The organism is Erythrobacter sp. F6033, assembly GCF_023016005.1.
Lineage (GTDB): Bacteria > Pseudomonadota > Alphaproteobacteria > Sphingomonadales > Sphingomonadaceae > Erythrobacter.
On the sequence record NZ_JALKAZ010000002.1, the window covers coordinates 110,772 to 168,442 of the forward strand.

Annotated in this window: 54 protein-coding genes (2 of these 54 cut by a window edge); 21 read left to right on the plus strand and 33 right to left on the minus strand. The window is 57.3% G+C overall.

The features are described from left to right. The 3 genes in view from MWU39_RS12600 to nadB are tightly spaced (each overlapping or abutting the next) and all read right to left on the minus strand, a layout consistent with a single transcriptional unit that may run on beyond the window. A protein-coding gene (locus MWU39_RS12600; RefSeq protein WP_247160489.1) for a hypothetical protein crosses the window boundary here: on the minus strand, positions 1–203 show its beginning. The gene continues 484 nt to the left of window position 1, outside the view; the window shows 203 of its 687 coding nt (coding positions 1–203); it begins with the start codon at positions 201–203; the stop codon falls past the left edge of the window. Continuing rightward, positions 200–985 (minus strand): hypothetical protein, encoded by a 786-nt coding sequence (locus tag MWU39_RS12605; protein ID WP_247160490.1) that lies wholly within the window; start codon positions 983–985, stop codon positions 200–202. The genes MWU39_RS12600 and MWU39_RS12605 overlap by 4 nt, the downstream gene beginning before the upstream one ends. Further along, positions 982–2,574, minus strand: coding sequence for an L-aspartate oxidase (gene nadB, locus MWU39_RS12610; protein ID WP_247160491.1), 1,593 nt, complete (start codon positions 2,572–2,574; stop codon positions 982–984). The genes MWU39_RS12605 and nadB overlap by 4 nt, the downstream gene beginning before the upstream one ends. Before the next feature lie 411 nt (positions 2,575–2,985). Here nadB and MWU39_RS12615 point away from each other — a divergent pair, with 411 nt between their 5' ends. After that, the gene (locus MWU39_RS12615) at positions 2,986–3,516 is read left to right on the plus strand and encodes a hypothetical protein (protein ID WP_247160492.1); all 531 of its coding nucleotides are present in this window, start codon (positions 2,986–2,988) and stop codon (positions 3,514–3,516) included. Here the strand turns inward: MWU39_RS12615 and MWU39_RS12620 are convergent. Continuing rightward, the gene (locus tag MWU39_RS12620) at positions 3,504–4,517 is read right to left on the minus strand and encodes an MBL fold metallo-hydrolase (protein WP_247160493.1); all 1,014 of its coding nucleotides are present in this window, start codon (positions 4,515–4,517) and stop codon (positions 3,504–3,506) included. The genes MWU39_RS12615 and MWU39_RS12620 overlap by 13 nt on opposite strands. 104 nt (positions 4,518–4,621) lie before the next feature. Between MWU39_RS12620 and MWU39_RS12625 the strand changes: the two genes are divergently transcribed. Next, positions 4,622–5,200, plus strand: a complete 579-nt coding sequence (locus tag MWU39_RS12625; protein ID WP_247160494.1) for a hypothetical protein — start codon at positions 4,622–4,624, stop codon at positions 5,198–5,200. A gap of 43 nt (positions 5,201–5,243) precedes the next feature. Here MWU39_RS12625 and MWU39_RS12630 read toward each other — a convergent pair whose 3' ends face one another. Beyond that, positions 5,244–6,197, minus strand: coding sequence for an ABC transporter ATP-binding protein (locus MWU39_RS12630; RefSeq protein WP_247160495.1), 954 nt, complete (start codon positions 6,195–6,197; stop codon positions 5,244–5,246). 121 nt (positions 6,198–6,318) lie between these two features. Between MWU39_RS12630 and MWU39_RS12635 the strand changes: the two genes are divergently transcribed. From MWU39_RS12635 to MWU39_RS12645, 3 genes are all read left to right on the plus strand, one after another. Continuing rightward, entirely contained in the window at positions 6,319–6,579 is a 261-nt protein-coding gene (locus MWU39_RS12635; RefSeq protein ID WP_247160496.1) for a zinc-finger domain-containing protein, read from the plus strand. Positions 6,580–6,670: 91 nt separating this feature from the next. Then, positions 6,671–7,081, plus strand: coding sequence for a hypothetical protein (locus tag MWU39_RS12640; protein WP_247160497.1), 411 nt, complete (start codon positions 6,671–6,673; stop codon positions 7,079–7,081). Positions 7,082–7,156: 75 nt separating this feature from the next. After that, a complete protein-coding gene (locus MWU39_RS12645) occupies positions 7,157–7,612 on the plus strand; it encodes a hypothetical protein (protein WP_247160498.1) in 456 nt (151 codons plus the stop codon). Positions 7,613–8,107: 495 nt separating this feature from the next. On the opposite strand, the gene MWU39_RS12650 is transcribed toward MWU39_RS12645, so the two are convergent. From MWU39_RS12650 to MWU39_RS12665, 4 genes are all read right to left on the minus strand, one after another. Beyond that, complete coding sequence (locus MWU39_RS12650) at positions 8,108–9,082, minus strand: nitronate monooxygenase family protein (protein WP_247160499.1); 975 nt, start codon at positions 9,080–9,082, stop codon at positions 8,108–8,110. A gap of 96 nt (positions 9,083–9,178) precedes the next feature. Then, positions 9,179–10,012, minus strand: coding sequence for a DMT family transporter (locus MWU39_RS14610; protein WP_247160500.1), 834 nt, complete (start codon positions 10,010–10,012; stop codon positions 9,179–9,181). A 58-nt stretch (positions 10,013–10,070) separates the two neighbouring features. Next, positions 10,071–10,733 (minus strand): endonuclease III, encoded by a 663-nt coding sequence (gene nth, locus MWU39_RS12660; protein WP_247160501.1) that lies wholly within the window; start codon positions 10,731–10,733, stop codon positions 10,071–10,073. Between the two features lie 42 nt (positions 10,734–10,775). Continuing rightward, positions 10,776–11,564, minus strand: coding sequence for a hypothetical protein (locus MWU39_RS12665; RefSeq protein WP_247160502.1), 789 nt, complete (start codon positions 11,562–11,564; stop codon positions 10,776–10,778). 198 nt (positions 11,565–11,762) lie between these two features. Between MWU39_RS12665 and MWU39_RS12670 the strand changes: the two genes are divergently transcribed. Next, positions 11,763–13,151 carry a serine hydrolase gene (locus tag MWU39_RS12670; RefSeq protein WP_247160503.1) on the plus strand — a complete coding sequence of 463 codons (1,389 nt, stop codon included), beginning with the start codon at positions 11,763–11,765 and terminating at the stop codon, positions 13,149–13,151. Between the two features lie 3 nt (positions 13,152–13,154). Here the strand turns inward: MWU39_RS12670 and MWU39_RS12675 are convergent, their stop codons facing one another. The 6 genes from MWU39_RS12675 to MWU39_RS12700 form a co-directional block, all read right to left on the minus strand. After that, positions 13,155–13,859 carry an endonuclease III gene (locus tag MWU39_RS12675; protein WP_247160504.1) on the minus strand — a complete coding sequence of 235 codons (705 nt, stop codon included), beginning with the start codon at positions 13,857–13,859 and terminating at the stop codon, positions 13,155–13,157. An 18-nt stretch (positions 13,860–13,877) separates the two neighbouring features. After that, complete coding sequence (locus MWU39_RS12680) at positions 13,878–14,747, minus strand: hypothetical protein (protein ID WP_247160505.1); 870 nt, start codon at positions 14,745–14,747, stop codon at positions 13,878–13,880. 33 nt (positions 14,748–14,780) lie between these two features. Beyond that, positions 14,781–15,299, minus strand: coding sequence for a metal-dependent hydrolase (locus MWU39_RS12685; RefSeq protein ID WP_247160506.1), 519 nt, complete (start codon positions 15,297–15,299; stop codon positions 14,781–14,783). Positions 15,300–15,308: 9 nt separating this feature from the next. Continuing rightward, entirely contained in the window at positions 15,309–15,914 is a 606-nt protein-coding gene (locus MWU39_RS12690; RefSeq protein ID WP_247161085.1) for a YceI family protein, read from the minus strand. A gap of 78 nt (positions 15,915–15,992) precedes the next feature. After that, a complete protein-coding gene (gene guaA, locus MWU39_RS12695) occupies positions 15,993–17,567 on the minus strand; it encodes a glutamine-hydrolyzing GMP synthase (protein ID WP_247160507.1) in 1,575 nt (524 codons plus the stop codon). Between the two features lie 817 nt (positions 17,568–18,384). Next, positions 18,385–19,932, minus strand: a complete 1,548-nt coding sequence (locus MWU39_RS12700) for a class I adenylate-forming enzyme family protein (RefSeq protein ID WP_247160508.1) — start codon at positions 19,930–19,932, stop codon at positions 18,385–18,387. Between the two features lie 151 nt (positions 19,933–20,083). Here MWU39_RS12700 and MWU39_RS12705 point away from each other — a divergent pair, with 151 nt between their 5' ends. From MWU39_RS12705 to MWU39_RS12720, 4 genes are all read left to right on the plus strand, one after another. Further along, complete coding sequence (locus tag MWU39_RS12705) at positions 20,084–20,986, plus strand: PIG-L family deacetylase (RefSeq protein WP_247160509.1); 903 nt, start codon at positions 20,084–20,086, stop codon at positions 20,984–20,986. 95 nt (positions 20,987–21,081) lie between these two features. Next, the gene (gene gyrB, locus MWU39_RS12710) at positions 21,082–23,625 is read left to right on the plus strand and encodes a DNA topoisomerase (ATP-hydrolyzing) subunit B (protein WP_247160510.1); all 2,544 of its coding nucleotides are present in this window, start codon (positions 21,082–21,084) and stop codon (positions 23,623–23,625) included. A gap of 53 nt (positions 23,626–23,678) precedes the next feature. Continuing rightward, positions 23,679–24,878: an AI-2E family transporter gene (locus MWU39_RS12715; protein WP_247160511.1), complete on the plus strand. Its 1,200-nt coding sequence runs from the start codon at positions 23,679–23,681 to the stop codon at positions 24,876–24,878. A 5-nt stretch (positions 24,879–24,883) separates the two neighbouring features. Further along, complete coding sequence (locus tag MWU39_RS12720) at positions 24,884–25,657, plus strand: M50 family metallopeptidase (protein WP_247160512.1); 774 nt, start codon at positions 24,884–24,886, stop codon at positions 25,655–25,657. Here the strand turns inward: MWU39_RS12720 and MWU39_RS12725 are convergent, their stop codons facing one another. The 9 genes from MWU39_RS12725 to MWU39_RS14575 all read right to left on the minus strand — a co-directional run bounded on the left by MWU39_RS12725 (position 25,658) and on the right by MWU39_RS14575 (position 31,450). Beyond that, positions 25,658–26,296 (minus strand): hypothetical protein, encoded by a 639-nt coding sequence (locus MWU39_RS12725; RefSeq protein ID WP_247160513.1) that lies wholly within the window; start codon positions 26,294–26,296, stop codon positions 25,658–25,660. Between the two features lie 99 nt (positions 26,297–26,395). After that, the gene (locus tag MWU39_RS12730) at positions 26,396–27,025 is read right to left on the minus strand and encodes a lysophospholipid acyltransferase family protein (protein ID WP_247160514.1); all 630 of its coding nucleotides are present in this window, start codon (positions 27,023–27,025) and stop codon (positions 26,396–26,398) included. A 71-nt stretch (positions 27,026–27,096) separates the two neighbouring features. Next, the gene (locus MWU39_RS12735; protein ID WP_247160515.1) at positions 27,097–27,387 is read right to left on the minus strand and encodes a hypothetical protein; all 291 of its coding nucleotides are present in this window, start codon (positions 27,385–27,387) and stop codon (positions 27,097–27,099) included. Between the two features lie 15 nt (positions 27,388–27,402). Then, a complete protein-coding gene (locus tag MWU39_RS12740; RefSeq protein WP_247160516.1) occupies positions 27,403–29,010 on the minus strand; it encodes a carboxyl transferase domain-containing protein in 1,608 nt (535 codons plus the stop codon). Next, a complete protein-coding gene (locus MWU39_RS12745; protein ID WP_247160517.1) occupies positions 29,007–29,327 on the minus strand; it encodes a hypothetical protein in 321 nt (106 codons plus the stop codon). The genes MWU39_RS12740 and MWU39_RS12745 overlap by 4 nt, the downstream gene beginning before the upstream one ends. A gap of 38 nt (positions 29,328–29,365) precedes the next feature. After that, entirely contained in the window at positions 29,366–29,665 is a 300-nt protein-coding gene (locus tag MWU39_RS12750; RefSeq protein ID WP_281501231.1) for a DUF1330 domain-containing protein, read from the minus strand. A 13-nt stretch (positions 29,666–29,678) separates the two neighbouring features. Next, on the minus strand, positions 29,679–29,864 hold the full coding sequence (locus MWU39_RS12755) for a hypothetical protein (protein ID WP_247160519.1): 186 nt from the start codon (positions 29,862–29,864) through the stop codon (positions 29,679–29,681). A 62-nt stretch (positions 29,865–29,926) separates the two neighbouring features. Continuing rightward, positions 29,927–31,096: an acyl-CoA dehydrogenase family protein gene (locus MWU39_RS12760; RefSeq protein WP_247160520.1), complete on the minus strand. Its 1,170-nt coding sequence runs from the start codon at positions 31,094–31,096 to the stop codon at positions 29,927–29,929. A gap of 207 nt (positions 31,097–31,303) precedes the next feature. Next, complete coding sequence (locus MWU39_RS14575) at positions 31,304–31,450, minus strand: hypothetical protein (protein ID WP_281501232.1); 147 nt, start codon at positions 31,448–31,450, stop codon at positions 31,304–31,306. Here MWU39_RS14575 and MWU39_RS12765 point away from each other — a divergent pair, their 5' ends adjacent. The 3 genes from MWU39_RS12765 to MWU39_RS12775 are packed head-to-tail and all read left to right on the plus strand — an operon-like array spanning position 31,451 to position 35,205. After that, positions 31,451–32,806 carry a PAS domain-containing protein gene (locus tag MWU39_RS12765; protein ID WP_281501233.1) on the plus strand — a complete coding sequence of 452 codons (1,356 nt, stop codon included), beginning with the start codon at positions 31,451–31,453 and terminating at the stop codon, positions 32,804–32,806. A gap of 28 nt (positions 32,807–32,834) precedes the next feature. Then, on the plus strand, positions 32,835–33,626 hold the full coding sequence (locus tag MWU39_RS12770; RefSeq protein WP_247160521.1) for an ATP-binding cassette domain-containing protein: 792 nt from the start codon (positions 32,835–32,837) through the stop codon (positions 33,624–33,626). Positions 33,627–33,639: 13 nt separating this feature from the next. Then, positions 33,640–35,205, plus strand: a complete 1,566-nt coding sequence (locus tag MWU39_RS12775) for an ABC transporter permease/substrate-binding protein (protein ID WP_247160522.1) — start codon at positions 33,640–33,642, stop codon at positions 35,203–35,205. 1 nt (position 35,206) lies between these two features. On the opposite strand, the gene MWU39_RS12780 is transcribed toward MWU39_RS12775, so the two are convergent. The 3 genes from MWU39_RS12780 to lgt form a co-directional block, all read right to left on the minus strand. Continuing rightward, on the minus strand, positions 35,207–35,638 hold the full coding sequence (locus MWU39_RS12780; protein ID WP_247160523.1) for a DUF2147 domain-containing protein: 432 nt from the start codon (positions 35,636–35,638) through the stop codon (positions 35,207–35,209). Positions 35,639–35,699: 61 nt separating this feature from the next. Beyond that, positions 35,700–37,409: an SAM-dependent methyltransferase gene (locus MWU39_RS14615; RefSeq protein ID WP_348646397.1), complete on the minus strand. Its 1,710-nt coding sequence runs from the start codon at positions 37,407–37,409 to the stop codon at positions 35,700–35,702. Next, complete coding sequence (gene lgt / locus MWU39_RS12790) at positions 37,310–38,203, minus strand: prolipoprotein diacylglyceryl transferase (RefSeq protein WP_247160524.1); 894 nt, start codon at positions 38,201–38,203, stop codon at positions 37,310–37,312. Before lgt ends, MWU39_RS14615 begins: the two co-directional genes overlap by 100 nt. Before the next feature lie 200 nt (positions 38,204–38,403). Between lgt and MWU39_RS12795 the strand changes: the two genes are divergently transcribed. From MWU39_RS12795 to MWU39_RS12805, 3 genes are all read left to right on the plus strand, one after another. Continuing rightward, the gene (locus MWU39_RS12795; protein ID WP_247160525.1) at positions 38,404–40,122 is read left to right on the plus strand and encodes a class I adenylate-forming enzyme family protein; all 1,719 of its coding nucleotides are present in this window, start codon (positions 38,404–38,406) and stop codon (positions 40,120–40,122) included. Between the two features lie 16 nt (positions 40,123–40,138). After that, positions 40,139–42,913 (plus strand): [protein-PII] uridylyltransferase, encoded by a 2,775-nt coding sequence (locus MWU39_RS12800; RefSeq protein WP_247160526.1) that lies wholly within the window; start codon positions 40,139–40,141, stop codon positions 42,911–42,913. 105 nt (positions 42,914–43,018) lie between these two features. Beyond that, complete coding sequence (locus MWU39_RS12805; RefSeq protein ID WP_247160527.1) at positions 43,019–45,343, plus strand: TonB-dependent receptor; 2,325 nt, start codon at positions 43,019–43,021, stop codon at positions 45,341–45,343. Between the two features lie 57 nt (positions 45,344–45,400). On the opposite strand, the gene MWU39_RS12810 is transcribed toward MWU39_RS12805, so the two are convergent. After that, positions 45,401–45,853 carry a hypothetical protein gene (locus tag MWU39_RS12810; protein ID WP_247160528.1) on the minus strand — a complete coding sequence of 151 codons (453 nt, stop codon included), beginning with the start codon at positions 45,851–45,853 and terminating at the stop codon, positions 45,401–45,403. Further along, positions 45,846–46,511 carry a YggS family pyridoxal phosphate-dependent enzyme gene (locus MWU39_RS12815; protein ID WP_247160529.1) on the minus strand — a complete coding sequence of 222 codons (666 nt, stop codon included), beginning with the start codon at positions 46,509–46,511 and terminating at the stop codon, positions 45,846–45,848. Before MWU39_RS12815 ends, MWU39_RS12810 begins: the two co-directional genes overlap by 8 nt. Here MWU39_RS12815 and MWU39_RS12820 point away from each other — a divergent pair. The 5 genes from MWU39_RS12820 to MWU39_RS12840 all read left to right on the plus strand — a co-directional run bounded on the left by MWU39_RS12820 (position 46,495) and on the right by MWU39_RS12840 (position 52,660). Further along, on the plus strand, positions 46,495–47,070 hold the full coding sequence (locus MWU39_RS12820; protein ID WP_348646398.1) for a thiamine phosphate synthase: 576 nt from the start codon (positions 46,495–46,497) through the stop codon (positions 47,068–47,070). The genes MWU39_RS12815 and MWU39_RS12820 overlap by 17 nt on opposite strands. 61 nt (positions 47,071–47,131) lie before the next feature. Beyond that, positions 47,132–49,528, plus strand: a complete 2,397-nt coding sequence (locus MWU39_RS12825; RefSeq protein WP_247160530.1) for a DNA translocase FtsK 4TM domain-containing protein — start codon at positions 47,132–47,134, stop codon at positions 49,526–49,528. A 256-nt stretch (positions 49,529–49,784) separates the two neighbouring features. Beyond that, positions 49,785–50,645: a hypothetical protein gene (locus MWU39_RS12830; protein ID WP_247160531.1), complete on the plus strand. Its 861-nt coding sequence runs from the start codon at positions 49,785–49,787 to the stop codon at positions 50,643–50,645. Positions 50,646–50,784: 139 nt separating this feature from the next. After that, complete coding sequence (locus MWU39_RS12835) at positions 50,785–51,723, plus strand: 7TM domain-containing protein (RefSeq protein WP_247160532.1); 939 nt, start codon at positions 50,785–50,787, stop codon at positions 51,721–51,723. Positions 51,724–51,775: 52 nt separating this feature from the next. Beyond that, positions 51,776–52,660, plus strand: coding sequence for a sugar-transfer associated ATP-grasp domain-containing protein (locus MWU39_RS12840; protein WP_247160533.1), 885 nt, complete (start codon positions 51,776–51,778; stop codon positions 52,658–52,660). On the opposite strand, the gene MWU39_RS12845 is transcribed toward MWU39_RS12840, so the two are convergent. The 4 genes from MWU39_RS12845 to MWU39_RS12860 form a co-directional block, all read right to left on the minus strand. Beyond that, entirely contained in the window at positions 52,653–53,741 is a 1,089-nt protein-coding gene (locus MWU39_RS12845; protein ID WP_247160534.1) for a substrate-binding domain-containing protein, read from the minus strand. The two genes, MWU39_RS12840 and MWU39_RS12845, sit on opposite strands and share 8 nt — an antisense overlap. 84 nt (positions 53,742–53,825) lie before the next feature. Continuing rightward, positions 53,826–55,178 carry a porin gene (locus MWU39_RS12850; RefSeq protein ID WP_247160535.1) on the minus strand — a complete coding sequence of 451 codons (1,353 nt, stop codon included), beginning with the start codon at positions 55,176–55,178 and terminating at the stop codon, positions 53,826–53,828. Positions 55,179–55,301: 123 nt separating this feature from the next. Then, positions 55,302–55,697 carry an acyl-CoA thioesterase gene (locus tag MWU39_RS12855; RefSeq protein ID WP_247160536.1) on the minus strand — a complete coding sequence of 132 codons (396 nt, stop codon included), beginning with the start codon at positions 55,695–55,697 and terminating at the stop codon, positions 55,302–55,304. After that, positions 55,694–57,671 carry the 3' portion of a S9 family peptidase gene (locus tag MWU39_RS12860; protein WP_247160537.1) on the minus strand. The gene runs 212 nt beyond the window's last position, so only the last 1,978 of its 2,190 coding nucleotides appear in the window; its start codon lies off the right edge, out of view — the gene reads right to left on this strand; it ends in the stop codon at positions 55,694–55,696. Before MWU39_RS12860 ends, MWU39_RS12855 begins: the two co-directional genes overlap by 4 nt.

Sequence of the window (57,671 nt, forward strand, 5' to 3'; positions counted from 1 at the left end):
CTATCGAGCCTGTAAATACGCTCGCAAAGTTCATTGACTTTGAAAACGAGGCTATATGCAACGGCTAAGTCATTCTCATTTCGCGCTTTTTGCGCAAAAAAGTACGTCGTTCCCCAAGCTAAACTTGCGCCCAGCAGGACAGCTAAGAAATTAACAAGTGGATCAATCCACTCCAATTCTTGAGGTGCAAGGGTGATAATCAACGCACCAGTTCCGCATCGCGTGTTACAGCTTCTTTTTCTGGCTGATCAACATCCTCCAACGGCACAACCATCACCGTCACCCCATCATCCTCGCCCAAGGTGCAAACCACCCGCAACAGCTTGCCGGGGCCTTCTCCCATAGACCAGTAATCGAGCACCTCTTGCGGCTTGCATGCCGTAACGGGGATGCCCCGGTCGGCGAACATTTCGCGTGTGGAGATGGTTGACAGGCGTTGGTGATCGGCGACGTTTTTCGTCATAAATGTATGCAGGCCATCCAGCTTGCTTGCCAGCGCCTCCGCAGTGACATGGAATGTCGTATCTTCGCCGTACGTGACAGTGATTGCGGCCTCGCTCTGAACGATCTGCGGCTCAATCCAGCCGCTGCCGATACGCGTGACGCCATCCCACGGTACTGCGCCATACTCAATCAAAACCGCATAGGGATTGACCAGCTTCAGCCCATCATCCCGCTTCGTCACATAGTCCAGTTGATCGCCGTTCTCGGCATAGTCGCGGTACTGCGTGAGCCGGTCGATCACCCACATTTTCTCAGCGCCGCTCTTCAGGTCGATCGCGACCAGAAACGTCTCAACTCTCAGACTTTCATGCAGGCCCAGATTGTCGCTTGATGATCGGAGGACAAACAAATGCGTATCGCTGACGCCGAATGGCCGTTCGTGAATGTCGATGACGTCAGGCGGGGTGGCGGATGCGGGCGCGCTGATAATCGCTGCACAGGCCAAACAAATGCCGGCAAGCAAGGCGCGCGCGATGATCAAGGCACCAGCACCGTATCGCGTGCTTCATCATCCATTTCCGGATAATCGAGCGTGTAATGCAGCCCGCGGCTTTCGTGCCGTTCGAGCGCGCTCTTCACGATCAGTTCGGCTGATTGCAGCAGATTGCGCAGCTCGATCAGGTCGGTCGTGACAACGAAACTGCCGTAATAATCCTCGACCTCGCGGGTGAGCAATTCGATCCTGTGCTTGGCCCGCTCCAGCCGTTTGGTGGTGCGGACAATACCGACATAGTTCCACATAAAGCGGCGGATTTCGGTCCAGTTCTGTTTGATGACAACCTGCTCGTCGGAGTCCGAAACGCGGCTTTCATCCCACGGCTTAATGGCGGGCGGCTCGGTCAATTCATCCCATCGCGCCAGAATGTCATCCGCTGCCGCTTCGCCGAATACGAAACATTCCAGCAGGCTGTTTGAGGCGAGCCGGTTCGCGCCGTGCAATCCGCTTTCGGTGACTTCGCCAGCCGCCCACAGACCGGGCAAATCGGTGCGGGCTTTGAGGTCCACAACCACGCCGCCGCAGGTATAGTGCTGCGCCGGCACGACCGGGATCGGGCCGGTTGTCATATCGATGCCCAGGCCGCTCAATTTCTCATGAATGGTCGGGAAATGCTCTTTCACGAAGTCGGCGGGCTTGTGGCTGATATCGAGATGGACGTAGTCCAAGCCAAAGCGTTTGATCTGGTCATCAATGGCGCGCGCCACGACATCGCGCGGGGCCAGTTCCATCCGCTCCGGATCATAATCCGCCATAAAACGATGGCCGGTTTCGGGGTGGAGCAAGTGCCCGCCCTCGCCGCGCACGGCCTCCGTTATGAGGAAGTTTTTGACTTCGAGATTGTACAGGCAGGTCGGGTGGAACTGCATCATTTCCATATTGGAAACACGCGCGCCCGCACGCCATGCCATCGCAATTCCGTCGCCGGTCGCGCCGCGTGGTGCGGTGCTGAACTGGTACACGCGCCCCGCTCCGCCAGCGGCCAGGATTGTGGCGCGGGCGATATAGCGTTCGACCCGCCCGTTTTCGGTGTTGAGCGCGTACACGCCCCATACGCGCCCGGCCGCAGAGAATTTCTCGCGGTGACGGTCTGTGATGAAATCGATGCAAGTGCGCCCCGGCGCCAGCGTGATGTTGGATGAGGCTTCGGCAGCTTTCAGCAGCGCCTCCTGAACGGCCCATCCAGTTGCATCGTTCACATGGACGATGCGGCGGTGCGAATGCCCCCCTTCGCGGGTGAGGTGCAGCGCATCTTCATCGCGGTTGAACGGCACGCCCAGCTCGCACAATCGATCAATCGCTTTGGGCGCGCCCTCGATCACAAATTCGACCGTTTCAATGTCGTTGAGACCCGCGCCCGCGACCATCGTATCACGCACGTGATTGTCAAATGTATCACCGGCATCAAGCACAGCAGCGATGCCGCCCTGCGCCCAAGCGGTCGATCCGCCGGTTAGCGAACCTTTGGCGAGCACCAGCACCCGCTTGGTCTCAGCCAATTCCAGCGCAGCGGTCAGTCCCGCTGCGCCCGATCCAATCACGATGACATCATAGTCTTTAGTCGCTGTGCTCATGCGGCAAAGCCATGGCCCGCAAAGGCGATCAGGGCAAGAGTTCGTGCTCTTCAGGTGCAGTGAATTGAAGGAAACCAATCACTTGTAAAATCTCTCTTGCTGCAGCGCACAATTACGGTATTTTACGTATCAGGTCGCACTATCCATTCGGTTCATTTGCCGACTGTCCAAGCTTGAGGAAAAAGGTGACCTCTCCCATGTCTGTTATTTCATTTGCTAGATGCCTCACAGGTCAGCATAAACCACGTCGCCGTGGTGTTGTCTGGAACGGTGAGAGCTATGTTGGTGAATGCCGCAATTGCAGGAAATCGATCAAACGCGTGACCAGCGGCAAGTGGCGACGACCAGCAAAGTCAAAGCGGGACACGGCTACCGCTTGAACCCCCGGCATATTGCCGCCAAGCTGCCTTGATGGGAAAACCCGCGCAGACAGCAGCTAGGCAAAGCCTGATTGCCCGCCTCACCATGTATTGGAAGATGGAAGGCGCAAACATTGCGATCGTCCCGATTGCGATGGTTCTGTTCGCAGGCGGACAGGTTGGGCCAACTTCTTTAATCGCACTGGTTCCGATGATGGCCTTGCTCGCCATCGGAACACTCTATTGGCGGGCAAAGTTGCACCAGATCGAGCGCGGCATCTCACCCGATGATATGGTCAGCAAATTGGCGCAGTTGGATATGCCCATGGCCGCAGGCAGCATTATCGCTGTGCTCGCAGCGGCAGGCGCATGGACTGTTCCCGGATGGGCGGTCGGTACGGCAGACAAATGGGTCGCGACCTCCGCTGCAATCCTGACGGTGCTGGAATACATCAATTATTACCACCGGCAGTTGCAGCATTTTGACCACTTGCCGGATTGGAAACGTTTGCTGTCCGGTCGCGGCTTTCGCAAGAGCCAGTTGCGCCGGGATATTGAGCGCGTGAGGAATTACAGCGCGTAACAATCCAGATCAGCAGCCACGCTGACATCGCCCGAATAGCTTTGGCCGATTGCCTCCAAACCCTCGTCAATCCGGCTGAGTGATCGCTCCATATTGTGGGTCAACACCAGCCGTTCCGGCTTTATCGCGCCTGCAAGCTGACCGATTTCAGCAGGCGTCCGGTGGAGCCCGCGCGGCTGGCCATCCTCGCCATTGATCACATGATGCGCGAACAGGATCGCCGGACGAATATCCTCCATCATGGTTTGAAACACGACTGAACGCCCGCTTTGGTCGCCCGCGATAACAATCGATTTATCGCCAACCTCTATCTCGTAAGCCAATGCGGGCACAGGGCCGTGATCGACGGGATAGGCGATTGCGGAAAAGGCATTCGACACATCAAGAGGCGTCACTTCACCGTTCCCGCCAAAAGAAGGAACATCGCGCACTTCCAATTGCGCCTTACCCTCGGTGCCGTCGCCATAGCCGCCATTATAGGCAAAGGCGCCGCTGTCTTTGGAAAGCAACCGCTCGATAAATTCACTGGTTGCGGGGAAGCGCGGAGCTTCGGCAGGACCCACAATCGCAAGAGGCTCTGTCCGGCCTTCAAATCCGCCAGTGTTGAGAATGTCGATAATATCGCCTGTATGATCCGCGTGGAGGTGAGTCAGCAAGATCGCATCCAACGTCGCAACCTTTCCGCCCGCTTCGGCAAAACGCAAAAAGCTGCCGGAGCCTGCATCAATCAGAAGCTTGGGCTCTCCATCGATCCAGAGCAGATAGGATGTGCCCGCACGGCTAGCCTCGGCAATCGGACCACCGCTGCCCAAGACTTGCAAAGCCGCACCTTCGCTTGGGCAATCGGCAGGTTGTTCGGCCCGAGGTATTCCCGCCATCGGATCAGCGGGTGAGGATTGAGGACTGGTGGACTTGTCTGACATGCCGATGCCGCACCCGGCCAGAGCCGAGCAACCCAGCATCACAAGACTAGCGCTTACTTTCCCGCGATGCAGCTTCATTTCCGCTCCCTTGTCCATGTTGCAGGCACGATGCGCGCGGTGTCGCGAACTTACAAGGTTTGCAGGCGCAATCCGGTATCAAGGCCGCAATTCAGGAGCGCTCCATGTCATTCAATCATCTCGTATTTTCTGCAAAAATGCTCGCTTTGTGCGCGTTTACTAGCCTTGCCAGCTCAGCGCCATCACTGGCGCAGGAGAGTTCCAATAAAGTCACTTTGTTCCAAAAGGAGGATGGCGGCGAACTTGCAATCGTCTCGCGCTTTGAGACAACCTGCACTCTGCGTTGGTTTAGCGAGACTGACCTCAACGGCTTCGCCATCATTATCGGCAAAACTACGATCACGAGTGACCTGCTGATCTTCACAGATCGTGACATGGGTTCCCACGGCGGCGATATGACGCTCCGGAGATTCACGAAGGATGGCATCGCCGCCTCGACCGTTCCTTTCGGGAAGAAAAGCCTACCCGAAGGGTTCTTCCAATATGTCGCCAAACTCAACAATCTGAAGATTGACTTCGACGTGTTCAAAGTCAGCGGCGATCTACTCCTTCAAACAGAGACAGAAGGCCCGGTCGTGATCGAGTTTCGCAGCGTATTGCGCGATGAGGCCGTCGCGGAGTTAGGCAAATGCCTCGAAACCCAGCCCGAACATTGGACGTTGGAAAAAGGCCTCGGCGATTGAGCCGAAGCGAGCAAGACGATGCTCAAACAATTTCCGGAGCTGATTACGCGCCCGAGCCGGTCAGCTGGACGAACACATCCTCCAGATCGGCTTCGCGGGTGGTCACGTCTTCGACGGTTAGCCCCTGCTCCTGAAGGATCGCGAGCACCTGTCCAGCGTTGAGTTGATCCTTGTTATACGTCACTTCGACGCCGCGCTCGCCCGACAATGCCACCTTGCTGAATGCCTCATGCGAAGGGGCCTGCGCCAAATCATCGGCCAGCGTGACTGCCACGATCTTTTCGCGCGCCATATCCACCAGTTCGCGGGTCGGCTTATGCGCGATCAACTCACCGTGATTGATGATGGCAATCTCGTCGCACAGCTCCTCGGCCTCTTCGAGATAATGCGTAGTAAGAACCACCGTAACGCCTTCGCGGTTCATCTCCGTAACGAGCTCCCACAGCTGACGGCGCAATTCGACATCAACGCCGGCGGTTGGCTCGTCCAACACAAGGATCGGCGGCGAATGGACCATCGCCTTTGCCACGAGCAAGCGGCGTTTCATCCCGCCTGACAATGTGCGGGCATAGGCGTTGCGTTTATCCGCAAGGCGCACTGCCGCCAGCAATTCTTCGCTGCGCCTGTCTTTACCGGCAATGCCATAAAACCCGCCTTGATTTTCCAGCACTTCATATGGCGTGAAGAAGGGATCAAAGACGATTTCCTGCGGGACGATGCCGATGGCGCGGCTGGCATTGCGGCGCTGTTCATCAATATCAAAGCCCCAGATATTCGCCGATCCGCTGGTCTTGTTTACCAGCCCGGCAAGGATATTGATCAGCGTCGATTTGCCCGCGCCATTGGGGCCAAGCAGGCCGAAGATAGATCCTTCGGTTACGTCAAAACTGACCCCGTTCAGAGCCAGTTTGCCTTCCGCGTCGGCGCCTTTCGCACCTTTCGGCGCGGCATAGCGTTTGACGAGATTATCGATGCTGATGGCTGGGGGCGTAGACATGCGGCCCGCCCTAGTTGAGCTGCCCGCGCTCGGCAAGCATCTGAGTCTGCGCCGCTCGCGTGGATGCAGGGCGCAATAGCGATTGAATTAAACGGCGGGCGGGATTATTCGCTAAAGCGCTATGAACATGCCTCCACCAGAAACCCTGCTTGTCGAAACCAAACGCGTTAGCTGTGATGGCTCCAGCGGCATCCGCGCAGGCGAGAATTATCGCCCCGCCGCCCTCGGCCACCCGCGCATCTATCTGGAGATTGACGAGCACGGCTATGTCGATTGCGGATATTGCGACCGGCGATTTGTGCTGAAAGGCGGCCCCGCTGATGGCGTGGATCAGGCGAGCCTGCCGGACATTTCCGAAGGCGCGGATCCCGGCCATCGGTAAACCAGCGGTCGTTCTTGCTTCTTTACTGGCGCTCACACTGCCCGCGCAGTCTGTTGCTGCAGATCGCGATTGCGACGTCATTTCCGCCCTGATGTCGGGCGCAAAATCCAAGGTTCGCGGGCTTGCTATCGAGATCAACCGCGAAGACACGCTCGATTTGACCTACCGCGGCAAGCAAACCTTTTTCCGCAACGCGACATATTGCGAGATAGTCCCTGGCAAGGAAGACCTCGAGCTTAACTGCGAATGGTCTTTTGAAGGTGATGAACGAGGCGCAAGAGCGCTCTTTTCTGCCTATCGCATCCGGATCAAAGAGTGTCTTGCGACGCCCTTCGAAACAAAAGACTCCAATGATTATGGCAAGGTCAAAATCTTGAGCAGCTACGAAGCGGAAATCGAGCATTCGGACGGTACAGAAACGTCGATCGAGTTGGAACTGCATGAAAAGAACTACAGCAGCACTCCGAAATTCTCGGTAGACTTGCAGATAGAGCGTATTTGATCGGGCACATCGCCGCTCATCGCGCGTTCATTGTATGATACATACTCTTACAAAGTTCAGGCCAAAGGAGAATGCATGATGTCGACCCCACGCAAGGCTTTCGCCCTCACTGGCGCTGCTGCGCTTGCCCTTTTGGTTGGTCAGCCGGCGGTTGCCGATGATCAAAGCGGCGAAGATGCCGCTACAGAAATGACCAAAGGCGAAAAGAAGCTCGCCGATATTCTTGAAGGGCGCGTAGCCGGAGAGCCAACCCGCTGTATCCGCACCCGCCCGAATGAGCGCCTTCGCGTTATTGATGATACCGCCTATGTTTATGGCAGCGGCCGCACGATTTATGTTCAACGGACCCGCCACCCTGACAAGATCGACCGTGATGATATTCTCGTCTCGCGCCGGTTCAACGCCAGCCAGATTTGTAAACTGGACATAGTGCACACCGTTGATCGTAGCTTTGGCATGTTCAATGGGGCCGTCTTCTTTGATGACTTCGTGCCGTATACCAAGGCAGATCAAGCCAAATCATCGAGCTAACTCGCTACCGATTCACCCTTGCCGCGCCGTAAGTTCGCTTGCGCGCATCCGGGGTGAATTGGGCGTCTCACCCGAAATCCCCGGCTCAGCACCTCCTATGCCGGAAGGCTTGGGTAGATCAGGTTGAGAGCTCGATAATTTGGACCGAAATCCCACCACCCCCGGCAATGCAAAATCAGCTTGCAGATCAAAGCCCTCTGTATGCCGGCTTCGCGGCGGTGGAACCGTGAACATAAGAGGTTGAACATCCGGGACCACCCGTTCGCGTCCGACACTATTCCCACGGGTCCGCAACAATCTGCGAAGCGGTCCCAAGACCCATGTGATGACACATGGCGCGATGCATAGCATCAGCCACGCATCGAGCCCGATCTGCTGTTCCATTTCCACTCCCTTTGCCTGCATGCGCATCAAATGCGCCAGTCCGCATGTCCAAGCGCAGAAAATAAAGGCTGGTCATCATGCCTTTATGGCGAAGGGACTAGGGAATAATGCCTAGGCAGCCGACATGGCATTCATCCGGCCAAGAATCGCTTCGGCTTCGGTCATGATACCGTCGATCAATTCCTGACAGGTCGGCACATCATTGATGAGACCAGCGACCATGCCGCAGCTCCATGCGCCTTCGTCCATCGCGCCTTCCATCATGATCTTGGGGTAAACGCCCGCGACCTCTGGCAAGATGTCCTGAATGGTGATCGCATCGCCCAGCTCTTTTTCTTTCTGGATCAGGCGTTCGACCGCTTCGTTTTTCATGACGCGCTCTGTGTTGCGCAGCGGACGCATAACGAGGCGGGTGTCGAGCTCGGATGCCTCGACAATCGCTTTCTTCACATTTTCGTGAACTGGCGCCTCTTTCGTGGCGATAAAGCGGGTCCCCATATTCATGCCCTGCGCGCCCATGGCGAGCGATGCGACGAGGCTACGTCCGTCGGCCATACCGCCGCTGGAAACGAATGGAATGTCGAGCTCATCTGCCGCGCGCGGCAACAGAATAAAGTTCGGGATATCGTCTTCGCCCGGATGACCGCCGCACTCAAACCCATCGACCGAAACCGCATCGCAGCCGATGTCCTGTGCCTTCAAGGAGTGACGCACGCTGGTGCATTTGTGGATCACCTTGATCCCCGCATCTTTCAGCGGCGGCAGCAGCTCGACCGGATTGCGGCCAGCCGTCTCGACGACTTTCACGCCGCCTTCGATCACGGCTTTCACAAGGCCTGGATAATCAGGCGGGGTGAGGGTCGGCAGGATAGTGAGGTTCACGCCAAAGGGCTTGTCCGTCATATCGTGACAACGCGCGATTTCATTCGCGAGCTTTTCAGGAGTGCCCTGCGTCAGGCCGGTAATGATGCCGAGCCCTCCCGCATTGGAAACCGCTGCCGCCATTTCGGCAAAGCCGACATAGTGCATGCCGCCCTGTATAATCGGATGCTGGATGCCGAACATTTCGGTGATGGCGGTTTTCATGGGAACGCTCTCCTGAAGGTTTCTGTTTGAGCGTGAAACAAGCGGAACTTTGCCGTGCTTGCAAGCGCGGTTTTCACAAGCACCAAGGCCGTAGCGTCAGGAGAGCTGCTTTGCGGGCTTAAGTATCGTCAGCACGATGCCGCCCAAGATCAAACCGCCTCCCGCGACCAACCGCCAGTCGAGCGGTTCGGACAAGAGCAGCACGCCGCCTGCAGCCGCCACTACGGGGGTGGCCAGTTGGACGCTGGCCACCGTGCCCAAGCCAAACCTCGGCGTTACCTTGTACCAGATGACATAGCCCATACCGGACGTAGCCGCGCCCGCGATCACCGCCAGCATCACACCATGCCAGCTCGGCATCCCGCTATCGAACCACAGCATCGGCAAAACGAGCGGCGCAGCGAGCAGGAAGTTGCGGGCCGTACTGCCCGCCGGATCGCCGCCATTGCGGCCGATAATGGTGTAGACACCCCACGCGACACCGGCGACTGCCATAAGCAGCGCGGCTCCAATTCCCACCGCCTCGCCGCCCGGCGCGAGCAGTATGAACAGTCCGCTAAAAGCCAGGACGAGACCGAGCCAACCGAGAATACCAAGACCTTCACCGCGCCAATAGCCAATCGCGAGGATGGTCGCCTGAACACATGCAAACAGGATCAGCGCGCCGATTCCCGCGCCCAGACTAAGGTAAGCAAGCGAGAAGCCAGCGACATAAATTGCCAGCGAAATGGCACCGGGCGCGTCGCTCAGAGATGGCTTCCTGCCGAGAAAAGGAAGCAGAACGAACGCGCCTGCCGTCAAACGGATAGCCGAAAACGCCCCCGCCTCTATCGCGCCATCGGCCAGAGCTGCGCGGGCAAGCAGCGAGTTGCCCGCAAAAGCGAGGATCGCAAAGCTTGCAAGAATGAATGTGAGCGCGGCTGATCGCACGAAGCCTCCTGTATCCCGCACGGTGTTCGCGGGATTACGCGAAGCGGTTACGAACGGGCTATGCCTGATCCCCTGCGCGCTCGATAGGCCCGGTCTCACACAGATCGCTCACCACGCAAATCTCGCATTTCGGCACGCGCGCGCGGCAGACCTTTTTGCCAAACTGGATCAGCCAGAAATGCCCGTCAGCCATGGCCCAGTCAGGGCTGCGCTCTTCAAGCTGCTGCGCGGTCTTTTCGGCGGTCTTGGCATCAGTGAGGCCGATCCGGTTGCAGACCCTATGCACATGTGTGTCGACCGCGATCACATCTTTACCAAAGGTGAAACTCATCACGATATCCGCGCATTTGCGACCAATGCCGGGCAGGCTCATCAACCCTTCGCGAGTATCGGGCACAACGCCGCCATACTCTTCGAGCAGAGATGTGCAGAATTTGCGGATGTTTTTCGTTTTGTTGTTGTAAAGCCCGCACGGCTTGATCGCAGCGGCAATTGCTTCGTCTTCCAGCGCGAGCATATCTTCGGGCGTTTTGGCCAGTTTGAACAAGGCGCGGGTCGCCGCCGCAGTGTTCCGATCCAGCGATTGCGCGGAGAGCATGCAGGAAATGCAGGACCGGAAGGCGTCAGGCTGACCTTTCGGTCCTTTCGCATTTTTCGTGCGCCCCGGCATTGCCTTGGCGAGTTTCCGGTAAACCGTTTCGACGTGTTTTTCGCTCAGCATACAGCAAGAGCGAACATCCCACCTGTCCGGTTCCCGCGCAGGTCAGCTCTTTGGCTTAAGCAGCTTATCCGGCCTGATCCGCCGCGCTTCACCGAACAGCGAATAGGTTTTGTTCACATAGTTCGAGACATCGACGATGCTGTCGAGGTACTTTTCAAGCTCAGGCGTCTGTTCCTGCTCGACCAGCCGGACATGCGCGCCGGGATTCTCTGTTTCAAACCGGACATAAAACCACGGCTCACCGCGTTTCAGCACCAGAGGCTTGGTCACGTCATGCCATTCAAAGCCCCAGCTGAGCGGACGCGGCCAGATGTGAACGGGAAACCGCCCGCCCATCTGCACACCAGGACGCGGGGTGGGGAAGTAATCGAGGTAAGGCGCGGTCTGGACGACATAGCAAGGCTCATCCGCGACAAAGACATAAGGCGCGACGATCTGGATGATCGGGCGCTCCGGATGTCGCCACTCGCTTGGCGGGTGCATGACCATCATGCTGTTGCGGCCCGTTGCGCGCATCGCCGACTTATCGCCGTCCACGTCCATGAGTTGTAGCTGACCATTGGACTGGCGGCCAATCCCCAAAGTCAGGTCCACGGGCGATGGGATGACGAAATGTCGCCGGTCAAAATCAATCGCGGCCGGGCAGACCTGCACCGACTTGGCCGAAGCAGGCTTTGGATCCTTGCGCGTAAAGGGCTTGGGCGCGGACCATATTGCGTCCCCACCTTGGGGGAAACGGACAGTCCAGCCGACAGTGACACTGCGCGATTTACCGCGTGCCTCACTATCACGCTGATCGGCGTCCTCGGCGAATTGATCTTCCCAGCTCATCGTTTGGTTCCTCTAATCCTTGTCGGGAACCTCATGCAGTCTGAAGCGCAAATTCGCAATCGGTTCGGACAGCGGTCCATGCATTCCGACTGACGCAACTGGCATGACAAAGGCGAGTACGCTGCTTTGTGATTGACAGGATTACTAGTCTACCGCATCGACTACGCCTGTAGACAATCTTGGAGTGCAGGAATGAAAATGTATTGGTCAAGCATGGCGTTGTTGTTTGCGGCAAGTGCAGTCCATGCCAATCCTGCACCACCCCCGCCAGACGCAGACGTCATTTCGGATCAGCTGACAACTGCCGAGAATATCCCCGAATTGATGGAAGCTTTTGAGGTCACGGGGCTAGCCGTTACCGCAGTATCCGGAGACAAAGTGCTGCTATCCGCAGGCTTTGGCATGACCGCAGATGAAGAGCGCTACAGCGTATCAACACCTTGCGGGCTATACTCTGCCACCAAGGTTCTGGCCTCGCTGACTTATGCAAATCTATCCGCCGCTGGCCGCCTCAACCTAAATGCGCCGTTAGCCGATTACATCGATGATGCACCAGAAACCTGGCGCGCGATACCGTTTTACCGCCTGCTCAATCATACCTCTGGCATTCCGATGGCAGTGAACAAGGACGCCTTCGGCAAACTCGCAGCTGACCCTGCAACTCGCAACGATGATATCTATCGCCTCGTCCGAGACCTTCCGCTTGATTACCAACCGGGCGAATACTCGCGCTACCGCCAGTCCGGATATGCAACCGCAGAGATGATCCTACAGGACAAGCTAGGCTCAGGATTTGATGCTTTGGTTGGTGAGTACATTACCGGGCCAGCTGGTCTTTCGGCGACCCTGCATCCGGCCGTGACCTCCGCAGATGAACCGGCGTTTCTGTTGAGCGCGGGCGGATTTCAGACCACGGCCAATGATATGTCCAAGCTGTTCCTGCGCATCAATGATGGGACCGTGATCGCGCCGGACGCTTGGAAAAAATTGATGCTGGAGGATTCGTATCGCTTCGGGGACTACAGCCTTGGCAGCGTCATCGAAAACAGAAACGATGTCCTCACCATCGGCCATAGTGGTGGGGGCGCACGCGCCAACATTCGGTACGCTCCAGACCGCAAGATTGGCGTGATGATCTGCACCGATGATCGCGACAACAATGGACTCGCGATTCATTTGGCGCGGATGCTCGTCGATGAAATCTCGTCAGGTGATGTCCCGCAATTGCCGCTGCAGGTGGCGATGAAGGGCTATAAATCCATGACAGGCGTCGAAATCATCGCCGCATATAGATCGGCAGAGCGCTCCGCCGATCTCTATGATTTGACCAGTGCCGAAGCTCTCTTGAACTCGATCGGCTATTCGCTTCTTGCGCAAAAGAAGGGCGCCGATGCGATTGCAGTTCTCGCCTTTAATGCCGAGACTTTTCCAGACTCGCCCAATGCGCATGACAGTTTGGGTGAAGTCTTGTTGGCCAATGGCAAACGCGACGATGCACTGCTCAGCTACAGACAGGTGTTGAAACTCGATCCCGGGAATAACAACGCTGAAAAGGTGATCGCGCAAATTCTGGCTGACAGCGAGTAATCGCTAGTCTCGGCGGCGACCCGTCTCGCATTCTTTGCACGCGAAACAGCGCACGCAATCGGGCGCACGCGGGCGGCAATGCGTTTGACCCAATTTCTTGAGCAAGAGGTGATGCTCGTCCATGTCCTCAGCCGTCCACTCTTCGGGAACGATTGGCATCAATACATCATAGGTTTTGGCCGTATCCGCTTTCGCCAGGACGATTCCCATCCGCTGCATGATGCGGCGGTGATGCCCGTCGATCACCATGGCTTTGCGGTTGAAAGTGGAGGCATTCATAACGCCAGCTGCATTCTTGCGGGCAACCCCGGGCAACGTCTCAAGCCATTTTATCGCTTCGGCAGTTTCGAGATTTGATAAGTGCCGCAAATCGGCGCTGCCGCGCTTATTGATGATGTAGGTAAGGCAGTCTTTCAAACGTTTGGCCGCGACGCTCGGAAAAGTTTGCCGCTGGAGCCGCGCCTCCAGTTCCTCGACCGAGACTTCCGCAACAGCTTCCCACGATCCGAACTCCGCCAAAAGCGCGTCTGTCGATGCATTGGAAGCGGCGGTTTTGGTCTGTGCACCGATCACGCCGTGTACCAGCACCCAAACAGGATCGCGGCGCTTTTCCGGCGGCCTCACGATACGCCCGAATGCCGCGATCAGCGCAGGCTGCATCCGGCGCAAGATATCGGTGCGAGGATCAGGTCCGAGTGGCAACTCCATGCCAAGCGGATCGCACGATCACGGGCGGCGCGCAAACCGCTCTACGAAGTCGCCCACACCTGCCATGCCTTCGTATCCGAAGACATAGGCTGGTTCGACGGTGTCAGAGAAATCCAGCCCGCCCGCGCTGACCGCCGGATTGACATAGGCAGCCGTAGGATTGTGCAGATCGGATAGGCGCTTTGCTTCTTTCCAGATCGGTCCGATGACGGGATCGCCAAGCAAAGCGGGCCAATGACTGCCATCGTTTGTGTTGAAACTCGGCGTGCCATTGCCTGCGAAATTGCCGTCCGAAATCCGGTGGTACCTTACCTTGCGCCGGACAAAATAGATGTCCACCTCGCTTGTAGTAGATTCGTTCCAGTCGGAATGCTGGACGAGATGGACATTGCCCCACATCTCTTCGGGCAAGCCGCGAATAAAGGCTGCGGAGACATCGGATTGCCCAGCTTCGGTGATCCACACATTGCCGCCCGCCTCAAGTGTGGCGCGGGCTTCTTTGGTAAGACGAGCAACCGCCGCATCACGGTCTGCATGGGCATCCACCCAGTTTTTGCCAAAGGCCAGATCGAACAGCTTGGAGGCAGGAATGAACTCGCCATCCTGCGTACCATAGGCACCGGCCGTGGCGATAAAACGAACGCAGGCAAACGCCGGATCGGCCAGCATTGTGCCCAGGCCAGCAACCGATTGCAGATCATCAACATCGGGCTTGCTGTCATAATTGGCGATCAGCAAATCGCGGTTCGGATCGAACTTGCCAATCATTGGCGCGTCATCACAGGACGGCGCCGAAGGCGCGGCATGATCGTGCGCGATTGCGGGAACGGCTGGTGCAATTGTCATGCAAACAGCGGTCAGGGCGAGCTTGAGTGTGCGAATTGTCATCGTTGTCAATTATGCACGATCAGAACTGTTTGGCTAGCCCCTTGCTCGCCGAATACCCAATCCAGCCAATGCGAAAAGGGCACAAGGAAACCAGATCCATCTCAGTTCTGACAGCAAGGTCTCGACCCCGCGCATTGAGAAGAATTGCATGCCAATGGGAGATACCCGGATCGGCGTAACGGGCGCAAAGATGCGGCTATCATCGAACGGCCACCACAATGCGGCGCCCAATCCGCCGCTTGTCAGCGTATCGAGCAAACCATGGCTCGCCATCGCGAGAATAAGAAAGGCGAAGGCGATCAGACTGCGCGCCTCGCGCCAGCATGCACTCAGAACGCCTGCGCATATCGCGGCAAAAGCAACCGAATGGGTCGCGCCCCGGTGACCCCACGCATCGGCATATTCCACACCAAGTTTGAAGCCGACCACATCCGCATCAGGCAGCACCGCGAAAGCCATCCCGGCGATTGCCACGCGCGGAGGAATGCGGTTCGTCCCAGCCGCGACCGCGATTGCCAATGGCACAATCGCGTGTGAGAAGACCGTCGGCAATTGTGCGCTTTATCGCTCGAATACGAGCGAGAATGTCACAGGCACAACGGGCGTGATTGAAGGCAATCCGGCAAGCTCTTGCAACTGCGCAAGACCATCAACCAGTTCGTAGCGCGATGCATCGACTATCACCGGAGCATCGGAAACGGCGAGCACGCGGTCCGGGCCGGCGCGGGTCACAGTCACTTCGGCCTGAAACGGTGCCTCCACACCTTTCAGCGCCAATGTTCCATCAAGGGTGGTCTTGGTGCTTTCGCCGAGACCCAAAGTCTTGAACGGCGCCGGATCGATCTGAGCCGTAACGGTCGCGCTGGGATTGTCTGCAACTACGAACAGAACATCGCGCATTCGCTCGTTGCGAATGTCCACGCCGGTGCTGACCGAAGCGAGGTCAATTTCAATGGTCGCCGTGCCTTCTGCCGTGACATTTCCGCTGACCGTTTCAAACGTGTTGATCTCGGCGATTTCATCGGCCTTGATCGAGACATAGGAAAGCTCAGATGCGGAACCGTCCAGTGTCCATGTGCCTTCAGTAAGCGCGGATGGCTCTGCCGGAGCTTGCGAGCAGGCCGCTGTGATAAAGAGCGAAGCGGCGGCGAATATGCGGAGTTTCATGGTCACGAATGGAGTCCCGTTGATAAGAGCTTTGCAGCGGCAAATATCAGAATGAACGAGACGGGCAAAGGTTGCCGTCTATTCCCATTCAATCGTACCGGGCGGTTTGCTCGTATAGTCATAAACGACCCTGTTGATGCCTTGCACTTCGTTGACAATCCGCGTGGCGCATCCGGTCAGGAAACTTGCCTCGAACGGGTAGACATCGGCGGTCATGCCATCGGTCGAAGTGACAGCGCGCAGTCCGCAGACACTGTCATATGTGCGCCCATCACCCATCACGCCCACGGTTTTGACGGGCAGCAACACTGCGAATGCCTGCCAGATGTCGTCGTAAAGTCCGGCATTGCGAATCTCTTCGAGATAGATCGCATCGGCTTTGCGCAGGATATCGCAGCGTTCTTTGGTCACTTCGCCCGGAATACGGATGGCAAGGCCGGGGCCGGGGAACGGATGGCGCCCGACGAACATATCCGGCAGACCAAGTTCACGGCCCAATTCGCGCACTTCATCTTTGAAGAGTTCACGCAGCGGCTCCACCAACTGCATATTCATGCGCTCCGGCAGGCCACCGACATTGTGGTGGCTCTTAATCGTCACGCTCGGTCCGCCGGTGAAGCTGACGCTTTCGATCACGTCGGGATACAGCGTTCCCTGCGCGAGGAAATCAGCGCCGCCGATCTTTCCGGCCTCTTCCTCGAACACATTGATAAATTCGCCGCCGATGAATTTGCGCTTTCTCTCCGGATCGGTCTGTCCGGCAAGGCCAGCCATAAACCGCTCTTCGGCGTCCACCACGACGAGCGGTATATTGTAATGATCGCGGAACATGGTTTCGACCTGCTCGCGCTCGTTCAGGCGGAGGAGACCGTGATCGACGAAGACGCAGGTCAGCTGGTCGCCGATTGCCTCGTGAATCAGGATCGCGGCGACCGAACTGTCGACGCCGCCGGACAGCCCGCAGATGACTTTACCATCGCCGACTTGATCGCGGATTTCGCGGATCTTGGTGTCGCGATACGCCGCCATCGACCAGTCACCTGCAAGCCCGCAAACGCGGTGGACGAAGTTTGCGAGCAATTTGCCGCCATCGGGCGTGTGGACGACTTCGGGGTGGAACTGAGTGCCGTAAAACTGGCGTTCTTCATCTGCGATAACCGCAAATGGTGCGCCGTCGCTGGTCGCGACAATTTCAAAACCCGGTGCGAATTGCGTGACTTTATCGCCGTGGCTCATCCAGACTTGGTGGCGCTCGCCCTCTTTCCAAAGGCCGTCAAACAGCGCGCAGTCTTTTGTCACGGTCAGATAGGCACGGCCAAATTCGCCGCCTTCACCGGTTTCATGACCGGGACGGACCTCGCCGCCAAGCTGCTGGCTCATCACCTGCTGGCCGTAACAAATGCCAAGGATCGGAATTCCCGCCTCGAAAAAGCTTTGCGGCGCGCGCGGGCTGCCTTCGTCGGGCACACTCGCAGGAGAGCCAGACAGGATGATTCCTTTCGGCTTCATCCGCTGAAACGCTTCTTCGGCCAGAGTGAAAGGCGCGATCTCGGAATAGACCCCCGCCTCGCGCACTCGGCGTGCAATTAGCTGCGTAACCTGACTGCCGAAATCGACAATCAGGATCGAATCTGGGAGATGCTCTGCGTCCATGGATGCGAGTTACGGAGCGAGCTCGCCCCTGTCCAGCGCCTCCGTCCTCGTGCGCTATCGCTTTCGACAACTATTGCGCGACTTTTGCGCGAGCTGCGTGTCATGCGAAGCCACAGCATGCCGTAGCGACACAGTTTATGTTGCAAAATACGCAATCAAATTGCATATTTTCGCATTTGAGTTTCATGCAATCGAACAGCATATGGGCCGTGCAACGCGGTTTAAGGCACTCTCTCTCCCCGCCGAACCGGTTGCAAAGCGCAGCGCGGGATCATTGAGACCGCCCTGCCTGTCTGCTTGTTACCGGCGAGCGGCCAACCATGCGAACTGATCGGCGTAGCTGGCTTCCAGCACGCTGCACCGACCTCCCCCATCGCATGGGTTTTCAGCGCAATCCCCCAGCGCTGCGGCCGTCTACAATGGTAACGTACCAGCAGCGAGCGAGACGCGGCCGCCATTCTCTCCCCCCCCGAAACGGTGGCTGCGTCTCCACCCCGCACGAAGCAATGATCATCCAGCAATCGAATTTTCCGATCACAAGTCTCGGAAATTACCATGCGCTCGACGGTAACAAAATTACTCCTTGCTTCGTATTTGTAACTAGAACCTCGGAGCCATTCTGGCTTCGTCAGGCCCGGCAGCTAGTCAGCCTCCGGGAATTATCAGGAGTACGGGCTATGAACGCTCTCGCCGAAAAGATGGTCGCAATTGTCATTGCAATCGGCCTCAGCACGGTTTCGCTCAACACGCTTATCGTGTGATCGAGCCGACAATTTGGAGCGGCACCCGGTTTGATCCGGATGCCGCTCCAGTTGTTTTATCTGTCCAGTTTCTCGGCCAGATCGCGCAGATCGGTCTTCAACAATTTGCCGATATGGCTGCGCGGCATTTCATCGATCGGATGCAATACCGATAGCCGCTGAGTCTTACCCAGCCGTGCGTTCACTTCACCGCAAATCTCATCGCAGCTGCGCCCGCCTTCCTTGACAACAACAAAGCCGACAGGCGTTTCGCCCCATTGCCGTGACGCAATGCCGACGACAGCAGCCTCAATGACGTCACCTTCTTGTTCGAGTTCGGCTTCCAAATCACTCGGGTAGATGTTGAACCCGCCTGAGATGATCATGTCTTTCGCGCGCCCCACCAGCTCAACAAAGCCTTGGTCATCGACGCGGCCAATATCGCCCATGCGCATCCAAACCTCGCCTGTCTCCGGATCGGTCCATTGCGCCTCTGCGGTTTTATCCGGGCGATTTTTGTAACCGCTCATCATCGTCAAGGACCGCCCGATCAGATTGCCGGGCGTGCCCGCGGGCACCGGATTGTCATCATCATCAAGCACTTTAAGCTCGCTACCCGGAGCTGGCCTGCCGACGGTGTGCAGTTTATCCGGAAATTCATGACACGCGAGCAGGCAAACGACACCGCCTTCGGTCATCGAATAAATCTCGATCAACCCGCCCGGCATTCGGCGCAGCACCTCTGCTTTCAGCTCGGCAGAAAACGGCGCCGATGTGCAATATTTGAGCGCCATCGAAGACAGATCAAAATCATCGAATGCCGGAAAATCCATCAGCCGCTGATATTGCACCGGGACAAGCATCGTGACGGTGGCCTTGTCCGATTGCGCGTGAGCAAGCCATTTGGGAGCGTCGAACTTGCCCATAATGCGAACCGACCCGCCTGCCAGCAGCGGGGGCAAGAATGCGACCATAGTGGTGTTGGAATAGAGTGGCGTCGAGGCGAGCGAGCGCACCGGCAGGCCTGCCTCCAGATATGACAGGGCCGTTGAGCCGAATTGCCGCCAACGCATCTGGTGCGAATGCACAATGCCCTTCGGAATGCCGGTGGTACCGCTAGAATAGATAATGTTGAAAGGATCACCCGGCTCGGGATCAAAATCTGGCGCAGTTGTTCCCGCTGGAGCCATCCACCCGTTGATCTCTTCCAGAGGCACACGGATCAGATCGGCCATAAAGTCAGGGCCAAGCTCGTCCGCTTTTGCTTCATCGATAAACAAATGCCGGGCGCCAGAATCCTTGGCCATGCCTTCAAGCTGGTCTGGAGACGCCGAAGTCGTCAGCGGCGCGGCAACTCCGCCTGCGCGTACGGCCGCAAGAAAGACGAGTGCATAATTGACGCTTGAATAGCCGAGGATTGCGACTGACTGCCCGCGCTTCAATCCGGTTTCGATCAGACGCGCGGCAAGGCGCTCAATCTCACAAATAAGTTCAGCCCAAGCGCACTCGCGGGCTTCATCAACGAGAGCGATCCTATCCGGGTTCGCTACAGCCCAGTCACGCAAAATTTCATGGAATGAACCAAAGGGCTCGGTGAGTTTACCGGACATGTTGTGGTCAATCATGCGCGAAGGTGTAGACAAGGTGGCACGTGACGCAAAAGGAATTTCGTTAAGGTATGGCTGTCATCGTTGTTGTGTAGCGCCGTGATGAAGTGGGCGCGGGGAGAATCAAGAAATGCTGGCGATCAAAGGATTATCTTGGGCAGTGATAGCCATGCTCCCTTTAAGTTCATTGGCGGCGCAAGATTTAAAGGATGACCCCGCTTACAAGGAAATGCTTCGAAAGGGGCCGCCAGCACCTCCGGTCCACACCAATGTCGAGCCGGAGCGCCCGAAAGCAGAAAGCGCGCCCGCACCGCAACCTCCGCCGCAAACAGAACCAGACGCTTCTGAAAAGCCATTCGTTGAAATCCCTTCGGTTCTCGCTGTTTTCGCGCATCCCGACGATGAGATTATGTTCGCGCCAGTGCTTTCCCGCATCGCAAGGGAAGGCGGCGAAGTCACAGTGGTCTACGCCACCAGCGGAGACGCCGGGCCCGGAGTCAGCGGAATGGAGCCGGGCAATGCTCTGGCCGAGCTGCGCGAAAGCGAGGCGCAATGCGCGGCTGATGCGCTTAAGCTGGACAGTCCAATCTTCTGGAAGCTTGGCGATGGCAAACTGTCAGATTTCGCCAGAGGTGATCAGACCCTTGGCCCTTCACTAGCCCGCATGGTGGGTGAAGTCATCGCAGAGACAAGCCCGCAGGTCATTATGACGTGGGGGCCAGACGGCGGGTACGGCCACGCCGATCACCGGATGATCAGCGCCGCTGTCACGCAAGTGGTTCAGACACTGGGTGATGCCCGCCCCGAATTGCTGTATTCCGCCATACCCGATGGCAGTCGCCCACAGATTGCGGCATTTGACAGCTGGGCCACGGTCCACCCCGCCCTGGTGACAGATAGGATACGCTACATGCCGCTCGATCTGTACAATGCGCGCGATGCGATGGATTGCCACAAGAGCCAGTTTAGCGAGGAAGCGCGCAAAGGATTGACCAATCTTCTGCACGATAGTGTGTGGCGCGGAACGGTCTATTTCAGGCTCGCTTTCCCTGAGCCTGTCGAGCCGGGATAGAGCCATCTAACCACGAAGCACTCAAGCGGTGGAAAAGCACGCCGAATTGCGCGTGTTAGCTTGGGATTCGCTCTGCCAGCGCCTATATCTTTGGGATGGAAGAAAACACTCCCGAAACGGAAAACACGGCGCCCAAGCAAGAGAAAATGCAGGGCGAATATGGTGCGGATTCAATCAAGGTTCTCAAAGGCCTAGATGCAGTTCGCAAGCGGCCCGGCATGTATATCGGCGATACCGATGATGGCAGCGGCCTTCACCACATGGTGTTCGAGGTTTCCGATAACGCGATTGACGAGGCGCTAGCCGGTCATTGCGACCTGGTTTTAATCGAACTTAATCCCGATGGCAGCGTCTCCGTCGAAGACAATGGCCGCGGCATTCCCGTGGGCATGCATAAGGAAGAGGGTGTTTCCGCTGCCGAGGTAATCATGACCCAGCTGCACGCGGGCGGTAAGTTCGAAAACACCTCTGACGACAACGCCTACAAAGTCTCCGGCGGCCTGCACGGTGTCGGCGTTTCGGTTGTGAACGCGCTCTCCGAATGGCTGGAACTGAAAGTTTGGCGTGACGGCAAAGAGCACTGGATGCGTTTCGAGCACGGCGATGCTGTCAAAAGCCTCGAAATCACTGGTGACGCACCGAAAGTGGATCAAAATCCCGATGATAACGGGTTCAAAAAAGGCACTCGCGTCACGTTCCATCATTCGAACGATACGTTCAAGAACGTCACAGAATACGACTTTGACAAACTAGAGCATCGCTATCGCGAGCTTGCATTCCTGAACTCGGGCGTGCGCATCCTGCTGCGCGACAAGCGCCATGAAGAGCCAGTCGAGCATGACCTCTATTACGAGGGCGGCATCGCAGCGTTTGTGAAATATCTTGATCGCAACAAGCAGCCTCTGGTCGAAGAGCCGATCGCGGTCTCGGCGAACAAGGATGGCATCGGGATCGACGTCTCGCTGCAATGGAACGACAGCTATTATGAAAATGTCCTGTGTTTCACCAACAACATTCCCCAGCGCGATGGCGGCACGCACCTTGCGGCCTTCCGTGCCGCGCTGACGCGGACGCTGAACGGCTATGCCGACCGCGAAGGCTTGCTCAAGAAAGAGAAGGTCAGCCTGACGGGCGAGGACATGCGCGAAGGGCTTTCCGCGATTGTCAGCGTCAAACTGCCTGATCCCAAATTCTCCTCACAGACCAAAGACAAACTGGTTTCTTCCGAAGTCCGCTCGCCGCTTGAAAGCCTGATGGGCGAGAAGATGACCGAGTGGCTGGAAGAAAACCCGGCGGACGCGAAGTCGATCGTTCAGAAAATCATCGACGCTGCGGCAGCCCGCGAAGCCGCCAAGCGCGCCCGCGAAATGAGCCGCAAAGGCGCGATGAGTGTTGCCTCGTTGCCCGGAAAGCTCGCCGATTGTCAGGAACGCGACGCGACCAAAGCCGAACTGTTCCTAGTGGAGGGCGATTCCGCTGGCGGATCGGCCAAGCAGGGCCGCGACCGCAAGACGCAGGCGATCCTGCCGCTAAAAGGTAAAATCCTGAACGTCGAGCGCGCCCGGTTTGACCGGATTATCTCTTCCAAAGAAGTCGGCACCCTCATCCAAGCGATGGGCACGGGCATCCGCGATGAGTTCAACCTCGACAAGCTGCGCTATCACAAGATTGTGATCATGACCGACGCCGATGTCGACGGAGCGCATATCCGTACTCTGCTGCTCACATTCTTCCATCGCCAGATGCCGGAGATCGTAAAAGCGGGCCATTTGTTTATCGCGCAACCGCCGCTATTCAAAGTCGGCAAGGGCCGCAGTGAAGTGTATCTGAAAGACCAGCCTGCGCTGGATCGTTATCTGGTGGATGCTGGCCTGAATAATCGCGTGCTTGAAACGGCGGGCGGCGCGCGTTCAGGCGAAGATTTGCGCGATCTGATTGAACAGGCGCTGCGCCTGCGCAACCTGCTCGCTTTTATTCCGCGCAAATATGAAACCGGCCTGGTTGAACAAATGGCGCTGTCCGGCGCGCTCGATCCGGCACTATCGAATGATCAGCGCGCGAAAGCGCTCGATCAAACAGCCAAGCGTCTTCAGCTTGGCGATGGCGACGCAACATGGACCGCAACGATCCGTGACGATGGCTCTGTCATGTTCGCCCGCGTATGGCGCGGCGTCACCGACGCGCATGAAATCGACGCACGGTTCCTCACCAGCAGCGAAGCGCAGAAACTGCACAGCCTCGCCGAAGGTCAGGCCGAGGCATATGTCTCGCCTGTCCGTCTGGTGCGCAGCACTGCAGCCGACGAAGAGGAAGTGCCAAGCACGGACACCGAAGCCGACGATACTCCAGCGATCTCAGGCGACGATGCGATCAGCAGCCCGACCCAATTGCTTGACGCGGTGTTTGCAGCCGGGCGCAAGGGTCTGTCGGTCCAACGCTATAAGGGGCTGGGCGAAATGAACGCGGAACAGCTGTGGGAGACCACCCTTGATCCGGAAAACCGCGCGCTGCTTCAGGTGAAAGTCGAAGACGCCGACGTTACCGACGAAATCTTCACCCGCCTGATGGGTGACGTGGTCGAACCGCGCCGCGAATTCATTCAAGACAACGCACTAAACGTCGCGAATCTCGACGTTTAATTGAGTTGTTCAGGAACCCGATTGAGTTGACGATGTAATTGAAGGTGTAATGATTGGCCGATAACGAACTGGACAAGATGACGGGTGAGCAGCACCATACGACCGAAATCCAGCAGGTCAGCTTCCTCGCTGTGGTTGGTGCTGTCACCTTTTTGCTTATCTGGATCGCATGGCCATTTGCGACCCCGCTGCTTTGGTCCGCGCTGGCAGCAATCATGTTCCAGCCCCTTTATAAATGGGTTTTGATCAAAGTTCGCGGGCGCCGAAATCCCGCAGCGATCATCACATTGTCGGTTATCTTTCTGGCCGTGGTTCTACCGGCATTGTGGATCGGCACGATGGTTGTCGGCCAAGCACTGTCGGCGATCGCATCTTTTCAGAATGACCCCATCGATCTCGCTGCGTGGGCCAATCATCTATACAGCACGCTACCGATCCCAGTGCAGGATATGATCGATGAGAGCGGCTGGAACGATATGTCTGAGGCGCAGCGCCGGCTTCAGGATCTGCTTGGCGAAAGCTCGGGAATGCTGGCCAGCTCAGCCGTTTCCATAGGTAGCGGCGCGCTCAGCTTTTTCCTCAGCTTTGGCCTTGGGCTTTATGTCACCTACTTCCTGCTGCGCGATGGATCACGGATCGGCGAGACGATCCTCCATTCCGCCCCGGTCGAGCGCGAGATCGCTGACCGATTGGCTGAACGCTTCCTCGGCATTGTCCGCGCTACTATCAAGGGATCGGGTGTTGTGGGCTTGGTTCAGGGCACATTGGGCGGCATCACTATGGCGATTGCCGGTGTGCCATCCGCACTGCTGCTGGCCGTAATGATGGCCATTCTCGCACTGATCCCGGCTGTTGGAACGGCGCTCGTCTGGGCACCGGTCGGAATATGGCTGCTTGTCACAGGGTCTGTGTGGCAGGGCGTGTTTGTTCTGGCATCCGGCTTCATCATCATCAGCTCCGCAGACAATGTCCTGCGCCCGATACTGGTGGGCCGCGACACCGGCATTCCTGATTGGATCATTTTGGTGACGACGCTTGGCGGCCTCTCGATCGCAGGTTTCTCCGGCATCGTTCTTGGTCCACTTGTCGCTGGCCTGTTCCTCGCTAGCTGGTCAATCCTGCAGGAACAACGGGCCGAGGATGAAGAGGCAGCGGCCAAATACCGCACGCGTGTGGGTATCGACGGCAAGGCGAGAGATGATTTGGTCGCCCCCGTGCTTGCAGTAAACGTCAAGCGCGCCGAGGAAGACTGAACCCCATGCAATCAATGGTCGCCCCCGGAAGCCAGGCCGAACAGGTCGGGCGGCTTTTGCTCGCCGGGATAATCGTCGTTACTCTGCCAGCCCTGCCATTTGGCAACTACCTACTCTATCCCTTCGTGATCCTGACGACGTGGTTTCACGAAATGGGGCATGGGCTAACCGCGCTGCTTATGGGCCAGCATTTTGAGCAATTGATGATCTATTCAAGCGGATCTGGTGTCGCCGAAAGCGCGGTCGATCCCGATGCTTCGGTGTTTGTGCTCGCGGCGATTTCAGCTGGCGGGCCGCTTGCGCCAAGCATCGCGGGTGCCGGGCTCATCATGGCGAGCGCTCATCAAAAGCTGTGGCGCCCGACCCTTTGGGCAGTTGCGGGCGCTATTCTAGCCTCGGTGATTATCTATGTCCGTTCGCCTGTAGGGTATGCGGTGCTCCCGCTGGTCGGGGCAACGCTTGCGGTGATTGCGTGGAAGGCTTCGCCGGGCATCACCCGTTTTACGCTGCAATTCCTCGGCGTAATTGCTGCGATGAGCATGATCGCGGATTTTGATTATCTGTTCACAGAAGTGGCGGTGATTGGCGGACAACCCATTCTGTCTGATACCGGACAGATCGAAGCGGCATTGCTGTTGCCCCATTGGGTCTGGGCCACACTGTTACTCGCGGTTTCTGCCGTGATGATCGGCGCGAGCCTGAAATACGCTCTGAACGAAGACCGCCTGCGTCAACGGCCCAAACCGCCGAAAAATGTGCTACAATTCAAACGGGATTGATCACGTTGCGATGCGCAGGGAATTGACCCCTGCCGCTTCATTTCCCGCTTCACCTGACAGGCCGATAAAGATCGTATCGACAATCCGGGCGAGTTTTTGCTCGGTGAGTTTGTCACCCAGATAGATCAGCGCATCTGGCAAGGTGTAATTCGATACCATCTGGTTGATCAGCGACAGTGCTTCATCAATCTCCAGACCCGCCAGATACCCTTCTGCTTGGGCCTGAACGATCACTTCACACTGATAATGATCGGCGAGGTCGACATAGGATCGCACGCGTTCGAAATTGGCAGCGCCCATTTCGCACAGGATGGTGAAATATTCCGGATCTTCGCGAAACCGCTCGCGAGAGATCACAAAACGGCGGCGGAAAAATTCGTACATCTTGCGCTGCGGCGGCAAATCGGCAGCCAAGGCCTCTTCCATCGCCACCATATGCGGTTTCAGCCAAAGCTGGGCGATGGCATCAAACATATCGTCATAGTCATCGAATAGCTGATCAAACCGCGCACGCGAAAGACCGCTTTCGGTGATCGCCAGCTGATACGGAATTTCCGCGCCGCGCTCCTTCACCAGATCCAGCACCATCTGCGCGATGCGATCACGTTCGTTACTTCGGACTTCTGGCGATAGAGCCATGAGCGGGGGCCTCCTGAACTCTGGCTACATAGGAGCAGGAAGAGGCCTCTTAAAGACGCAAGTTTGAATTATTGGTTGCGTGGCATGCAACGAAGGGTTTCAGAACTCGTTTTTGCCTGAGATAATATCGCGCGCCTGCTGCTCCAGCACCTTGTACCGCTCCAGATCGGGGATCTTGGAACGGAACCATTCGGCGATTTTGAGCAGGTCCTCGCCGTAATTGCCGCTCGGCATCATAGGGGGGCTGAACCCGATGGTGCGCTTTTCATTGTCGGCATAGGCTAGGACGAAGGGCACACCTGCCGCCTTTGCGATGTTGTAAAAACCCGATTTCCATTTGCCATCGGATTTGCGGGTGCCTTCGCACGCCATCACCAAATTGAGCTCGTCACGCTGTTCATATTCACGCTTGAGCTGATCGATGGTGCCGCCCTTTTGCGAACGATCCACGGCAATGCCGCCCATATCGAGCATGAAATTGCGCATCATCCCTTCAAACAAAGTGTGCTTCCCCATGAAGTTGGGCTGCACTTTTTCTTCGTGCGTAGCGCCGGCAAAGAACACAAAGTCCCAATTCGACGTGTGCGGCGCGCCCGCGATAACACACTTTTTCACATCGCTTGGAAAGCGTTCGACGATCCGCCATCCCTTCCATTTGTAGAGGAACAGGATGATCCGGTTCACGATTCGCGACAAAGCGCTGACGCTGCGAGTTTCGTTGTGTTTCAAAGTGGTTTCTCTCCCCTAGCTGCCTGTGTGCCCTTAATCGGGTGAGTTACGCAAGAGGAGAGCTTTGGGTTTCAGGATTGCGCTTTCAGAATCTCTTTTGCCAGACTCTCAGCGGCCTTTCTGACCTGTTGCTCTGATGATGCAATCATCGCGTCGATCTCATCAGTTTCACATCCAAGGGACGCCAGTTCCCTCTGCGTCATGTCCAATGACATCTTCATTCGCAACAAGGCATTCATGTGGTCACGCGCGACGTCGATTCGAGACTGTGTTTCTGAATGCTGTCGCAGTGTCGCAACAGTGTCCTTATCGACAATCGTGCCGAGCACCAGAGAAGGATCATACGGAATAGAACTGGGCATAGGTCGGGGTCTCTCTTACATCCGGAACACACCAAATGCTGGTCGCTCGGCAATCGGAGCCTCCAGCGTTGCCGCAAAGGCCAGCCCCAGCACGTCGCGGGTTTGCGACGGATCGATCACACCGTCATCCCATAGGCGCGCGGTGGCGTAGTATGGGTTGCCTTCATCCTCGTATTTCTGGCGGATCGGAGCTTTGAAAGCCTCGGCCTCTTCCTCGCTCCATTTATCCGCGTCACGGTGAACGGTGGCGAGTACGGATGCGGCCTGCTCGCCGCCCATCACGCTGATGCGCGCATTGGGCCATGTGAACAGAAAGCGCGGGGAATAGGCCCGGCCCGCCATGCCATAATTGCCCGCGCCAAAGCTGCCGCCGATCACTACGGTGATCTTGGGAACAGTGGCTGTGGCAACCGCTGTCACAAGCTTCGCGCCGTGTTTGGCGATGCCCTCCGCCTCGTATTTCCCGCCGACCATAAAGCCGCTGATATTCTGCAGAAACAGCAGCGGGACGCGCCGCTGGCAGGCGAGCTCGATAAAGTGTGCGCCCTTTTGCGCGCTCTCGCTGAATAGCACGCCGTTATTCGCAAGGATCGCGACCGGCATGCCCCAGATATGGGCAAAGCCGCACACCAGAGTGCTGCCGTAATGCGCTTTGAACTCATGAAACTCGCTGCCATCGACCAGCCGCGCGATCACTTCTTTCACATCATAAGGCGCGCGCACATCGTCAGGGATGATCGAGTAAAGATCATCCGCGTCGAACTTGGGCGGGCGCGGATCTTTCAGGCTGATATCTTTGGCGGCTGCCATGTTCGCGCCAAGCTGGCTGACAATATCGCGCACAATCGTCAGCGCGTGCTCGTCATTCTCGGCAAGGTGATCGACCACGCCCGACTTCTTGGCATGGAGGTCGCCTCCACCGAGGTCTTCGGCGGTGATTTCCTCGCCCGTCGCGGCCTTCACCAGCGGGGGTCCGGCGAGGAAGATCGTGCCTTGATTGCGCACGATCACGGTCTCGTCCGACATGGCTGGCACATAAGCACCGCCGGCCGTGCAGCTGCCCATGACGCAGGCGATCTGCGGAATGCCGAGCGCGGACATATTCGCCTGATTAAAGAAGATCCGGCCAAAGTGGTCGCGGTCGGGGAAGACCTCGGCCTGATGCGGCAGGTTCGCCCCGCCGCTATCGACCAGATAGATGCATGGCAGGCGGTTTTCCTGCGCGATCTCCTGAGCGCGGAGATGCTTCTTCACCGTCATCGGATAATAGGTGCCGCCTTTGACCGTGGCATCGTTGCACACGATCATCACTTGGCGACCCGACACGCGCCCGATCCCGCAGATCAGCGACGCGCCATTGATATCGCCTTCATACATATCGTTGGCGGCCAGCTGACCGACTTCGAGAAACGGCGATCCGGGATCAAGCAGTCGCTCAACACGCTCACGCGGGAGGAGCTTACCGCGCGACACGTGACGTTCGCGGCTGCGCTCTGGTCCGCCCAGAGCGGCTTCGGCAACAGTCGCGCGCAGATCAGCGGCGAGCGCTTTGTTGTGCGCAGAGCGGATCTTCGCTTCAGGCGCCTCACTGTCGAGCTTGGTTGTAAGAACAGGTGCGGTCATCGATAGGCCCCAATGATTGCGAGCACACCGGCAATTCCCATGGGAATCCAGCCGGGATGTGCGAATTTTGAAGTGATAATGTCAGCTACGCCAAGGCCGATCCAGAAGACACCGATTGCCAGTATCAGCATGCGCGGCGTCTCTGGCCAGACGACCACAGCCGCGCTTAGGATCATGAACGCTGACAGTGAATGCCACAGATAGGTCAAAAGGGTCGGGGCAATTTCCATATCGGGATGCGGGTTGCCGCCTGCCAGGATCGGACCAAGCACCGAATTTGCGCCGCCGGTCGAATGCAAAATGGCTGTGATGACCATTGTTCCCGCAGACAGCAAAAGCCAGATCGACGCGCCGATCAAACCTCGTCCTCCAAGCCTTTCACAATGATCGCTTCCGCCGTGCTGCCAGCATCGCGGAATTTGCCGATTTCCTGATATTCGGGCGAGGTCAGCCATGCGAAGAGCTTGGGCTTGTCCGGAAATTCGATCAGGACGGATCGCGTGGCGTTCCATTTGCCAGAAAGGTCTTGTGGCTCTTCATCGACGCTCAGCATTTTGCCTTCGAACTTCTCGAAAATGTCCATGAAGCGCTCTTCGTATTTGTCATACTGCGCGCGGTCATGGATTGTCATGCGGGAGATCATGTAGACGGGCATTGGGTTTGGCTCTCTATGGCGAATAGCTGCGAGGACGCTTGAGAAACAAGGTGATTGCTCCATCGTCAGGAAACCGCCTTTCCATTGCTGTAGAGACCAACTCCCAGCCATTCTCACCTGCTGCGACCAATGATTGTTCCATCTCTCGATTTTGATTTACGTCCTTATAGAGGATCGCGTAATCCCACTTCTGGGTCATCCTAATTCCTTCCATTTCAATAATTTGCTTGGCCCAGCTACGGCTTAAAGCTCAAATGCAACTCAACCCGCCGCCCCAATCAGTTCGCGACCGATCAGCATGCGCCTGATCTCGTTCGTGCCCGCGCCAATATCCAGCAGCTTGGCGTCGCGCATATAACGCTCCACTGGCCAGTCGAGCGTGTAGCCCGCGCCGCCCAGAGCCTGCACGCTTTCGGCGGCCACGCGGAAGGCGTTTTCGCTGGAGAGCAGGATAACACCCGCCGCATCAAAGCGGGTTGTGTTGCCCGCATCGCAGGCTTTCGCCACCGCATAGGTGTAAGCGCGTGCCGATTGCAGCGCGACATACATGTCGGCAACCTTAGCCTGCATCAGTTGGAACGAACCAATCGGTTTGCCGAACTGTTTGCGCTCGCGCAGATAGGGAATGACCGTGTCGAGGCACGCCTGCATAATGCCTAGCTGCAATCCGGCGAGCACAACGCGCTCGTAATCCAGCCCGCTCATCAACACGCCAACGCCGCCATTGACCGGCCCCATCACGCGGTCCTCGGGAATGTGGCAATCGTCAAACACCAGCTCCGCCGTAGGCGAGCCGCGCATGCCGACTTTCTCGATTTTCTGGCCGATGGAGAAGCCTTCATCGCCTTTCTCGATCAGGAATGCGGTGATGCCGCGCGAACCAGCATGGCCATCGGTCTTCGCATAGACGACCAGCGTATCCGCTTCGGTCGCGTTGGTGATCCAGAATTTGGTGCCGTTGAGCACATATCCGCCCTGAGCGGCCTCGGCCTTGAGCTTCATTGAAACAACATCCGATCCGGCAGACACTTCGGACATGGCAAGCGAGCCGACATGCTCGCCGCTGATCAGTCCTGGCAGATATTTCGCTTTCTGTTCGTCATTGCCCCAGCGACGGATTTGATTGAGGCACAGGTTTGAATGGGCACCATATGACAGGCCCAGCGATGCACTGGCGCGGCTGACTTCCTCGACCGCGATCACATGTTCGAGGTAGCCGAGACCCAATCCGCCATCGGCTTCTTCAACGGTGATACCGTGCAGGCCCAACTCGCCCATTTGCGCCCAAAGCTCGGCGCGGGGAAAATAGTCTTCGCGGTCGATCTTATCCGCGATTGGCATGATCCGCTCATCGGCAAACCGGCCAACGCTGTCGCGGATCATTTCCGCGCTTTCGCCCAGCTGAAAATCGAAATCGGGGGTGGCTCGCATATCAGGTCTATCCGTTGTCTTGTCAGCCCGCGCCGACGCAAAGCTGGGCGCGCTATTGTTTGTTATGATCGCGCCTTAGCAACGCCTCTGCCAAAGGCCAATAATAGCGAACGACAGGAGATGCGGGCCGTTTACGAAATTTGACCGAGAACAATAAGGCTGTATGCCAAATTTCCGTTCGTCAGGCAGGACAAAACACTGAACTATTCAGAACTTACCCTTTGGCCCCAAGGCACTAAGCCCGCGTCCGAGTTCCAAAGCGAGGGCGATCGGCTGGCTGTTCTCGCGAGCTTTGATCCAGACGCACTTCAGGGTGACGAGGAACTGGCGCGCATCGCTCGGTTTGCGGCGCATTTGTGCGGCGCACCGAGCGCGTCTGTCAGCCTGGTTGAAGCCGAACGGCAGCGTTTTCTCACCTCCGAAGGTCTTGATGTGACGGAGACGCCGCGCTCCACCAGCTTCTGCGCCACCACAATGTTGGGCGCGGATATTTTTGAAGTCCTCGATGCAAGCACAGATGAGCGGTTTCGTGACTATGCTCTGGTCTCGGGCACAAGCCATCTGAGATATTATGTGGGCGCGCCGCTTATCTCCCGCGAAGGAGCCTCGCTGGGCGCTTTGTGTGTGATCGACACGAATACGCATCCTGAGCCTTTGAGCGAGATGCAACGCGAGGGATTGCGCGTGCTTGCCGAAGCGGTGATGCGCCGGATCGAAGCCCACCGCGAGGCTAACCGTACGCTGGCTGAAATTCAGCTAAGCGCAGCGCGGGTGCAATTTGTGCTCGACAGCGTACCCGATATCGCATGGTCGGCCGCGCCGGGAGTGACTTTTGATTACTTCAATGCGCGTTGGGAAAAGACCACAGGATTGCCGCGGCCAAAGAGTGTCGAAGAGTGGCGCAGCGTTATCCATCCCGAAGATTACGAGGCAACGCGCGAGAAGTTTACCGCCGCAGTCAGCAAAGCGGAGCCATTCGAAGACGAATGGCGGATGAAGCAGGCCGATGGCAGCTATCGCTATGTGCTTTCACGGGCCGTTCCTTCGACCCATGACCCCGCCACAGCGCGTTGGTATGGCACGCTGACCGATATCGATGACGCATATCGCATATCGCAAGAACGCGAATTGCTCGCTGGAGAGCTGGCGCACCGGATCAAGAATATTTTCTCGGTAATCATCGGGCTGATATCCATACATTCCCACAGCGACGCCGCGCACAAAGCGTTTGGCGATATGCTTGCCGACAATGTTCGTGCGCTTTCCCGGGCGCAGGAATTCGCGCTGCGGATCGGCAATCATTCCGAAGAGAACCTGCAGGATCTCCTCGGCGTGCTGATGGCGCCATACGGTTTGCCCGGAAGCAATAGCGTGAATATCACAGGTGAGAATGTGCCCGCCGGAAGGCGTGCGACCACGCCGCTTGCCCTGACCTTTCATGAACTTGCCACCAACTCGGCAAAGTATGGCGCACTCAGCGTGGCTGGCGGCACCCTTTCCATCGCGGTCGAGCGCGTCGATGAAAGTGTGAAAATCATCTGGACAGAGAACGGCGGCCCTCAAACCAAGGCGCCAGACAATGCTGGTTTTGGATCGCGTCTGATCCAGATGTCGATCCGCAATCAACTGGGCGGGCAGATCGAGCAAGATTGGCGCGGCGAAGGTTTGCACGCAGAAATCACCATTCCGCTCGCTCGGCTGGCTCAATAAGGTTTGCACCGCTATCCCCGATCCCGACATGCCACCCGCTGAAATATCTCCCGATGCCGTGACCTTCGACGCGGTTGAGCGGCGTTATGGAGAGCACGGCGAAGTTGTCGCAGTGGGCGGCGTCGATTGCCGGATCGCGAAAGGAAGCTTTGTCGCGCTCGTCGGGGCATCGGGATCAGGCAAGTCGACCCTGCTCAAAATGGTCAACACACTTGTCGCGCCCAGCGGCGGCCGTGTCTTATTCTCTGGCGAGGATGTTACCTCGCTCAACCAATCTCAGCTGCGCCGCCGCGTCGGATATGTGTTTCAGGGCATCGGCCTGTTCCCGCATTTCAGCGTCGGAGAGAACATTGCAATCGGGCCGCGTCTTGCGGGCGAGACCTTACCGGACGAGCGCATTGCGGAGCTGTTAACGCTCGTAGAACTCGATTCGGAAATGGCAGGCCGAATGCCGGATGAACTCTCCGGCGGTCAGCGTCAGAGGGTGGGCGTCGCGCGCGCATTGGCCGGTGATCCCGAACTGCTATTGATGGACGAACCGTTTGGCGCGCTTGACCCGATCACCCGCGATGCTCTGGGCGAGAAAGTCCGGGAGCTGCACGAAAGGCTGGGCCTGACCACCATTATGGTGACGCATGATATGGCCGAAGCACTGCTGTTGGCTGACCGTGTGCTGGTGATGGACGCTGGGGAGATACAGGCGGATTGTGCGCCGCATGCGCTGCTGAAAGGCGAAGGCGGCGACATTGCGCAAGGGCTCGTTTCCGTGCCCCGGCAGCAGGCTGAAAGGCTCGCTGCGATGGAAGGGCGGCTGAAATGATGGTCGCGGCGTAATGGAAAACTTCGCAGAAATCCTGTTCGGCCTTGGCGATAAGCTAACCGCGCATATCGTGCTGTCGGCGAGCGCGATCGGGCTGGGCATTGCTGTGGCTCTGCCACTGGCAGTCTGGGCAAGCCGCTCACAGACGGTAAGCCGCGTTGCACTTGGCTTTGCGAGCCTTGTTCAGACCATCCCGGCGCTTGCCCTGCTCGCGCTGTTTTTCCCGATCCTGTTGTCGCTGCGCAGCGTGTTTGGCGAGGGGTTGCCGACGCTGGGCTTCCTCCCTGCTTTGCTTGCGCTTGCGCTTTATGCGCTGCTCCCAATCCTGCGCAACGCCGTTACCGCTCAGGCCAATCTCGATCCCGGCGTGCTCGAAGCCGCTGACGGTGTTGGCATGACAAGCTGGCAAAAACTGCGCCTTGTCGAAGCTCCGCTCTCCGCGCCGTTCGTGATGGCGGGCATCCGCACCGCGAGCGTTTGGACCATCGGCGCGGCAACACTTGCGACAACAATAGGCCAGCCCAGCCTTGGCGATCCCATCTTTGCGGGCCTTCAGACTCAGAACTGGGCGCTGGTTCTGGCGGGCTGTTTCGCCAGTGCTGCATTGGCGTTGATTGTCGATCTGCTGCTCGGCCTGATCGAACGTGGCCTCGCGGCGCGAAATGTGCGGCAATGGGGCGGCGGTATGCTGGCCGTGGCCCTTGGCATTCTGGCAGCACTTGCATTCCAGTTCGGTGACGACTGGTTTGGCGAAGAGCGCGAGGATGGCGACCTCGGCCCAATCATCATCGCATCCAAGCAGTTCTCCGAGCAATATATCCTCGCCCAACTGATCGGCGCGCAGCTTGAGAAAGCCGGATACGAAGTCGAATATCGTGACGGGCTGGGCTCGGCGGTGGTGCACAGCGCCGTCGCCTCTTCCAATATCGACGTCTCTGTCGACTACACTGGCACAATCTGGACTAACAATCTGAAGCGCACCGACAATCCGGGTCGCGAAGAGATGTATCAAACGATCCGGGCATGGGAGGCCGAAGAAAACGGCGTTCGCGTGCTCGGGCGGCTCGGTTTTGAAAACGCCTATGCGTTTGCAATGCGAGGCGATCGCGCTGCAGAACTGGGCGTATCTTCGCTGGGCGACCTCGTCCCTATCGCACGCAATCTGACGGTCGGCGGTGATCCGGAATTTTTCGAACGGCCAGAATGGATTGCGGTTCGTGATGCCTATGGGTTGGAGTTCGCCGCAAATCGCAATTTCTCGCCCACATTTATGTACAATGCCCTGCGCTCTGGCGAAGCTGACGTGATCAGCGCCTATACTTCTGACGGAAGGATTGCGGCAGACAAACTCGTGGTGCTCGAAGACCCTCAAGAGGCACTGCCCAGCTATGATGCGATGGTGATGCTTTCGCCGCGTGTCTCACAAGAAGAGGGCATCGCCGAAGCGCTGCAGCCGCTGATCGGGGCGATCAATGTCGAAGCCATGCGCGAGGCGAACTTCGCTGTCGACCGTGAAGGTGATGGCAAGCTTAGCCCCAAAGACGCAGCGGCGCAGCTTGCAGAAAAAATTGGTCTCTAATCTACTTCGCGCGTTTCCAGATCTGGGTTTGGCAGAACGGGCCGATGCAGCCTTTCACCTCTAGCGTGTTCGCATCCTTGCGCCGAAGGATCGAACGATAGCTCTTGCCGGTTTTCGGATCGTAAATCCGTCCACGCCATTGGCTTTTGTCAGCTTTGAATTGGGTCAGCACAGGCAAGCCAAGCAGCTTGCGCTTCTTCTTAACGGGATCGGGATTGTAGATATCGCGCTGTCCGGGGCCATCCGGTGGAGAAACAAGAAAACGCGAAATCGTGCCGCAGGTCGCATTGCCACATGATTGGATTGTTACAATCGCGTCCTTGTCTTCCGTTATCCAGCGGCCATTCACGGGGCCTGCCGCAAGGGCGGGCGCCATGCCCAGCGTGAAAGCCGCCAGAGCAGTCATAACGGCAAGAAAGGCGCGCGCGATCATCTCGAATCTCCCGAAAGTTCTGTCCGGTATACGGATGGAACGGCTGTCGGGTTACAGCGCTTTAGTCGAAACCCTCACCAAACGGCCAACGGCGACCACACAGGCCCAGCACTTTAAACAGCACGCCCATTTGATCGTCTTCGACCAGACGGTCACGCTGGCGTTGCAGTTGATCCGCCTTTTGCGGCGTCTGCCGCTTCAATGCCTCCAGCCGGGTGTCGATGTGAAGCTGGCGCAGCCATTCGCCTTGCTGCTGTAGTCCCATGACCTCGGCACCGTTCTTCACCGCGACGTCTTGAAGCATTTCAAAATCGACATGCGTTGTCAGATCGGCTTCCCCGGGATGCTCAAGCGGGTCGACCTTTTTATGGTCCTTCAGCGCCTGCAAAGTTGAACCTTCGCGCAGCTCTGGCGGTCCATAATCCGCGATCAGCGCAGCCCCGCCTTGATTGGTCAGCCGCTGGGCAATCTCTGCCATCACCGTCGAGGCCGCAGGACTGGTTTCGATAAGCGCGCCCTGCGATGCGCTTTTCCAGCTTTTCGGGACGATCGAATCCATCGGTTTGTCGCCCGCGACAAAGACAAATTTGTCGCCTTCCAAGCCAACCATCCGCTCTCGCCAACCATCAGCCGAGCGGACCAGTTGATGCACCGGCAACGCATCGAAGAACTCGTTAGCTACGATCAAAAGCGGACGATCATCTGGAAGCGTCGAAAGGTCGTTGTGAAACCGCACGGTCGGGACAGCCTGACGCTGTATTTTGCGCAGTTCCAGCGAGCCTTCGACAAAATGGATTTGCGGGTCGAAACCGTATTTTCCAGCGGTCTTCAGAACATCCTTGGCCAGTGTGCCGCGACCAGGGCCCAATTCAACGTAATGGATGTTTTTCGACGCGCCCATTTTGACCCAAAGGTCCGCAATCCAAAGACCAACGAGTTCGCCGAACATTTGGCTGATTTCAGGCGCAGTTATGAAGTCGCCTTCATCGCCCAGTGGATCGCGGCTGGCATAATAGCGCGCGTTGCTATCACCCATATATTGCGCGAGGCTAATCGGACCGTTCTCGCGGATCAGACGGCGGAATGACTGACCGAGATCGAGCGATGCAAGCTCTTTGGCGCGCGCCTCTTCCTCGGCCTGCTGCCGTGCAGCCTCTTCTTCGCGAGCCTTCTGGACTGCCTCGGCTTTGGCTTTCTCTTCGGCCTCCTTACGAGCGCGTTCGTCGGCCTCTTTCTTTGCTTTGTCTGCAGCGGCCTTTTTGGCCTTTTCTTCAGCCTCGGCTTTCGCCTCAGCCTCTTTGCGAGCAGCCTCTTCGCGTGCTGCTTTTTCGGCTTCTTCTTTTGCTTTGGCTTCGGCCTTGGCTTTCTTTGCCGCCTCTGCCTCCGCCAATTCAGCGGCCGCACGCTTCGCTTCGGCTTCGGCTTCTTCTTTGGCCTTGCGCGCTGCTTCTGCTTGCGCCTTTTGCTGGGCTTCTCGCTCTGCTTTGGCTTGTTCCTCAGCCAGCCTTTGCGCTTCCAAAGCGGCTGCTTCCTCAGCGGCAGCTTTCGCCTTTAGTTCCGCCTCGCGCGCTGCTTTTTCGGCCGCGTCGGCCTCTGCTTTGGCGCGCGCATCTTCATCGGATTCAGGATCAATCAGTGCAAGGGCGCGCGGGCGCCAGGCGCCGTCATCGTTTACGCTGTCGCGCTCACGCTCCCGGTTCCCACCGGTTTGCGCTTCACGGCGTAAAGCGTGACAATCAATCCAATCAAGATCAGCGGTATTGTTAGCCATTGCCCCATCGAAAGCCCGGTTCGAACTGCGAACTCCGCCAGTTGTGAATCAGGTTCACGGAAGAATTCGTTAACGAAGCGGGCAATTCCCATCATTATTGTGAATGTTCCGACCAGCAGGCCCGGGCGATACCGCGCATTCGTCTTCCAGAAAAGCAGCATCAGCACAATGAAAGGAAGCAAGCCTTCCAATCCAGCCTGATACAGCTGACTCGGATGGCGGGCGATTTCTGTTGTGGCGCACCTTACTCCCTCACGTGGAATTCCATCGCAAAAGACCATCGCCCAAGGCACATCGCTGGCCCGGCCCCAAAGCTCTCCATTGTTAAAATTGGCAAGCCGGCCGAGGAAATGTCCCAAAGGATACGTTATCGCGATGTAATCGCATACGCGCAGAAATGAGAGTTTGCCGCTGCGCGAAACCCAAGCGATTGCAAGCAACACACCGATCAATCCGCCGTGGAAGCTCATCCCGCCTTCCCAAAGCTTCAAAACATCGAGGGGATTCGCCCAGATTTCGGGATTATAGAAAATCGCATAGCCAAGCCGTCCGCCCAGAATGACCCCAAGCGTGCAATAAAAGAACAAATCATCAGCATGACGTTGCGCCATCGGCGCCCCTGGCTGCTTGAGTGATTTAGACAAATGCCAATAGGCGAAAAGGACACCGATAAGGTAGGCAAGCGAATAGAACCGTAGCGTAAAAAAGCCCAAATCAAAGCCAGGGAATAGCCCCAAATCGGACCAGTAAAGTGGCTCAGCAGCAGCGCCGCTTGCGGCAAGTAGTGACAGCACCTGTTGAACCTCTTAATAACCTCGCAAAAGCCGCGATTACGACTTCGTTTGAGCGGCTTGTGGCACAGCCGGACGCTCGGGGAAAGAGCCTGATGGGAAGGGTTCTTTGGACAGCTCGGCTTTGGCCACTGCAGATTGGTTAGTCGCCGCAGAGCGTCAGCCTAGTAAGTTGAAGAGAGACCTTAAGGAGAGATATCCGCATGCCCACCCAGCTGGACACTGCGCTTGAAGCGATCATCGGCGAACTGACCAAAGACGGCCAGCCGTTCGCTACGGTTCCATTCGAACGTGATGGTGTTGAAATGCCGGCTTTCGCCGCAGCTCCCCCCACCATGGCGCACTATTTCGCGCACTTCTGTAACCAGCACAAAGACGTGCCGTTTCTGGTCGATGGCGACCTTCGGATGACCTTTGGCGAGACTTACGGCGCAGCGGTTTGCGTTGCCGAAGGTCTGGTCAAACATCACGGCGTTGAAAAGGGCGACCGGATCGGCATCGCGGCGCGCAATTCAGCCAACTGGATGATCGCTTATATGGGCATCATCATGGCTGGCGGCTGCGCGACATTGCTTAACGGGTTCTGGGCAGGCGAAGAGCTGGCTTACGGTGTGCGGCTTGCGGAATGCAAATTGGTGCTGGCGGATAGCGGCCGTGCCCAACGGCTCGAAGGTACAGACCACTCGGCCAAAGTTGTGCTGATGGATCACGGCGTTCCTGCTGAAGGATTGTCGAGCGTGTGGGCAGCACCTGTCGACCTGCCATCTTCAACCGCAATGCAAATGCTGGGTCAGCTTGGTCCGGATGACATTGCCACCATTCTTTACACATCGGGATCGACCGGCAATTCCAAGGGCGCGTGGTCTGATCACCGGGGCGTTGTGCACGGTGTGATGAACTATGTCGGCCAATCGGCCATGGCGAAAATCCTGCTCGAAAGTCAGGGCAAGGATGTCAGTGCACAACCATGTGCGCTTATCGCAGTGCCGCTGTTCCACGTAACCGGCGAAGTTCCTTTGTTCCTGCAAAGCTATGCCATCGCGCGCAAACTGGTGGTGATGCCCAAATGGGACGGCGAAGAAGCGCTACGGCTTATGGACGCGGAAAAAGTGACGTATTTCGTCGGCGTTCCGCTGATGAGCTACGAGATCGCTACCCACCCGAACCGCGACAAATACGATCTTACAGCGTGTAAGAGCTTTGCTGCTGGCGGTGCGCCACGCCCGCTGGAGCATGTAACCAAGATCAAAGACGCCTTTCCCGAAGGCTTCCCGCTGCTTGGATACGGCCTGACAGAGACCAACGCTGTCGGCTGCGGCAACTTCAACGAAAACTACATGGCAAAGCCTGGCTCGACGGGCCGCGCTTCCCCGCCGATGGTCGATCTGGCAATCTTGGATGACGATGGCAACAAACTGCCGCAAGGAAGCGTTGGCGAAGTGTGCATCCGCTCGGTCGCGAACTTCCGGGGATACTGGAACAACGAAGAGGCGACCAAAGACGCCTTCACCGACGATCAGTATTTCCGTACCGGAGACCTCGGCTATCTCGACGAGGACGAATATCTCTTTATCGTTGATCGCAAGAAAGACATCATCATCCGAGGCGGCGAGAACATCTCCTGCATCGAGGTCGAGGATGCAATCTATGCGCATGACGACATCGCAGAATGTTCAGTCTTCGGTTTGCCGGATGATCGCATGGGTGAGGTGCCCGCAGCCGTGATCCGCGTCAAAGATGGCCGCGACGCCATGAGCGGCGCGCAGATGCGCGAATTTCTGCTGTCGAACACGGCACCTTTCAAGGTTCCGCTGGAAGAGCACATCTATCCTGTGACTGAAGTGCTTCCGCGTCTCGGCACGCAGAAAATCGACAAGAAGTCGCTCCGCGCAGAATATACAGCACGACTCGCTTCGGCGTAATCGATATGGGGACGCGATGACTGACTGGACACATCCCAGCCGCCGCGTCCCCAAACAGCGCGCGATCATTGATCGGCGGGCAATCGCTGAGCGCATCAACGATCTTGTTGTCGAGCACGGTGAGAAAGCGCGGCTTGAGGTCGTGGGCGCTCTGCAGGAAGCCTTAGAGAGCGGACGCGCCGAACTTGCGGCGAGGTTGTTGGCAAATCCCTCTGCGGGCCATGATTGCACCACCGGTCATGCTTTTCTGGTCGATCAATTGGTCCGTGTGATCCACGACTATGTTACCGAGCATGTCTATCCGGTTCACAACCGGACGGCGGCGGAGCGGCTCGCGATTATGGCGGTCGGCGGATATGGCCGCGCCGAAATGGCTCCGCATTCTGATGTGGACATCGCATTCATTACACCGATGAAGCGCGCACCATGGTGTGAGCAAGTGATCGAAGCGATGCTCTATTTGATGTGGGATCTCGGTCTGAAGGTCGGCCATTCGAGCCGCACGGTCAGCGACACGATGAAAATGGCGCGTGAAGATCTCACGATCCGCACCGCCTTGCTCGAAGGGCGTCTCATCTGGGGCGATCAGGGCACGTATGAAGAGCTGCGCCAGAGATTCTGGCAAGAGGTTGTGCAGGGGAGCGAAAAGCTGTTCCTGACGCAAAAGCTCGAAGAGCGAAACCAACGCCACAAACGGATGGGCGACAGCCGGTACGTGGTTGAGCCGAACGTCAAAGAAGGCAAAGGCGGTCTGCGTGACCTCCAAACGCTATACTGGATCGGCAAATACACGCACCGCGTTGATAGTGCCGCCCAGCTGGTGGATGTTGGGCTGTTCACGATACAAGAATATCGCAGTTTTCGCCGCGCAGAGTCATTCCTGCTGGCGGTGCGTTGTCATATGCATGACCTCACCGACAGAGCCGAAGACCGACTAACCTTCGACCTTCAGCGCCAGGTTGCCGAGCGCATGAATTTTGCCGATCGTCCGGGCAAAAGCGCGGTCGAACGCTTCATGCAGTATTACTTCATGCAAGCGAAACGCGTGGGTAGCCTTACGGGTGTGTTCCTTTCCCACCTTGAGGACGAGACATCCAAATCAAAGGTGCGCAGCGGCTTTTTCGCTGGGTGGGGCCAGAAAAAGCGCAACCTCAAAGGCTATGTGGTCGAAGGGGGCCGGATTCGAGCGCCCAGCGATGATTGGTTTGCCAAAGACCCCGTGCGCCTGATTGAGATATTCCAACTGGCTGAGGCCGATGGCCTCGAAATCCATCCCAAGACGATGCGGCAATTGGGCCGCGACACGAAACTGATCACGGCTGCGGTGCGCAAGGACCCACGCGCCAATGCATTGTTCCTCGATCTGCTGGGCGGGCGCAATGATCCGGAAACGGCCCTGCGCTGGATGAACGAAGCCGGTGTGTTCGGGCGTTTCGTGCCTGATTTTGGCCGCGTGAACGCGCAGATGCAGTTCGATATGTATCACCATTACACGGTCGACGAGCATACAATCCGCGCGATCGGGTTGCTGAGCCAGATCGAACGCGGCTTGCTGGAAAAAGACCACCCGCGCGCGACCCGTGTGATCCACAAGATTGCTTCACGCCGCGCGCTCTATGTCGCGGTTCTGCTCCATGACATTGCAAAGGGGCGCGGAGGCGACCACTCAGTACTCGGCGCGGAAGTCGCGCGGAAACTCTGCCCGCGGTTTGGACTGGATCAGAAGGAAACCGATCTGGTCGCGTGGTTGGTTCTGCAGCATCTTTTGATGAGTTCCACAGCGCAAAAGCGCGATTTGACGGATCCCAAAACAATCGAAGACTTCGTCGGCGAGGTGCGCAGCGTTGAGCGTTTGCGAAATCTGGCGATCCTGACCGCCGTTGATATTCGCGCCGTGGGTCCGGGCACTTGGAACAGCTGGAAAGGCCAGTTGCTTGGCGAGTTGTTCGACGCCTCGCAGGAACGGATGCGGCTGGGCCACAAACGACACGGCCGCGCAGAGCGAGTCGCCGCCAAGAAAGCTGCGACCGCAGAATTGCTGGGCGAAAAGGCAATTCTGGTCGAGCAAGCCGATGAATTGCTGGCCGACGCGTATTGGATCGCCGAACCCGAAGACATTATTGCCAAGAACCTTATCCAGTATGAGGAAGCGCAGCGGATCAAGGATCACCTGTCCATCCATTGCGAGGCAGACGAAGAACGCGGCGCCACTCTGGTGACTGTGATCGCTCCAGACCATCCTGGCCTGTTCTACCGCATGGCGGGCGGCATGCATTTGGCAGGTGCCAACATCATTGATGCCCGCATCCACACAGCTTTGAACGGCTATGCTTTCGACAATTTTCTGGTGCAGGACTTACACGCCCTGCCTTTCCGCGAGGCTTCCCAGATTGATCGACTGAAAGAGGGCATTCGCAAAGCTCTTATGGGCGAAGGGGAGCTTGTGCCGAGACTCGCCGCGCGCCCACTGTCGCACTCGCGGGCCAAAGCATTCGAAGTCGCGCCGAGCGTGAACTTCGATAACCTTGCATCGAATAATTTCACGGTCGTGGAAATCTCCGCCCGGGACCGACCAGCGCTTTTGAACAGGCTTGCACACGCGCTCTATAAGGCGAATCTGATCGTGCAGTCCGCCCATATCACGGCGTATGGCGAAACTGCGGTCGATACGTTCTACGTGACCGACCTGACGGGAGCGAAAGTGACCGTTCCCGAACGCCTTGCTGAGATCGAGAAAGACCTGCTCGAAGCGGCCAGCGACCGAAAGCAGCGCCAACTCGAAAAGGCCTGATGTCGGAACCTATCTGGCGTTCGTAGATTACGTGCGAAGAAGTAGGTTGCATTTCGTGAACGTATCAGTACACGCGACGGCCCCTACGTCATGGAGAGATGTAACATGAATTTCCGTACCCCCGTAAAGCGCGCTCCTGCGCTGACCAAAGCAGCCCTTCTGCTTTGCACCGCTGCAGCGTTCCCCGTCGCGGCTCAGGCTCAAGACACAGCTGAAACCGACGAAGAAACCACCGAAGAGCGCGGCACACTTGCCAATATCGGCAATATCATTGTGACCGGCACGAAAACCCAGAACCCGGAAGACGTTCAAGATGTGCCGCTGGCCGTAACCGCCTTCAACTCTGACACACTCGAAGCCTTCAAGGTTCGCGATGTTCAGGGCCTGACATATTCGGCACCGAACGTATCGCTCGACCAAATCGGCACCAGCCGTGGTCAAGCGAACTTCTCGATCCGCGGTCTCGGCATCAACTCGTCGATCCCTTCGATTGACCCAACCGTCGGCGTGTTCGTTGACGGTGTTTACCTCGGCACCAATGGCGGCGTCGTGTTTGACCTGTTCGACCTAGACAGCGTCGAAATTTTGCGCGGTCCGCAAGGCGTGCTGTTCGGCCGCAACGTGACCGGCGGCGCGGTTCTGATCAACACTGGCAACCCAACCGAAGATTTCCGCGGCAAGTTCCGCGCGGCTGTCGACGGTCCGGTTGATGGCGGCCGTGGCGGCGCGAACTACACCGCAAGCGGCGTGATCTCCGGCCCGATTGTTGAAGACACGCTGCTTTTCAAAGTCGGCGCGTATTACAACAACGATCAGGGCTACTTCACCAACCTGTTTGACGGTTCAAACCAAGGTGCGGCTGAAACCTACATCCTGCGCGGCGCGCTTGAAGCCCGTCTCGGCGACCTGACCCTCACTGGTAAAATCGATTACTTCGACAGCGAAGGCGATGGCCCTGCCGCGCAAAACCGCGGCATCTTCGAACGCGACACGTTCGATCTCGCGATCAACAATCGCGGTGCCTATGCCAACGAAACGATCAATGCCTCGCTTACTGCTGAGTGGGACATCGGTCCGGGTACACTGACCAACATCTTTGGCTACCGCGAATATTCGGCGACCACTGATGCTGATATCGATGCAACAACATTGTTCCTGTTCCACTCGAACACCGAGACCGAGCAAGACCAGATTTCGAACGAACTGCGTTATGCGGTTTCGACCGATGCATTCGATCTGACGGTTGGCGGCTTCTATTTCGACCAGTCACTGGCCTATACCGAAGTGCGCGATCTTCCGCCGCTTTCGGCGCTGACCTTCTACGGCGGCGGACGTCAGGATCACGAAGTTCTCGGCGCATTTGCAAGCGGTCAGTTCAAGCTGACCGACAGTTTCTCGATCATTGGCGGCATCCGCTGGAGTCAAGAAACCAAAGACGCAGAAGTCACCTACATCCGCCCACGCGTTGCTTGCTCCGTTGTGGACGGGACTTGCCCGACTTCAGGTGTGAACTCGCTTATCCCAACCGAAAACAACGGTTTCACAGATAGCGTGCGCTTCACCAACTGGTCCCCGAAAGCTGGTGTCCAATATGAGTTCAACGACAGCCAGATTTACGCACACTGGACCCGCGGTTTCCGTTCAGGCGGCTATAACTTCCGCATCACCAACGCGAACGCTTTCGAAGCGATTGCCTTGGCACCGGGCGGTTCGTTCAACTTCGGCGAAGAGCAAGTCGACAACTACGAAATCGGCGGCAAATTCCAGACCGTTGATGGCGCGCTCACTCTGAACGTTGCTGCATACATCACTGAAATTCAGGACATGCAGCGCGAAGTGAACCAGTCATCGGCAACCGCCGGTGTTGCTCAGTCGATCTTCAACACAGCTGACGCGTCGATCTTCGGTGTTGAAGCCGAAGCGCGTATGCAGGTCACAGACTCGTTCATCGTTACGGCCAATATTGGCTTCATCGATGACAGCTATGACGAGATCCTGTTCGACATTTCGGGCGATGGCGTCATCAACGACACCGATCTTGCCTTGCGTTTGCCGCGTGTGCCGGAAGTCACCTGGGGCATGGGCATCATCCACGAATTGTTCCTGGGTGACAGCGAGATCCTGACCCGCATCAACTATCAATACCGCGACGAGTTTGCGTACACTGACAACAACTTCGGTTTTGTTCAGGACATCAGCAACCTCGAAGCAAACGTAACCTGGAACACGCCAATGGATGGCCTGTCGTTCTCGATCTATGGCCGTAACCTGCTTGATCAGGTTCAAGTCGGTGGTGACACCCAGATCCCATTCGGCGGTCCGCTCGGCAACGGTGTAAACCGTCCGTTCGACCCGGCTCCTGCTGCGGGCACATTCTCGCCGCTCAGCAAAGGCCGTCAGCTCGGTATCGAGGCCCTGTTCGAATTCTAATTCGAAACGGTTCTTAGAAACACGGAAAGGGGCGTTCTTCGGAGCGCCCCTTTTTCGTTATTCCGTGATCAAGAGAAGCGCGATGTTTGCGTTGTCGAATAACACAAACCCCCACTCCACGGGCGCACCGGATATCGGGTTCCACAGGCCATCGTAGCGGTTTGAGACTACCGTCAACGCTGTTCGGTCAAAAGCCTCCAGCAACTGGATCGCGCATTGCCGTGCGGTCGCAACATCCAACCAGTCTTGTGAGGGGTTTGAGATGTTTCCCGCCAATGCAGAGGTGATTTCGGCGATGGCCGAACGTGGACTTTCGGGGTCGGCTGATGGATCGAGCAGCTCCCAGTTAAAGCCAATCGGCTTGTAGCCTAGGCCGCTCACGAAACTATCGGCTACGCCCGAATAAAGGCCATTTTCGCCATCACGCGAGGAGGTCTCGACAACAGTTCTGGCGCCGGAGTTCAGGCGCTCCAGCCAGTCGGCTTTGAACTGCCTGAGCGGATCACCCACCACGCGCTCCGAACAATGCTGTGCCCACACGCACATGGGTCGCGCCGAGTTGCACTGCGGTTTCATAGTCACCGCTCATACCCATGGAGAGCCCTTCGACGCCATTGTCAGCGGCAAGCTTTGCAAGGAACGCGAAGAACGGCGCGGGTTCGATGCCTGCTGGCGGCAGGCACATCAGTCCGGCAATCGGAACATTGGCATCGCGCACTTTCCCGAGGAATTCTGGCAATTCGCCAATCGGGCAGCCGCCCTTTTGCTCTTCATCGCCGATATTGACCTGCACAAAGCACGGTACGCGCTTGCCCGCTTTGTCCATCGCCTTAGCGAGCGCTTTCAGCAGGCTGAGGCGGTCGAGCGCATGGATGTAATCAAACATGGCGACTGCATCATCGGCTTTGTTGGATTGAAGCTGGCCAATCAGATGTAGCTCAGCACCGGGATATGCGTCGCGCAAAGCGGGCCACTTTTCTTGGGCCTCCTGAACGCGGTTTTCGCCAAAAACGCGGTGTCCCGCTGCCAGCAAAGGCGCAATCTTGTCAGCAGGATGGGTCTTGCTGACGGCGATCAGGGTAATGTCATCAACCTCACGGCGCGCGGGTTTGCAGATGCGCGCGATATTGGCGTTGACGGCTTCGAGACGGGTGGCTGCACTTTCCATGGTGCCGCGCTATAAGGCCCTCGTGCCGCAAGACCAATCCCTCCCTGCAATCTGGCTCATTTCCGATGCCCGCAACGATGCGGTGCTTGAGAGTGCGTTGAAGCGGTTGCCGCGCGGATCAGGCTTTATCTATCGCCATTATCACCTCGATGGGCGTGCGCGGTACGAACGCTACCTTACCCTGCGCAGGGTTGCGCGAGCATACGATCACACAGTGATATTGGCTGACAGTGCGCTCACCGCGACTGAATGGCGCGCGGACGGCATTTACGGCCCGTCTCGCGCACTTTACCCTCGGCGGAACGGACTGCTGCACCTCGCGACTGCCCACAATATACGCGAAGTCGCCTTGGCGAACCAATTTGGTTCGGATGCCATATTGATTTCACCAATTTTCACCACAAACTCGCATCCTAGCGGCAAAGTGCTCGGCCCCGCGAAGTTCCGCCTGCTCGCAGCGCATTCTAACGCCCCCGTGATCGCGCTGGGCGGTATGAACGCGCATCGCGCGCACACTCTAAACTGGTCCAGATGGGCAGCAATTGACGGCCTCAGCTAGTCGCACACAGCTTGACCGCGAGTCGTCAAGGATTCATGGTGTGTTCCAATAGGAGCAACCCATGGCGAGCCGCGCTATCAACACTCGAAAAACCACCGCAGATTGGCGCGCAGGATTGCGCCGCAGCTTCCGCCGCGCAGCGCAGATGACGGGTGCCGCCGTTTTGCTGGGCAGCATGGTTTTCCTCGCTCTGTCGCTGGCCAGCTACACGCAAACAGACCCGAGCCCCTCCACTGCCGCCTCTGCTGATCAGGTCGGAAATTGGATGGGGCTGAGCGGTGCATGGTTGGCCGATCGTGTGCTGTTTATCTTCGGTCTCCCAGCGCTTCTGCTGCTGCCATTGCTGTACATCTCCGCGCGTAAGCTTTGGCGCGATGTCGAAAATGGCGATGAACCGGAAACGACCCGCTGGTGGCTGCCAGTGGGTTTGCTGCTGGTCGCGATGGCGCTGCTTTCGACTTTTCTCTCACTGGCTTTCGATGCACCCGGCGGCACATTGCCCGCGCAAATGGGCGGTGTTTCCGGCCTTCTGGGCGGGTCCGCGGTTGAAGCAATCGCAACCCGCTTTGGCGAAGGCGCTTCTGGCTGGATCACACTCGGCGCATTGGTCGCCTGTCTCGCGGGCGGCGTCACCCTTGTTACGCGCGTGTTCGCCATTGATTGGCGCGCGTTATTGACGCTTCCAAAATTTGTCAGTGAAAGCACGATTGGCAATGCAATCCTCTCACGAATTCCCTTTGTCGGAGGCGGCCGTCAACCACAGTTGACCTATGTCGACGAGGACGAGACCGAAGCTCCGGCGGCCACGGCGCGCCGAACGGCTAAGGTGGAAACGCCCGAGCGCCCCAGCCCGGCGCCGCGCCGCGCTCCCGAGATTACCGATCCTTCGGCGCCCCCGAAAAAGGCAACACCAGCAAAGCAGAACCAGAGCGACATGTTCGCGACCTACAACCTGCCAAGCCTAGAATTGCTGGCGGAGCCGCCCGAAGATCTCGGGCCAAAGCTCGACAAGCTGGCGCTGGAGCGCAATGCCCGCTTGCTCGAAAACGTGCTCGATGATTTCAACGTAAAAGGCGAGATTACCGCTGTTCGCACTGGCCCCGTGGTCACCATGTACGAGCTCGAACCAGCGCCGGGCATCAAAGCGAGCCGCGTTGTAGGCCTTGCCGAGGATATTGCGCGCAACATGTCGGCCATTTCCGCCCGTGTTTCGCCCATTCCTGGCAAAACGGTGATGGGGATCGAACTGCCCAACACTGATCGCCAGATGGTGATGCTCAAGGAATTGGCCGCTTGCGCGGACTTTGCCGAGAACAAGGGCAATCTGCCGATCATTCTGGGTAAGGACATTGCTGGTGAGCCGATCATCGCCGATCTCGCTGCTATGCCGCACTTGCTGGTCGCGGGGACAACCGGCTCCGGTAAGTCGGTCGGCCTCAACTGCATCCTGCTCTCGCTGCTCTATCACTTCACGCCTGCGGAATGCCGTTTGATCCTGATCGATCCGAAGGTGTTGGAGCTTAAGAGCTACGACGATATCCCGCACCTGCTCTCGCCTGTTGTTACCGAGCCGCACAAGTCGGTTCGGGCGCTCAAATGGGCGGTTGAGGAGATGGAGCGCCGTTACCGGATGATGAGCTCGGTGAATTCGCGCAATATCAATTCATTTAACGAGAAAGTTCGGACCGCAGCCGCCAAGGGCAAACCGCTGGGTCGCCGCGTGCAGACAGGGTTCGATCCCGACACTGGCGAGCAGCTGTATGAGGAAGAACAGCTCGATTACGAACCCCTGCCCCAGATCGTTCTGATCGTCGATGAACTCGCCGATTTGATGGTCACCGTCGGCAAGGAAATCGAAGTTTTGATTCAGCGACTTAGCCAGAAATCGCGCGCTGCGGGTATCCACCTGATCATGGCGACACAGCGCCCATCGGTTGATGTCATCACTGGTGTCATCAAAGCCAACCTGCCGACCCGGATCAGCTTTAAAGTCACCAGCCGCATCGACAGCCGGACAATCCTGGGTGAGCAAGGCGCGGAACAGCTGCTCGGCAAAGGCGATATGCTGTATAAGCCGAACACAGGCGCGACCGTTCGCGTCCACGGCCCGTTCGTGAGCGACGAAGAAGTTGAAGCGGTTGCCGATTTTTGGAGGGCTCAAGGCTCTCCCGAGTACATTGAGGCGGTCACCGAAGAGCCGGCAGATGGCGGCGGGTTGAATTTCGAAGATGATTTGACCGCTTCGGACAACCCCGATGAACGCAAATATCGTCAGGCGTGCCAGATTGTGATCGAGAACCAGAAAGCGTCCGGCTCTTGGCTCCAACGTCAAATGGGCGTTGGTTATAACACCGCTGCCAAATGGATTGAGCGGATGGAAAGCGAAGGCCTCGTCGGCCCGGCAAACCATGTCGGCCGGCGCGAAATCTTCCGCGATCAGGATGGCAATCCGCTCTAATCCGTCTTTGCGGCGTATGGCGGAGTAACGCGCGCCTCGCAGAATTCCGTAGAGTAAAGTTAATCGCCGTGCGTCGAAGCTTGGCGTCCAGAGCGCGCAATTACGTGTTTTTTACCGTGTTTTACATGGTTTAAGATCAAGGTTAGGAATTTCTAAATTCTCACTGCGTATTCCCACGCAGATGACAAATCGAACCGTCTTGAATCGTCTCATTTTGGCCGCTTCGCGTGCGCTCGGCGCCCTTAGCCTGGCCGTCGTGCCGGCAACTGCAGCCGCGCAGGATGAAGAAGGATGGAAACTGGAGCCCGACGCACGGGTTGAAGTGTCCTTTGTCAGCGCAGAAAGCACCACCCGGGACGAACAATTGGTCGTCGATGGCGATGCCTTCACTGTGCGCGGGCAGGTTGGCGTCAATCTTGAAAATGATAGCACGCGGTTCCGGCTTGAAGCGGACAGAATTGAGGTCTTGCGCTTGGGCGAAGGCCGCAGCAACACCGCCCGCGACCGGTTTACCGCGCGGATTCAACACGATCTCAACGACAAATGGGAAATCGAAGCACGGGCGCGTCATTACGATGATTTTGTCACAGCTGAATCCAGCAACACCGATGAACTTCAAGGTTCCGTCGCAGTCACCTATGAGCCTGAGCGGGCGCACCGCTTCCGAGTGCGGGGAACGTGGCGCGATCGCGAATATGACAACGGAAGCGACCAAGCGACACGAGGCGAAGGTGCGCGCATCGATGCGCAATACCGCCACCGGATGGGTCGCTACCACTATCTGACATTCGATTTGCGGGCGGAATCCATCGAATCCGATGATCCACTGCGCGGCTTTGAACGCCAATCCGCGAGTGTTTCCTACACAAAGCCGATCACACCCGATCTCCGCGTGCGACCGGCCTTACAGTTCCTGAACACACGCTTTGATGGCCGCCTGACCGACACTGGCGCACAGCGCAACGATCAGCTGATCGTGCCCGAAGTCGAAGTGCTTTGGTGGCCAGCCAATTGGCGCGTCGAAGCCGAAGCGAAGTATATTTTCTCTGACAGCAATGAGCCCGTGCGCGAGCGCGAAGGGTACCGGCTAACTCTATCGGTAGGGTATGTATTCTGATCTGATCTCAAAAATCAGGCGGATACGGGATCGCGCGACCCCTCAGGTCAGGCGTCCATTCTATATCGGCCTTGGCGTGGGCCTTGCGCTCGCGGTGCTTGTGGCACTGGGTCTCTCTAATACAGAGACCTTTTTTGCTATGCCCTCGTCATTCGGCGAGCAGGCAACGTCGCAGGCTATCTGGGGTCTGAAGCCGTCCAACTTGCTGATGGTTCTACCGCTGGGCGCGTTTCTGGTCGTGCTGGCCCGCAGCTTTGTCGGGCTGAAAGCATTCGGCCTGTTCACACCGATGCTGATCGCGCTGGCATTCCTTCAGATCGGCCCGATCATGGGCCCGGTGGTCTTGGGATCATCGGTCCTCGCCGGAATGATTATGACCCCGACATTGCTCAAACTGCGTATGACACGGGTTGGCTTTCTCGGGGTGCTTATCTCTTCGATTGTGCTCGTTCTTGTGGCGCTTCAAGCGATCCTCGATACCAAACTGCAAGTGGATGCCTTCCCTGTTATTGTTTGCGCACTCGTTGTTGAACGTTGGTGGCGACAATGGGAGAAAGACGGCGCGAAAGAGGCCGCTTGGCAAGCGTTCAACACCTTCATGATCTCGGTGGTCATCCAATTCGTGATGGTCTCGCACATCGCGCTGATGCTGATCGAATGGTCGCCGCTGCTTATGCCAGCATTCACAGGTCTCGCGATTGCCATTCTCGGTCGATATCGCGGGTTGCGGCTTACCGAAATACACCGGTTTGCGCCGATCTGGCTTGAGCGGCGACGGGTCGCCAAGCGAATGGATCTACCCGAAGGGGTGGAAGAAGATCGACGCGTTGGCGCTCCAGACACAAGGCGAGTCCCGACCGAAGCGCTCGCCGAAGAAGCACCCGAAGACGTGCCGGAAAGCATACCGATCGAATTGCATGAGCGCGGGCCTCCGCAGGGCAAAGCACCCGCGAACAGCGCTCAATTCGAACCACCGCTGAAACCCAATAGCGAGGCGCAATTTGCGGCTCGCTTTGGCACATCTGCAAAGCCTCCAGTCAACAAGACGTGGGTTATAGGATCATCCGAAGATGTTTGAGAGCCTGAGCAAAATCTGGCGCAAGGATAGATCGCGAGCCATCGGACACGGCATGGAGCCTGTACCCTTCGGCTCGATGGAAGAGATACTTGGGATCAACATGCGCAACGCGCTGATCGCGAAATACAATCCGCGCAGCGCGATTGAACGCGCCCGCGATAAAGTTGCCGCAAAAGTCGCTTTGGAGGCAGCGGGCATTGCCTGCACCGGCACGGTGGCCGTGATTGACGACCACCAAAAGCTGGGCGCGTTCAAACCGACGCGGGACATGCCCGATTCCTGGGCGATCAAACCCGCACGCGGTTCGCAAGGCGATGGCATTCTACTGGCTGTGCGGCGCGAAGGGGATGTGTGGTTCAAGGGTTCGGGCACGCCGCTCACCGAAACCGACGTGATGCATCACATCCAGAAGGTCGTGGATGGCGGGTTTTCCGGCGATACGGCGAGCGAGGATGCCGCCCTAATCGAGCCGCTCATTATCGCCGACCCGACCCTCGCCGATCTGGTGCCCGAAGGCCTGCCTGATCTGCGTGTCATCTGCCTGCATGATGAACCGTTGATGGCAATGCTCAGACTGCCGACAAACGCCTCGGACGGCAAAGCCAACCTACACCAACGCGCGATTGGAGCAGGCGTCGATCTCGTAACCGGGCGCATTACCCGCGCGCTTGTGCGCGGAGAGGCGATCACGCACCACCCGGATACCGGCACCAAACTGATTGGATATCAGGTACCCGGATGGGAACGCGTGCTGGAACTTGCGAGCAAGTGCGGTCCGGCTATCGGTCTTGGCTATAGCGGGTCGGACATTGTCCTCGATAAGAACGATGGTCCGCTCATTATCGAGGTCAACGCCCACCCTGGCATCGAAATCCAAAACATCTGCCAGCTTGGCCTAAAGGCGCAGATGGCAGCTGTTGGTGAGGATTTTAAGTAGGCTCGCCGGCTTCTTCCACTTCTGCTGGGGCCGCCCCGCCCAGATCCGCAGCGGTCATCGGGATCTGCTCATTCACGCGGCGCTCGTTCATTGTTTTCTCTTCATCAGGAGAAGCAACGAGACCAATCTCAGCCAGTGGTCCATCGGCATCCCAGCTCTTGACCCACTCTTGAAGATAGAGATCAAGACCAGGGATCGCGCGCATATGCGCTTTCTTCACATAGACATAAAGCGGACGGGCACCTGGGTAAGCAAAGCTTGAGATGTTCTCATAGGTAGGATCGACACCGTTCATCGGCAGACCTTTAACCTTGTCGGCATTCTCTTCGAGATACGAGAATCCGAACACGCCGACTGAGCGAGGATTGCCTTCGATTTTCTGGACAATGAGATTGTCCTGCTCGCCCTGATCAACATAGGCGCCATCCGAACGCACTTCTGTGCAGATCGTCTGGTGGCGATCTTCATCGCTGTCTTTCAGTGCCTTCATCTCAGGATTGCTGTCACAGCCTGCTTCCAACACAAGTTCCTTCAACGCATCGCGCGTGCCCGATGTGCTCGGCGGTCCGTAAACCAGGATTGGCTCATTTGGCAGCGATGGGTCGACATCGGCCCATGTTTTTGCCGTCTGCTCATTGCCGTAAGGGTTGGCGGCCAGCGCTTCGTAAACGATGCGCGGTGACAGGTTCAATGTGATGCCTTCTTTCGCCGAAGCAAAAGCAATACCGTCGAGACCGACTTGCAGCTCGATGATTTCTTCCACACCGTTCGCCTGACAGCGTTCAAATTCCGAAAGCTTCATCCGGCGCGATGCGTTGGCCATATCCGGTGTATCCGCGCCTGCTCCCGAACAAAACAGTTGGATACCTCCGCCTGTTCCGGTCGATTCAATCAATGGCGAATTATAGCCCGGATTGGAGCGCGCAAAGCTTTCCGCAACCTGTTTGGCAAACGGGTAAACCGTCGACGATCCGACCGCACGGATGGAATCGCGTGAGCCACCACCGCCACCGGAACTGTCGCAGCCAGCGAGTGAAATTGAAGCGAGTAGAGCGATTGTAAGAGTCTTGGTCGATTTCATCGAATTTATCCTTTGGATTTCGTCTGATTGAGCAGATATTGTGATCGTATGACGAGCTTGTGACAGAAAATCGGGCGCGATCGGTTAGAAGTCGATCTGCGCGCGGACTGCGAAGACATCGACGCCATAATCGCGGTTGCCTGTGACAGTCGGGAAGACCGCATCCCCGTATTCAAGCCGCCCGTAATTCGCGAGCAGCATTGTGTAATCGGTCGGCTTCCACACGAGTGAGGCGAAATAACCATCCTGAGTTCCGCCGATGACGGTGCCATCATTCAGATCAAGCCGGTCATAGCGCACATTCAATTGAAGCGAGCCCATGCCGCCTTCACCAACCGGATTGGCCGGTTTGGTGCGATCAAACTTGCCACCTTTGTAGCCGCGGGTATCGCCCTTGGTCAGGAAATAACCGACTTCAGCATAGCCGCCGAAGAAATTGGCTGTGTCCGCAACCATCGGCATATCAAGATTTTGCCAGCGGCCTTCGATTGCGGCGTGGAATGACCCGGCAATCACAGCGCCTTCAAGGCCAAACCCGGATTCACTTTCCGCATCCATATTGCCGGTGTTGATGAAACGCTCGCTCGTAAAGCCAACCAGAGGGCGCTGGCGATAACGAACGGTGTTTCCGTCTTCGTATGAGCGGTAATGGGCCGAGCCGCCGAAATGCAGCTGCGCATCGCCGATCTTGGGCATGTAGACGACACGCCCGTTCGCACTCCAATTCTGGTTGGAGAGTCGGTCCATATTGTCGGTAAACACACCGCCTTGGACGAGCACATCGCCTTCGCCATAGGTAACGCCTACGCCGACACGGCGGATAAAGTTAAATGCATCGGTGAACGCCGCACGCTCGATAAAGGATGTGTGCAAGCTGCTGGTCAGTTCTTCCAGACCCTGGAAATTATTGAACTGGCCGACCTGAACATCAACGTTCCCCGTTTCATAAGAGATGATCGCATCGGTGACGGTAAGATCGCTATTGGCGACATCGACTTCGAATTTATAGCCAAAGCCGCCGGGAATATCCCCTGCCACGCCAAGGCGCGCGCGGCGAACGTCATTGCCAAAGCCGTCGTCTCTACCAGTGGAATCGGGCGCATCGACAATGCCAGCGTCATATTGCAGGCGGCCACGCGGTTTGAAGCTCCAGCCGCCTTCGCTCTTAATCTCTGGCGCCCCTTTGAAGCCGATCGAAGCATCATTGCTCGGCTCAGCTTCAGCCACGGCTTTCACTTCTGCAGCATTCGTTTCGGTCTGGGTTTTCGTTTCAGCCAGCTGGCTTTCAAGATTTTCCATCCGCTCTGCCATTTGCGCCATCTCGCCGCGCATTTTGGCGAGCTCTTGCAGAAGCGCCTCTTGCTCCTGCGCAGAAGCAGGCGCCGCAACGGCAGCAAGCAACCCGGCTGATAACAAATATGAAACCTTACGTGTCATTTTTTGTCCCATTCTATGTTGAACGGCACGCGTTTATGACAGGATTGCTACGTGTGAGTGACCAGCACGTTTCGATTTGATGACAGTGGAAAAGTTTTGTGACGCAGCTGAAATTCGCGGCGATCAATTCTGAAACCGTGCGAGCACTTCCGGCCTGACGCGGGCAAGCCGCCCGGTTGCCCGATCCAGCATTGCCCAAGTGGTCTGAGCCGAGACAAGCCGTTTGCCGGATTGATCGGTAAACTCGACATGACGGACAGACTTGGCTCCGCGCGGAGCGTCGGGAATCCACGTCTCACCCTGCGCTGTCTCGCCCGCTGCAATATTGCCGCGATAATCAATCTCGTGCCGGATCACGACCCAAAAGAATTGCTCGCGGTGCGCAGGATCGGCGACCGCATCCCAATGCGCGGTCGCCAAATTCTGAATCCATTGCACCCAAACAGAATTGTTGACGTGGCCAAGCTCGTCAATGTGCTCCGGCGCGGCGGTGAAGGGCTTTGTGAAGCGAGAAGTCACTCGCCCTCCGCTTCGTCAGTCATACCCATTTGCCACAGGATAAAGGCAAACTCTTCGGCGGTTTCGTAGAGCGAATTCCACCGTCCCGATTTGCCGCCATGCCCTGCGCCCATATTGGTTTTCATCAGCAGGACATTGTCATCGGTTTTATACTCGCGCAGCTTCGCGACCCATTTGGCGGGCTCCCAATAGGTGACACGCGGATCGTTGAGCCCTGCGGTCACAAGCATCGGCGGGTAATCCTGAGCCGAGACCTGATCGTATGGCGAGTAAGAGAGGATATAGGCAAACGCCTGCTTGCTCTCGATCGGGTTGCCCCATTCCTGCCATTCGCCCGGTGTCAGCGGCAGTTTGTCATTGAGCATTGTGTTCAGGACATCGACGAACGGTACATGGCTGACGATGGCGCCATATTGCGACGGATCTTGGTTGATGATCGCGCCCATCAATTCGCCGCCTGCCGAGCCGCCGCTGGCAGTGACTTTGCCTTCGGCGGTGTAGCCTTTAGCGATCAAGCCGCGCCCCACATCAACGAAATCATTGAAGGTGTTCGTCCGCTCATTCAGCTTGCCCTGAAGATACCAGCGCCGCCCCAAATCATCGCCGCCGCGAATATGCGCGATGGCATAGGCGAAACCGCGATCAACCAGTGACAGACGCGTGGTCGAAAAGCCCGGAGGGACCGCGTAGCCATAGGCACCGTAGGCATAGAGGTGGAGCGGCCCGCCAGCAGGGCGGTCTTTGCGCATAACCACGCTAACAGGAACCATGGTGCCATCGCGCGCCTGAATCTCGGTGCGCTCGGTCACGTAAAGCGAAGCGTCATAGCCGCTCGGAATTTCCTGCTGCTTGAGCTTTTCGAGCGAACGCGCAGCCACATCGTAATCGAACACCGTGTCAGGCGTGATCATGCTTTCATATGACAGGCGCAATTTGGTCTGATCGTATTCCGGATTGTTGGAGAGGCCTGCGTCATAGCTTGCCTCAGGGAATTCGATCGAACTCAGCGCGGTTGGCGCGTCATATTGGCGGATCTGCACCTGATCGAGGCCGTTCAGGCGTCCTTCTGTGACGAAGAAATCTTTGAAAAGATCAAATCCAGTCAGATAAAACTCGTCCGATCCGGCAATTACCGTTTCCCAATCGCCCGGCGTCTCCAGAGACGCTTTCGCAAGGCGGAAATTGATGTGATCATCATTGGTCCAGACGAACAACTCGCCCTCACGAATGTCGACCGAATATTCGACACCTTTCTGGCGCGCTTTGATCAGCACAGGCTCTGCAGTCGGATTGTCGGCGGGAACGAAGCGTACTTCGCTTGTCTCGTTATCGCCGGTCGCGATGACGAGGTAATCGTCTTGTGCCGTCAGACCCGCGCCGACGCTAAAACTCTCGTCTTCCTCCTTATACAGCGAAACATCGTCGGCCTGATCGGTGCCAATCACATGCAGCTTCGCCTCAAGCGTGCGCCATTCCTCGGTCGAGGGACCGTATACAATCGCGGTATCATTCGCGACCCAGGTGAGGCCGCCGCGCAGGTTGGTCAGTTCATCGACGAGCAATTCGCCAGTCTGCAAATCCTTGATCCGCGCGGTGTAACGTTCCGACCCGTTGGTGTCGGTCGCATAGGCCATGAAACGGCCATTCTTGCTGATCGAAAGCGCGCCAAGCCGGAAATATTCGAGCCCTTCGGCAAGCTCGTTCTGATCGAGAATAAGAACCGCTTCTCCGCCTGCAACGGGCTTGCGCCAATGCTTGCGGTACTGCGAGCCTTCTTCGAACTCGGACCAATAGAGGTATTCGCCCATGCGTTGGGGCACGGTGCTGTCGTCTTCTTTGATCCGCGCGCGCATTTCCTGAAACAGCGTCTCGGTCAGCTCTGCCTGAGGCGCCATCTGCGCCTCGAACCAGGCGTTCTCCGCCTTCACGTAATCAAGAACGTCCTCATCATCGATTGTCGGATAGGATTTGTCG

Excerpts from the sequence above, each read along its gene's own strand:
- MWU39_RS12705 (WP_247160509.1), top strand. The coding sequence starts at position 20,084 with ATGCTCCCTTTAAGTTCATTGGCGGCGCAAGATTTAAAGGATGACCCC.
- MWU39_RS12770 (WP_247160521.1), top strand. The coding sequence starts at position 32,835 with ATGCCACCCGCTGAAATATCTCCCGATGCCGTGACCTTCGACGCGGTT.
- MWU39_RS12840 (WP_247160533.1), top strand. The coding sequence starts at position 51,776 with ATGGAGCCTGTACCCTTCGGCTCGATGGAAGAGATACTTGGGATCAAC.
- MWU39_RS12650 (WP_247160499.1), bottom strand. The coding sequence starts at position 9,082 with ATGAAAACCGCCATCACCGAAATGTTCGGCATCCAGCATCCGATTATA.
- MWU39_RS12750 (WP_281501231.1), bottom strand. The coding sequence starts at position 29,665 with ATGCCCGTCTACATGATCTCCCGCATGACAATCCATGACCGCGCGCAG.
- gyrB (WP_247160510.1), top strand. The coding sequence starts at position 21,082 with ATGGAAGAAAACACTCCCGAAACGGAAAACACGGCGCCCAAGCAAGAG.
- guaA (WP_247160507.1), bottom strand. The coding sequence starts at position 17,567 with ATGGACGCAGAGCATCTCCCAGATTCGATCCTGATTGTCGATTTCGGC.
- MWU39_RS12845 (WP_247160534.1), bottom strand. The coding sequence starts at position 53,741 with ATGAAATCGACCAAGACTCTTACAATCGCTCTACTCGCTTCAATTTCA.
- MWU39_RS12675 (WP_247160504.1), bottom strand. The coding sequence starts at position 13,859 with ATGGAGTTGCCACTCGGACCTGATCCTCGCACCGATATCTTGCGCCGG.
- MWU39_RS12735 (WP_247160515.1), bottom strand. The coding sequence starts at position 27,387 with ATGCCCAGTTCTATTCCGTATGATCCTTCTCTGGTGCTCGGCACGATT.
- MWU39_RS12665 (WP_247160502.1), bottom strand. The coding sequence starts at position 11,564 with ATGAGCTGGGAAGATCAATTCGCCGAGGACGCCGATCAGCGTGATAGT.
- MWU39_RS12805 (WP_247160527.1), top strand. The coding sequence starts at position 43,019 with ATGAATTTCCGTACCCCCGTAAAGCGCGCTCCTGCGCTGACCAAAGCA.
- MWU39_RS14615 (WP_348646397.1), bottom strand. The coding sequence starts at position 37,409 with ATGGCTAACAATACCGCTGATCTTGATTGGATTGATTGTCACGCTTTA.
- nadB (WP_247160491.1), bottom strand. The coding sequence starts at position 2,574 with ATGAGCACAGCGACTAAAGACTATGATGTCATCGTGATTGGATCGGGC.
- MWU39_RS12780 (WP_247160523.1), bottom strand. The coding sequence starts at position 35,638 with ATGATCGCGCGCGCCTTTCTTGCCGTTATGACTGCTCTGGCGGCTTTC.
- MWU39_RS12625 (WP_247160494.1), top strand. The coding sequence starts at position 4,622 with ATGTCATTCAATCATCTCGTATTTTCTGCAAAAATGCTCGCTTTGTGC.
- MWU39_RS12825 (WP_247160530.1), top strand. The coding sequence starts at position 47,132 with ATGGCGAGCCGCGCTATCAACACTCGAAAAACCACCGCAGATTGGCGC.
- MWU39_RS12835 (WP_247160532.1), top strand. The coding sequence starts at position 50,785 with ATGCCCTCGTCATTCGGCGAGCAGGCAACGTCGCAGGCTATCTGGGGT.
- MWU39_RS12755 (WP_247160519.1), bottom strand. The coding sequence starts at position 29,864 with ATGACCCAGAAGTGGGATTACGCGATCCTCTATAAGGACGTAAATCAA.
- MWU39_RS12775 (WP_247160522.1), top strand. The coding sequence starts at position 33,640 with ATGGAAAACTTCGCAGAAATCCTGTTCGGCCTTGGCGATAAGCTAACC.
- MWU39_RS12760 (WP_247160520.1), bottom strand. The coding sequence starts at position 31,096 with ATGCGAGCCACCCCCGATTTCGATTTTCAGCTGGGCGAAAGCGCGGAA.
- nth (WP_247160501.1), bottom strand. The coding sequence starts at position 10,733 with ATGCTGAGCGAAAAACACGTCGAAACGGTTTACCGGAAACTCGCCAAG.
- MWU39_RS12850 (WP_247160535.1), bottom strand. The coding sequence starts at position 55,178 with ATGACACGTAAGGTTTCATATTTGTTATCAGCCGGGTTGCTTGCTGCC.
- MWU39_RS14575 (WP_281501232.1), bottom strand. The coding sequence starts at position 31,450 with ATGCGCCGCAAACCGAGCGATGCGCGCCAGTTCCTCGTCACCCTGAAG.
- MWU39_RS12635 (WP_247160496.1), top strand. The coding sequence starts at position 6,319 with ATGAACATGCCTCCACCAGAAACCCTGCTTGTCGAAACCAAACGCGTT.
- MWU39_RS12800 (WP_247160526.1), top strand. The coding sequence starts at position 40,139 with ATGACTGACTGGACACATCCCAGCCGCCGCGTCCCCAAACAGCGCGCG.
- MWU39_RS12640 (WP_247160497.1), top strand. The coding sequence starts at position 6,671 with ATGTCGGGCGCAAAATCCAAGGTTCGCGGGCTTGCTATCGAGATCAAC.
- MWU39_RS12670 (WP_247160503.1), top strand. The coding sequence starts at position 11,763 with ATGTATTGGTCAAGCATGGCGTTGTTGTTTGCGGCAAGTGCAGTCCAT.
- MWU39_RS12795 (WP_247160525.1), top strand. The coding sequence starts at position 38,404 with ATGCCCACCCAGCTGGACACTGCGCTTGAAGCGATCATCGGCGAACTG.
- MWU39_RS12815 (WP_247160529.1), bottom strand. The coding sequence starts at position 46,511 with ATGGAAAGTGCAGCCACCCGTCTCGAAGCCGTCAACGCCAATATCGCG.
- MWU39_RS12720 (WP_247160512.1), top strand. The coding sequence starts at position 24,884 with ATGCAATCAATGGTCGCCCCCGGAAGCCAGGCCGAACAGGTCGGGCGG.
- MWU39_RS12615 (WP_247160492.1), top strand. The coding sequence starts at position 2,986 with ATGGGAAAACCCGCGCAGACAGCAGCTAGGCAAAGCCTGATTGCCCGC.
- MWU39_RS12645 (WP_247160498.1), top strand. The coding sequence starts at position 7,157 with ATGATGTCGACCCCACGCAAGGCTTTCGCCCTCACTGGCGCTGCTGCG.
- MWU39_RS12700 (WP_247160508.1), bottom strand. The coding sequence starts at position 19,932 with ATGATTGACCACAACATGTCCGGTAAACTCACCGAGCCCTTTGGTTCA.
- MWU39_RS12680 (WP_247160505.1), bottom strand. The coding sequence starts at position 14,747 with ATGACAATTCGCACACTCAAGCTCGCCCTGACCGCTGTTTGCATGACA.
- MWU39_RS12740 (WP_247160516.1), bottom strand. The coding sequence starts at position 29,010 with ATGACCGCACCTGTTCTTACAACCAAGCTCGACAGTGAGGCGCCTGAA.
- MWU39_RS12725 (WP_247160513.1), bottom strand. The coding sequence starts at position 26,296 with ATGGCTCTATCGCCAGAAGTCCGAAGTAACGAACGTGATCGCATCGCG.
- MWU39_RS12630 (WP_247160495.1), bottom strand. The coding sequence starts at position 6,197 with ATGTCTACGCCCCCAGCCATCAGCATCGATAATCTCGTCAAACGCTAT.
- MWU39_RS12620 (WP_247160493.1), bottom strand. The coding sequence starts at position 4,517 with ATGAAGCTGCATCGCGGGAAAGTAAGCGCTAGTCTTGTGATGCTGGGT.
- MWU39_RS12745 (WP_247160517.1), bottom strand. The coding sequence starts at position 29,327 with ATGGTCATCACAGCCATTTTGCATTCGACCGGCGGCGCAAATTCGGTG.
- MWU39_RS12690 (WP_247161085.1), bottom strand. The coding sequence starts at position 15,914 with ATGAAACTCCGCATATTCGCCGCCGCTTCGCTCTTTATCACAGCGGCC.